This is a genomic window from Goodfellowiella coeruleoviolacea, assembly GCF_024171785.1.
GTDB classification, from domain to species: domain Bacteria; phylum Actinomycetota; class Actinomycetes; order Mycobacteriales; family Pseudonocardiaceae; genus Goodfellowiella; species Goodfellowiella coeruleoviolacea.
Genome location: NZ_JAMTCK010000001.1, coordinates 292,820 through 350,490 on the forward strand (window position 1 = coordinate 292,820; position 57,671 = coordinate 350,490).

The following is a 57,671-nucleotide window of genomic DNA, read 5'->3' on the forward strand; positions in this document are numbered from 1 at the left end:
GCCGCCGCGGTCACCGCGCTGAACCTGCGCGAGCCCTCGGCCGGCCAGACCGGGGACACCGCGCCGGCGGACTGGCCGCCGCAGCGCGCGGCCGCGTTGACCGACGCGGCCAGGGCGCTCACCGCGCGGACCGACGGGGACGGGCTCGTGCCCGGCGCCGACGGCCAGCCCGACATCGGGCTCAGTTCGACCGCGGCCGCCGGCAGGCAGGCCCTCGGCCTCGACACCAGCGCCACCGCCCGCTCGCTGGGTGCGCTGCTGCTCCCCGGCGGCGGCCTCGGCGCCCCCGGTGGCGACGCCGACTTCGCCACCAGCCTCGCCGCGGCACCCGGTCTGGCCGGCCGGTCCTGGATCAACGCGGACAACTCGCCGGTCGCCGCGGCCGTGCGGCTGCCGCTGGCCGAGGCCATCGCCGCCCAGCCGGTGTCGCAACCGGCCGGCGCGGCCCGCGCGATGCCGTGGTGGGCCACCACCGCGCTGGGCGGGGTGGCGGTGGCCGTGGCACTCGGATTCGCCCTGCACCGGGTCAGGGCGCGGAAAGCCAGCAGACCACGAACATGGGGGTAACACCGTGAGACGAGTCCTGTCCGTCCTGTCGGCCCTGGCGGTGACGCTGACCGCCGCCGTGGCCACGGCCGCGCAGGCCGGAGCCGTCGACCCGACCAAGGGCTACGACGGCATCTGCACCGGCGGGGACGCGCTGACCGGCGTCACCGTCGTCATCGACTTCCAGGAGCTGGACGGCAACGGCGGGGTGGCCGCACCGACCATCACCCGCTGCTCCCCCAACCCCAACCCGGGCGCCGCCCGCACCGGCATCGCCGCACTGCAGGACGCCGGCATCGCGGTGGCCGGCACCGCGCAGTGGGGTCTGGGTTTCGTGTGCCGGCTGGAGAACCGGCCCGCCGCCACCGAGACCATTCCGCGCGCCGCCAACCCGAGCTACCGGGAAGCCTGCGTGGTCACCCCGCCGGCCGACGCGTACTGGTCGTACTGGCACGCCGACGGCTCGGGCACCACGTGGACCTACAGCAGCTACGGCGCGCTCAACCGCACCGTGACGCCCGGCGGCTTCGAGGGCTGGTCGTTCTCGCTCAACGCCACCGCCGGCAGCAACCCGGCGCCCGGTGTGACACCGAGGAACCCGGCCGTGGGCGCGGCGCTGACGGCCCGGTGACCGCCGGCCCGCGCCGCGCGCTCGGCGTGGTGGCGGCGGTCCTGGTGGTGGCCGCCACCGCGCCGCACGCGCACGCCGTCGACCAGAGCAGGGGACGACCCGGGTTCTGCACGTCGGACACCGGGGTCACCGTGGTGGTCGACTTCCAGCAGCTGGGCGGAACCACGCTGGTGCGCTGCAACCCGCAGGCCACCAGCGGCACCGGCCTGGACGCGCTCAAGGGCGCGGGTTTCCAGCTCGCCGGAACGCAGCGGTGGGGCGAGGGGTTCGTCTGCCGCATCGAGAACCGGCCGTCCGCCGTGGAGGAGATCCCGATCGAGGGCGACACCGACTACCGGGAGTCCTGTGTGGACACACCGCCGGCCAGCGGGTACTGGTCGTACTGGCACGCCGCCAACGGCTGCGCGTGGGAGTACAGCCAGTGGGGCCTGAAGAACCGCGCCTTCATCCAGGGCGGCTTCGAGGGCTGGTCGTTCTCGCTCAACGCCACCGCCGACACCAACCCGGCGCCGCGCATCGCCGCGGTGCGGCCAGGCACCGAGGGGCAGCCGTGCGGTGGCTCGTCCGACGAGGGCAGGCCCAGCTCCACCAACCCGAACGAGCAGCAGGGCGACGTCCGGCCCAACCCGGCGGAGCAGAACAGCGCGCAGCGGCAGCAGCCGCCGCCGGGAGGCACCGCGGCTCCGGACACGCCCGGCCCGGCCACCGCGTCCGGCGCCGACCCGGCGGCCCTGCCGCCGCCGAAACCCCGCCCGAGCGCGGGCACCCCCGCGCCGGCACCCGACCCGGACCACAACGTCGCCTTCGCCGGCGGCGAGAACGCCCCGGACGTCAACGAGGTGCTCAGGCAGCAGTCCGGGGCCAGCCGGTACGCGCCGTGGGCGGCGGCCGGTCTGGTGGTGCTGCTGGTGGTGGCGGCGCTGCTGACGGCACGCCGACGCGGGCGGGCGCGGGACTCGTAGGTGCGCGCCACGTACTTCCTGCCGCGCGACCTGCACCCGGCGGCGTGGTGGCTGTGGGCACTGGGGTTGGCGGTGGCGGCCAGCCGCACCACCAACCCGTGGCTGCTGCTGACCATCATCGCGGTGGCCGGTTACGTGGTGGCCGCCCGCCGCGGCGCGGCGCCGTGGGCGCTGGCGTTCCGGATGTACCTGTACCTGGCCGGGTGCATCGTGTGCCTGCGGGTGTTCTTCCGGCTGGTGTTCGGCGGCGCCGAGGGGACGACGATCCTGTTGCGGCTGCCCGAGATCCCGCTGCCCGCGTGGGCGGCGGGCATCCGGCTGTTCGGCGCGGTGTCGGCCGAGTCGCTGCTGGGTGGGCTCTACGACGGGCTGCGGCTGGCGGCGGTGGTGGTCTGCCTGGGCGCGGCCAACGCGCTGGCCAACCCCAAGCGGCTGCTCAAGGCGATGCCGCCGGCGCTGTACGAGATGGGCACCGCGGTGGTGGTGGCGCTGTCGGTGTTCCCGCAGCTGGCCGAGAGCGTGCTGCGGGTGCGGCGGGCGCGGAAGCTGCGCGGCGGCGCGAACCACAGGCGGCTGCGGGCACTGCACGCGATCGTGATCCCGGTGCTGGAGGACGCCCTGGACCGGTCGCTGCGGCTGGCCGCGTCGATGGACTCCCGGGGCTACGGGCGCGCGGCCCTGGTCCGGCCGCGCCAGCGGGTGGCGACCGGGGTGCTGATGGTGCTCGGCCTGATCGGGGTGTGCGTGGGCGGGTACGCCACGCTGGACGGCTCCACGCCCCGCCTGCTCGCCGGGCCGGTGCTCGTCCTCGGCGTGGTGGTCGGCCTGCTCGGCTTCCACCTGGCGGGCCGCCGGGTCCAGCGCACCCGGTACCGGCCGGACCGCTGGCGCCCGCCGGAGGTGGTGGTCGTGCTCAGCGGCGTCGGCGTGGCGGTGACGCTGTTCGCGACGTCCACTGTGGACCCGACAAACCTCAACCCGTCGCTGCTGACGTTGTCCTGGCCGGCGCTGTCGTGGCCACCGCTGGTCGGTGTGCTGCTCGGCGTGCTGCCGGCGTGGTTGTCCCCGCCGCCCGCGCCGCCGCACGCCGGCGCGGGCCACGACGCCGAGGAGGTGTCCGCGTGATCGAGCTGAGGCAGGTCACCTTCTGGTACCACGGCCAGCCCGAGCCGGTGCTGTCCGACGTGAACCTGTCCATCGGCGAGGGCGAGCTGGTGCTGGTCGCCGGCCGGACCGGCGCGGGCAAGTCGACCCTGCTCGGCACGGTCAACGGGCTGGTGCCGCACTTCACCGGCGGCCACCTCGACGGTGCCGTGGCCGTGGCCGGCGTGCTGACCCGGTCCCGGCCGCCGCGCGAGTTCGCCCACCTGGTCGGCGTGGTCGGGCAGGATCCGCTGGCCGGGTTCGTCACCGACACCGTGGAGGAGGAACTCGCCTACGGCATGGAGCAGCTGGGGCTGCCGCCGCAGGTGATGCGCAGGCGGGTGGAGGAGACGCTGGACCTGCTGGGCATCGCCGACCTGCGCCGCCGCGCGCTGCGCGGGCTGTCCGGGGGCCAGCAGCAGCGGGTGGCCATCGGGTCGGTGCTGACCACGCACCCCCGGGTGCTGGTGCTCGACGAGCCGACCTCCGCGCTGGACCCCACCGCGGCCGAGGACGTGCTGGCCACGCTGGCCCGCCTGGTGCAGGACCTCGGCACCACCGTGCTGATGGCCGAGCACCGCATGGAGCGGGTGGTGCCGTTCGCGGACCGGGTGGTGTACGTGGCCGGCGGCGGTCGGGTGGTCGACGGCAGCCCCTCGGCGATGCTGCGGGACATGCCCGTCGCCCCACCGATCGTGGAGCTGGGCCGCCTGGCCGGGTGGGAGCCGCTGCCGCTGTCGGTGCGCGACGCCCGCCGCCTGGCCGCCGGGCTGCGCGCGGACCTCGGTGCGCCGCCGCCCCGGCCGGTCCCGACCGGCGAGACCCTGCTCACCAGTTCGGACGTGGTGGTGCGCTACGGGGCGACCGTGGCGGTGCGCGGGGTGGACCTCGACCTGCACGCGGGCACGGTGCTCGCGCTGATGGGCCGCAACGGCTCGGGCAAGTCCTCGCTGCTGTGGGCGTTGCAGGGGTCGGGGCCGAGGCAGGGCGGCACCGTGCGGGTCGGCGGCGTCGACCCCGGGCAGCGGTCCAGCGCGCAGGCGCGCACGCTGGTCGGCCTGGTGCCGCAGACCGCGAGCGACCTGCTCTACCTGGAAACCGTCGCCGACGAGTGCGCCGCCGCCGACGCCGAGTCCGGCGCTGCGACCGGCACCTGCCGGACGCTGCTGGACCGGCTCGCGCCCGGCATCGACCCCGCCCGCCACCCGCGCGACCTGTCCGAGGGGCAGCGGCTCGCCCTGGTGTTGGCCGTGCAGCTGGCCGCGGCGCCGCGCGTCGTGCTGCTCGACGAGCCCACCAGGGGCCTGGACTACACCGCGAAGCACGCGCTGGCCGGGATGATCCGCACGCTGACCGGTGAGGGCAGGGCGGTCGTGGTGGCCACCCACGACGTGGAGTTCGTCGCGGCCGTGGCCGACCGGGTCGTGGTGATGGCCGAGGGCGAGGTCGTCTCCGACGGCCCGACCGCCGAGGTGCTCGGCGGCTCCCCCGCGTTCGCCCCGCAGGTCGCCAAGGTCCTCGGCGCCGACTGGCTCACCGTCGAGGACGTGCGCACCGCCCTGGCGGAGGTGGCGCGGTGAGCCGCGCCCGGGGCGGTTCCGGCCGGGTGGTGCGGCTCGGCCCGCGCTCGGCCCTGGTGCTGGCGTTCGCCTCGCTGGCCGGGTTGATGATGTTCGTCTGGCCGCTGCTGGTGCGCGTGGAGCCGCAGTCCATGCAGCACGGCCCGGACGCGCCGTTCGTCTTCGTCGCCATCCTGCCCGTGCTGATCCTCATCGTGCTGGCCGAGCTGTCCGAGGGCGGCATGGACGCCAAGGCGCTGGCCCTGCTCGGCGTGCTGTCGGCGGTCAACGCCGCGCTGCGCCCGCTCGGCGCGGGTGTGGCCGGCATCGAAACCGTGTTCTTCCTGCTGGTGCTCGCCGGGCGGGTGTTCGGCGCCGGCTTCGGCTTCGTGCTCGGCTGCACGTCGCTGTTCGCCTCGGCGCTGCTGACCGCGGGGGTCGGCCCCTGGCTGCCGTTCCAGATGCTGTCCTCGGCGTGGATCGGCATGGGTGCGGGCCTGCTCCCGCGCCGGGTGACCGGCAAGGCCGAGATCGCCATGCTCGTCGGCTACGGCATCGTCGTGGCCTACCTGTTCGGTTTCCTGATGAACCTGTGGTTCTGGCCGTTCATCACCGGCGCGGAGGTCGACTACCACGACGGCCACATCTCCTACGTGCCCGGCGCGCCCGTGCTGGACAACCTGCGGCGGTTCGCCGTGTTCACCCTGCTGACCTCCACCGCGGGCTGGGACACCGGACGGGCGATCACCAACACCGCGGCGATCCTCGTGCTGGGGCCCGCCGTGCTCGCGACACTGCGCCGGGCCGCCCGCAGGGCGTCGCACGGGCTGCTGCCCACGTTCGGCGACGCCGGGCCGGCGTCCGCGCGCAGCGCCCGGCCGAGAAGGGGAGCGGACGCGCCGACTTGTGCGCGCACGGGAAACGGCATGGCTCGCACGGTCAACGACAGGACGGCGAACGCCCGGCAGCATGAGGTGGGTCAGCCCATTCGTGGGCAACGCTCCAACTACCAGGGGGATTCGTGAAACGACCGCTGCTGTCGATCACCGCCGTGGTGGGCCTCGCGCTGCTGGCCGCGGCCCCGGCCGCCTCGGCGGCGCCGACGACCCAACCCGGTGACGTCGGTGTGCTCGCCTGCTCCAGCGCGCCCAGGTCGCCGTCCAACAAGGACACCACCGTGGGCGCGGTGAAGTCGGGGCACAACGCCCCGATCCGTCGCGGCCCCTACGGGGACTGCGACCCGCCGCTGCTCTACGCCGGCGCGGGGACCGCACTGGACTACTGGTGCTACGTGTCGAACAGCTACTCCAACACCTGGACCTTCGTGACCGAACCGCGAACCGGCGTCACGGGGTGGGTCTACGACGACCACCTGACCGGCAACGGCAGCAGCGTCCCCTGCTGACCGCGGTCCTGGTCCGGCGGGCCGGGTGGTGCTCGGCCCGCCGGGTCGTCGGATGAGGCGCGGCGGTCAGGCGCAGGCCAGTACCGGTGCCTCCGCCTGGCCGCCGCTGTGCAGGTCCGCCAGCCCCACCCCGGCCAGGCCCAGGACCGCCTGGGCGGTGGCCCTGGTCGCGGTGGCCGGGTCGAATCCGGTGGCCTGGTGGGCCACTGCGCCGCGCTGCTCGGCCGGGCCGGCGCAGCCGACCTGGAGACCCTTGAGGAACTGCTTGGCGCTGTGCGCCGCGACCAGGCGACCGCCGGCCTTGAGCGCCTGCGCGGCCAGGCCCGTGCTGTTGGCGTTGGGGGCGTTGCTCCCGACCCCGAAGCCACCGTTGGCCTGCTGCACGCTCACCAGCCAGTCCAGGCCCTGCTGGGCCGGCACCGCGCGGCCAACCGCCTGCAGCGCCTGGCTGACCATCGCGGTGGAGTCCACGTCGCTCACGCACGTCGTGGCGGCGAGGGCGAGCGGGAAACCGCCGTCCGGGCACTGCGTGCCCACCAGGAAGTCCACCGCGGCCGTCGGCGCGCCGGCCGCGGTGCGGTCGAGCGCGAGCAGCGCCAGCGACTGGCTGAACGCGTTGCTGTAGTCGCCGAACGCCGAGACGTCGGAGAACCGGCCGGACGGGGTGAGCAACGCCAGCAGCCCGGCGCGCAGGTCGACACCGCCGAACGAGGTCGGGTCGAGCCCCGCGATTTCCGCGGCCAGCAACAGCTTGGCGTGCGCACCGGCGTACGCCTCACCGCCCGAGCCCAGGTAGCCGGTGGCGATGGCGGGTTGGGCCAGCCACGCGATGGCGCGGTCGGCGTAGTCGTCGGCGGCGCCGGCGGCGGCGAACGCGAGCACGGCGTCGATGGTCAGCCCCTGGTCGGGGTAGCGCTGCCCGCCGAAGTCGGCCTCGAAGCGCTCGCCGTCGGTCATCTGGCGGGCCAGCCAGCCGGCGGCGGCCGCCGCGCGGTTGTGCGTCGCCACCTCGGCGGACGCGGTACCGGGGATGATCAGGGTGAGCCCGCACAGCAGTGCGAGGACGGCTAGCACGCGACGTCTCATGGACGGTGACCTCTTTCCCGCGAGCCACGACAGGAGTGGGGAGTCGGCGCGGAGCGGGCGACCGGGCTCGCCACCTCGGCGGTGGCACACCGTTGCGGGTCAGCGCCGGATTCCCACCGGACTTCCCCCGCGACCGCGCGTATTCGGTTGGCGCGTCAAGCTTGTCAGCCGCCGGGCCTCCCGGCTACCCCCTCAGCTGACCTTGTCCACGTCGTCGCGCACGTCGTGGGCGTGGATCCAGGCGAGGTCCTCGGGCAGCTGGCGCAGTCGGGCGTCGCGTGCCTGCGCCGCCGGGCCGTCGGGTGCCTGGAAGCACTCGCGGTTGCGGCGGGAGGCCAACTGGAGCTGGCGGGTGCGGGGCCGCCGCACGGTCTCGTACCGGTGCAGCGCCGCGGCCACCCGGTCCGGGCCCGCGCCGGTGAGGCACGCGGCGAGCACGACGGCGTCCTCGATCGCCTGGTTGGCGCCCTGGCCCTGGTGCGGGAGCATCGGGTGGGCGGCGTCGCCGAGCAGGACCATCCGGGCGCTGCTCCACCGCTGGAACGGCTCGCGGTCGTACAGCGCCCAGCGGGAGATCGCATCGACCCCGCCCAGCAGGGCACGCACCACCGGGTTCCAGCCGTCGAACGCGGCGACCGCCTCGGCCACCTCGCCGCGCGCGACCCACGACTCCAGCGTCCAGTCGGTGTCCGGGACGACCGCGAGGAAGTTGACCAGCCGGCCGCCGCTGACCGGGTAGGAGATCAGGTGCCGCCCCGGCCCGGGGAACAGCCACAGCGCGGGCCGGTCCGGCTCGAACCCCAACTCGGGCACGGACCTCAGCCGGTCCACCGGCACCAGGCCGCGGTAGCCGCTGGTGCCGGAGAACACCGGGCGGTCCGGCCCGGCCACCGCGTCCCGGACCACCGAGTGCACGCCGTCCGCGCCGACCACCACGTCCGCCTCGACGCGGGAGCCGTCGGCGAAGACCAGCTCCACGCCACCCGCGTCCTCGGTCACCCCGACGCACTTGCGGCCCAGTTCGAGGACGCCGCCCTCGCCCAGGTACGCGCCAGCGAGGACGCGCTGCACATCGGCGCGGTGCACGGTGTGGAAGGGCGCGCCGAACATCCGGTCGTAGGCGTCACCCATCGGGTGGGCGCAGAAGACCTCGCCACTGTGCCAGCGGTGGAACTGGATGCGCACGGGCCGGACCGCGACCTCGGCCAGCGACTCCAGCAGACCCAACCGGCGGAGCAGGCGGCTGCCGTTCGCGCCGATCGCGAGACCCGCGCCGATCTCGGTCAGTTCGGGCGCCTGCTCGTACACGGTGACGCCGACCCCGTTGCGGCGCAGCACGATGGCGGTGAGCAAACCACCAATGCCAGCACCCACGACCGCGACACGCACGCGCACCGACATCGTTCTCCCTCCGGTTGCCCCTCCGCCGGCCACAGGTGGTCGAGGCCGGTGCGGAAGACGGGCGTTCTGGCCGATCCCACCCCACTCAACCAGGCCGGCGGCGGTGCTGTCAGCCGGCGCGGTGGTGTCGTCCACCGTTCAGCCGACGCGCCCCACCCCGGCGCCTCGGACGACCGGGCGGGCCCGCCTCTTCTTGTCCACACAGGACGGTCGATCGGCTGCCCCGGAGTCGGTGATCACCAGGACCCGGCCCGGCTCGCGGAATCCCCGCCCGCAGACCGGAATCCCCCGCGCGGACCGGCACTCCGCCAGGTGCGCAGCGGTTGACGTTGCCCCGGTCGTGTTGTGTCATGGCGGTATCCGGCAATTCCGGGTCCGACGCTGGTGTCGTCGGTGTGCTGTGGGCGTGGTGTGGACTACCGGATACTGGGCCCGGTCGACGTGGTCCGCGACGAAGTGCCGGTGCGGCTGGGTGGCCACCGGCAGCGGTGCCTGCTGACCCTGTTGCTGCTCAACGCCAACCACGTGGTTCCGGCCGACGGACTCATCGACCGGCTCTGGGCCGGCACCCCTCCCGCGGGCGCGGCCACCACCCTGCAGGTGTACGTGTCCAACCTGCGCGCCGCACTGGAACCGGACCGGCCACCGCGCACACCGGCCGCCATCCTGGTCAGCGCCCCACCGGGCTACCTGCTGCGGGTCGGCCCGGACGAGGTGGACGCCACCCGCTTCGCCGCCCTGGTCGACCGGGGGCGGGCGGAGGCCAGGGCCAACCGGCCGGGCCGGGCGCGCGAGATCCTGGAACAGGCCCTCGGGATGTGGCGGGGCGCGCCGCTGGCCGAGTTCGCCGACGAACCCTTCGCCCTGGCCGAGATCCAGCGGCTGGACGAGTTGCGGATGACCGCGGTGGAGGAACTGGCCGACGCCAAACTGGCCCTGGGCGAGCACGCCGAACTCGCCGCGGAGCTGAGCGGGCTGGTGACCGAGCACCCGCTGCGGGAACGCCTGCGCGAACAGCTCATGGTCGCGCTGTACCGGTGCGGCCGGCAGTCCGACGCGCTGGCCGTGGCCCGTCAGGGCCGCGACCGGCTGGTGACCGAACTGGGCATCGACCCGGGGCCGGGGCTGCGGCGCGTCGAGGCGGCGATCCTGCGCCAGGACCCGGACCTGGAACTGGACAGCGTCACCACCGCGCCCTCGGCGGAGGACCCGCTGTTCGTCGGGCGGGACACCGAACTGACCACTTTGGACGAAGTGTGGGCCGGGGTGCGGGCCGGGGCCGGTCGGCTGGTGTTCCTGGCCGGCGAGGCCGGCATCGGCAAGACCCGGCTGGCCGCCACCTGGGGGGCCAGGGCGCCGGAGGCCACCTCGGCGTGGGGGTGCTGCCAGCAGGGCGGCGCACCGGAGCTGTGGCCGTGGGCCGAGGTGCTGCACGGCCTGGTCAGCACCCTGCCGGAAGCCGAGGTGCGGGCCGCGGCCGGCGCGGACGGCCCGCACCTGGTGTCGGTGGTGCCGGAACTGGCCCAGCGGCTGCCGGACCTGCCCGCACCCGCCGCGGAGGAGCCACGCACCCGGGTGTTCCGACAGTACAACTCGATCATCCACTTCCTGGTCCGGCTCAGCCACGCCCGGCCCGTGCTGGTCGTGCTGGACGACGTGCACTGGGCCGACGCGGCCAGCCTGCGCCTGGCCGAGATGCTGGTCACCCACCTGGATCGGGCCCCGATCCTGGTGCTGGCCACCTACCGGGACACCGACGTGGCCGCTGACGAGCCGCTGGCCCGCACACTGGCCGCGCTCGCCGGGCGCCCCACCGTCGACCGGCTCAGCCTCACCGGGCTGAACACCACCGAGATCGAGCACTGGATCGCCCGCACCCTGGACACGCCCACCACGGCGGAACTCGCGGCGGCCGTCAGCGAGCGCACCAGCGGCAACCCCCTGTTCCTCACCCAGCTGCTGCGCTGGGTCAGCGCGGACGCCCCGGCCGAGGACACGCTCAGGGCGCTGGCCGGCACCGCCGTGCCCACCGAGGTGCGCGAGGTGATCACCGCCCGGGCCGCCCGGCTGGGACCGGACGCGGTCGCGCTGCTCACCGTGGGCGCCGTCGCCGGCCAGGAGTTCAGCCTGGACGTGGTCGAACAGGTGGGTGGGCTCGGTGCGGCCCGCACCCTGGACGCGGTGGAGGCGGCGCTGGCCGCCCGGCTGCTCACCGAACCGGAACCCGGCCGCTTCCGGTTCGCGCACGCCCTGGTCCGGGAAGCGCTGACCAGCGCGCTCAGCGCTTCCCGGCGCAGCCGGCTGCACGCCGCCGTCGGCCGGGCGCTGGAACACCCCACCCAGCCGGGCCGGCCCGTGCTGGCCAGCGAACTGGCCTTCCACTTCCTCGCCGGTGTTCCCGCCGGCGGCTGCACGGACAAGGCGGCCGAGTGGGCGCTGCGGGCCGCGCGCAACGCCCTGCACCGGTCCGCCCACCGGGAGGCCGTCGACCTGATCGACCGGGCGCTGGCCGCCGTGCCGGCCACCGCCACCGCCCCGGCCGTCCGGTGCGACCTGCTGCTGTGCTCGGCCGAGGCGCGCCAGTGCGCCGGACTGGTGGAGCAGGCCAGACAGGCGGCCTTCGCCGCGGCCCACATCGCCCGCACCGAGGGCGACCGCGCCCGGCTGGCCGCCGCGGCCCTGGCCTGCTCCGCCGGTGAACTCTGGGGCGCCTGGCGGGAGTTCGGCTCGGTCGACCAGGACTCGGTGGCGCTGCTGGAGGAGGCACTGCGCGCGCTGGGCCCGGAGGACTCGCCGGAGCGGGCCGTGGTGCTGGGGCGACTGGCCGTGCAGCTGTACTTCTCCGGCCAGGTCAGCCGGCGGGAACTGCTGGCGCGACAGGCGGTGGCCATGGCACGCCGGCTCGGCGACCAGCACACGCTCTGCCAGACCCTGGACGCCCTGCACAGCGCGATGTGGCGGCCGGACAACCCGAGGCAGCGGCTGGCGGTGTCGGCGGAACTGCTCGCCGTCGCACGGGCCAGCGACACGCTGAGCGCCCGGATGAAGGCGCACTACTACCGCATGCTCACCCTGGTGGAGCTGGGCGAGGTGGCCGCGGCCGACGCCGAGTACGACGAGTTCCAGCGGATCGCGCAGCGGCTGGGGCAGCCCGGTTTCCTGCTGCTGGCCCGGTGCTGGCGGGTGATGCGGCTGCTGATGCGGGGCTGCTACGCCGAGGTCGAGCGGATCATCGCCGAGCAGCCCGACCAGGTCGACGACACACCGGTCGAGTCCCGCTACCGGGCCTACAACCAGGCCACCCTGTGCGGTCGGCTGCTGCGCGACCGGCACCGCCTGGAGGAACTGGAGTGGCGGGTCCGCCAGTTCGCCGGCAGGGCCGCGCACTGGCGGCCGGACCTGGCCCTGGTGCTCGCCGAGACCGGCCAGCACGACGAGGCGAACCGGGTGCTCAACACGCTGATGGTGCGGGACGTCGTCGACCGCCCCGACACGCTCGCCTGGCTGCCGTGCCTGGCCACGCAGGCGGAGGCCTGCGCGGTGCTGGGGGTGCCCGCGCACGCGTCCCGGCTGCACCGGGCGCTGCTGCCCTACGCCGGTCAGGTGGTGGCCACCGGCGCGTTCTTCTCCGGCAGCGTCGACCACTACCTGGGCCTGCTGCGCACGGTGTCCGGCCAGTTCGACGAGGCGGTGACGCACCTGCGGGCCGCGCTGGAGCAGCACCGGCGCATGGGAGCGGTGCCCTGGGTCGCGCGCACCCAGCACCGGCTCGCCCAGGCGCTGCTGGCCAGGAACGGCGACGGCGACCACGACCAGGCCAGGGACCTGCTCCGGCAGGCCAGGACAGCCGCGCGGCGCATCGGCATGACCGGCCTGCTGGCCCTGCTCGACGCGGAACCCGACCCGGCGCCCGCACCCGCCACCCACCACCACGCCGCCCGGAGCCGGGTGTGGTGACCGGCGCCCCGCGGCCGGCACCGACCTGGTGAAAGCCCACCACGTTCGAGTGGAATAACCCCGACCACCGTCGCCGCTACCGCACTGACCAGCGGAAACAGTGTTCTCCTTGAGGGTGCCGCGCAGACCGCCGCGAGGAATCGGGGGCGTCGCCATGACCGTCCGGCTTGCCACCTTCAACGTGGAGAACCTGTTCGCACGAACCAAGGCGTTCGACGTGAGCCCGGCACCGGACGGCAGCAACCCGCTGCTCGCCGCCTTCAGCGAGTTCAACTCCGTGGCCGGCAAGGACGTCTACAGCGACGCCGACAAGCAGGCGATGCTCACGGCGCTGACGACGCTGAAAGTCCTGGTCGGCGGGGACGGCGTCCCCCTGGTGCTCAACCCGAACCCGACCAACGCGTTCGCGCTGCTGCGGGAGAACCGCGGTGACTTCCTCAAGCAGCCCCACGACGGCCCCGCCCGGATCGTCGCCTCGGGCCGCGCCGACTGGATCGGCTGGGTCGACCTGATCACCGCCCCGGTGGACGAGACCGCCACCCGGATGACCGCCAAGGTCATCAACAAGCTCGCCCCGCACATCCTCTGCGTGGTGGAAGCCGAGGACCGGCCGTCCCTGGCGCGGTTCAACACCGATCTGCTGCACCGCCGCTACGCCCACGTGATGCTGGTCGACGGCAACGATCCACGCGGCATCGACGTCGGGCTGCTCACCAGGTCCGGCATCGAGATCGCCTCGGTCCGCAGCCACGTCGACGACCCGGACCCCGCCTCGCCGGCGGACCCGCTGTTCAGCCGGGACTGCCCGGTCTACCACCTGCGGCTGCCCGACGGGCGGCAGTTGCACCTGCTGCTCAACCACCTCAAGAGCCAGATGCGCACCGGCCGCGACCCCGATGAGCTGCGCGGCAGGCAGAGCGCCCGCGTCCGCCAGATCTACGACCAGCTGCGCGCCGAGGGCGCGGAGTTCATCGCCGTGCTCGGCGACTTCAACAAGGGCCCGACCGCCGACGACCCGCCGCAGCACCCGACACTGGAACCGCTGCTCGGCCCCGGCACCCCGCTGACCGACGCCGCGAGCCTGCCGGTGTTCGACTCCGGGCCCAGACCGGGCACCTTCCAGTCCTGCGGGCGAGCCGAGCGGATCGACTACATCCTCCTGTCCCCCGAACTCGCCGAACTCACCACCGCGGGCGGGATCTTCCGCCGCGGCCTGTGGGGGCGGCCCAGCAACGTCCACCCCCCGCAGGCCTGGGAGATCTTCCCGGAGATCACCCACGCCAGGCAGGCCGCCTCCGACCACGCCGCGGTCTGGATCGACCTGGACCTCTAGGGCGCCCGGCTGAGCAGCGCGTTGTTGCGGCGCCGGATCGAGGCCGGGACGTCCCGGTTGTACCGCGCGACGAACTCGACGCCGTCCTCGCTCAGGCTGCTCTCGTCCGTGGTGCGCAGCACGGTGAACCAGGTGTTGAGCAGCCCGTTGAAGTGCGTGATCAGCCAGGTGATCTCGACCAGCATGCTGGTGGTGTACGCGTGCCGGTACTCCGGTGTGCCGGTGTTGGGGTAGCGGTCGAGCCCGTGCGCGGCGATCGCGTCGGGTGCGTGCCGGGAGAACAGCTGGCGCAGCCCGGCGATCTGCTCGTCGCTGACCGCGTGCGGGTCCTCCCGGATGGCCAGGGCGAGCCGCAGACAGGCCAGGTGCAGCTCGGTGTAGAGCGGTCCCGGATCGTCCTGACCGGGCGGGGCCTCGAAGGTGGGGACACCGTCCTCGTCGACCAGGTGCAGCAGCATGGCCTCGCTCCGCCGGCGCCGCTCGGCCGCATCCGGCACGGGCAGGTCAGCGGCCAGCGTGTGGTAGCCGATGTAGGTGTGGTGCGTGATGGAGTACCTGCTGCGGTTGAGCAGACTGACCAGGTTGATCACCAGCTCCTTGGTGACCCGGTCGACGAAACCCGCGCGCGGGTAGAGCACCGTGCCACCGCGGGCGGTGTCGGGGTTGGGCACGTAGGTGTAGGGCCCGTAGTCGAAGATGACCGAGTTCGCGTACTGCACCTCGGTCATGGCCAGGGCCGGGTGGTGGGCCATGGTGCGGAACAGGTTGCTCGGAGTGCCCCAGGTGTTGATGCTGTGGTCGAACGCGGAGACCACCTCGGGCGCCATGAACGGCCGGGGCAGCGGCGCCACCCGGGGCGGGGTGCTGGGCATGATGAGTTCGTCGGACATCGGAACCCCCTTCTGCATCGGCACGTGCGCGTCCCCGGTCCGGTCGGATCGCGCCAGGGCCCGCCCGTGCGCTCACGCCCCCGCCGAACCGGACTGGGACGCCGGCGCCGGGACCGCCCCGTAGGGCCAGGCGACCTCGGCCCGACCGGCCCGCACCCCAGGGGGTTCACCGGTTTTCCCGTACCCGGGCACGGTCGGCTGCTCGGTGTCGCCGAGGGTGAGCTGCCGGCCGTCGAAGAACGCGGCGATCTCCTCGCCCGGGCCGTAGTCCGGGTCGGCGCGGCGCGCCTGGTTGAGGCGGAACAGGGTGTTCCACTCGTCGTGGCTGCCCAGGCTGAACGCGGCACTGGCGCGGACGCTGTAGTAGGTGAAGAACGCCCTGCGCCGCGCCTCGTACGCGGTCGCGTCCTCCACCCTGGTGAGGTCGAGCAGGTGCTGGCGGTCGTGGTCGGTGTCGGCCGTGGCGAAGTCGAGGTAGAACTCGCGGCTGGTGGTGTACTTGCGCGCGAAGTACTCCTCCATCTGGCCGCTGAGCGACTGTCCGCTGCTGGCGTGCGCGAAGAAGCGCCGGACGTCGGTGGGGCCCTGGAAGTAGTAGGCGTCGAAGGCGCCACCCAGGTCGCGGCCACGCCGCCGCCGCGCGGCGATGTAGTCGTCCTCGATCAACACCCTGGACCACATCCGCATGTAGTCCCCGCCGGCCGGGCGGGCCAGCGCGAGCAGCTTCTCCAGGGTCAACCCGGGATACGTGCCGCGCAACGCCTCCAGGTGCCTGCTGATCAGCCCGGTGCCCTCCTTGGACTCCAACTGGTAGGCCGTGGGGTTGAGGACGAAGAAGCGCTCACCCCACGTCTGGCTGAGCCACCGCGCCGTGTCGTTGGCGATGTCGACGTTCGTCCCGAAGTGCCCGCCGCCCCGGGAGCTGATCGGACAGCTCAGGTACACCACGATGCGCCCTTCGGCGTGCGCGCGGGCCAGATCGGACTTGATCAGCTGGACGTGCCGGTCGAACACGTCCAGCCACGCGCCGGTGTTCCAGGTGAACCGGATGATGGGCCGACCGGGCACCGGGAAGCCGGTCTCGGTGCCGGTCCCGGCGGGGGTGCTGGGCGAAGGTGCCGACATGTCCGTGCGCTTCCTGTGCGTCAACGTCCCAAGTGGACGTCCGAAAGAGACCGTTGAGCGCGCCGCTCAGGGCCGCTCCTGGTGCGGCTCCAGATTCCCGAACCTGTCCGCCCAGTACACGGCGCTGATGTCCGGAAAGGACCGGCGCAGCCGGTGAACGGCGTCGGTCACCCCCTCGACGTCCCGCATCCGCTCGGGCAGCCACACGTAGCCGCCCTGTTCCGGCGGGGCCAGCCCGGCCACCAACTCCCGCTTCATCACCTGGTCGCGGCGGGACGCGGCGGATTCCGCACCGTGCCGCGGGTTCGCCGGGTCCACCGGCACCGCCGACGCCCCGCCCCGGGTGGAGAGCTGGTCGGTCTTCTCGACCAGGCGCCAGACCTGCTGCGCCTGGTAGCTCTGCATCGACCCGGCCAGGTTGGCCTCCACACCGCGGTGGTGGCAGTAGTCCACGAAGAACCGGATCTCCTCGACCGACAGGATTCCGGTGCGCACCAACGTGTCCGCCCCACTGCCGGTGATGTCGAACCGGTTGAGGTCGACCGGGCCCGGCTGGCCGGACGCCGGACGCGGGTCCGGCTCGGCCGTGTCGACCAGGCCGACCCGCGCCACCTTGAACAGCACACTGGTGTCGATCATGATGCCGTCCGCACCCGCCTCGGCGGTCACGTCCACCATCTTCCTGATCGCCTCGCGGTCGGTGCGCCTGGCCGTGGTCAGGCCGAAGTCCGCGTGCGGGAACGGGTCGTTGACCCTGACCCGGGTCGTGTCCGCGTAGCCCGGCAACACGTTCTCGGCGCGCAGCCCGTCCAGGTCCGGCTTCCGCGGGAACGGTGTTCCGTCCGCCCTGACCAGGAACGTCCAGTGGTCCAGCAGGTCGATGCCCTCGGCATGGTCGGCGCCAGCCGCCACGGGCGTGAACTCGCGCAGCGCCACCAGTTCCCGGACGACCAGCGGGTTGTTCCTCCGCTGCTCCCACAACCCGAGGTCCTGCGCGAACAACACGGACATGACCTGGCTGTGCGAGTGGTGCTCGCTCCGGTTGAGGGTGTCCACCACCTCGGCGAGCACGTCCCGCAACACCGGGATCTCCATCCCGTCCAGCCCCACCTTGACGATGTTGCACGGGTGCACCCGCGTCCCCATCGACTCGGCCACGCCCAGCGCGGCCTGCGCCGCCTTGCCCGCGATCTCGTAGGGCGACTTCTGGATCGCGTGCCCGTCCTCGGCCCGGCGGAACAGCAGTTGGTCCTCACCGATGTTGGTGCTCAGCTGCACCTCCTGGTCGCGCCGCTGGTGCAGCACCGCGTCGGACACGGCCATGATCTGCCTGGGCTTGATGTTGCCCAGCGCGCTCCTGGGGTCCTCGCTGTCCACGATCCGCGCCCCGCCGAGGACCGCCTCCCGCGCCTCCTGCGGGTTGAACACGCTCACCAGCAGCTTCCGGTTGTGCTGCCGGGCGCGATGCTGTCCAGAAGCCACCATGGGACTCGCGTCCTCTCCGCACGGCCGCACCGCCGTGCACACCTGGGGCGATCACCGGATCAGGCCGGCCGGCACCGCCACACCCACCCGGTGTGGCGGCACCCCGCGCGAGGGTCACCACCGCCTCCGCTGTCTCGACTATAGGTAGGCCCTCCCCCGACCGCATGTCGCCGCTGGCGCGGGTCTGGTCCTGGTCGGCGCCTGATACCCCGTCCGTCCTATATGGACACAAGTGGGACCGGGGCGCACGCGCCCCGCCGCCAGCAGGGCCGGGGTGGGCAGGGCGGTCTGTTTTTGATCAACACTGAAGTCACCCACAAGAGTGACAGAGCACCTGGCGCCGTCCTGGGACACCGGGCGGGGTCAGTAGAGCGGGAAGGCCCAGCCACCCGGGTAGTGCGGCTCCCGGGCACCGCGGAAGGCGGCGCTGGCCCGGGCCAGGGCACCGGGCCGCAGTTCCACCACCCGGCCCGCGGCGGCGAGTTCCGCCAGGGTGGTGCCACCCAGGAAGGCCGCGCCCAGTTCGGTCGAGGTCAGCCGCACGTCGGCGGGGGCCGTGGTGCGCGCACAGCGCACGGCGTCGCCGTCGGCCACCAGGCGGTGGCGCCCGGTGTTCCACGGGCAGAAGTCGTCCTCGACGTCCAGCACCAGGTCGAGCGGGATCGAGTAGCGGCGCCCGGCCAGCGCGCGCCCGACGTCCACCAGCCGGACCCACAGCCGGTCGAGCACGCACGAGCGGGCCGCCCTGGGCTCCACCAGCAGGTGCGGCAGCGGATCGTCCACCGCCCCCTCGTACTCGATCCAGGTCACCAGGTCGATTCCGGCGAGGAAGCGCCACAGCGCGGCGTGGGCCTGGCGGGACGCCGCCGCCAGCTCCAGCACCCGCACGGTGCTGGCGTCGTTGCCGAGCACGTCCTGCGCGGCCCGGTGGCGGTAGAGGGCGTACCCGGACGCCTGGCCGTCCGCGTCGTGGTGCACGGCGCAGCGCAGCGCGGTGGCGCCGTCTCGGGCGTGCGGCTCGTCGAACAGGCGCACGGTCCAGTGCGTGGCGTCCCGGTCGGGCCAGCCGACCGCGCTGGCCCTGACCCGGTCGTAGACCTGCGCCAGCAGCGGCCGGGCCGCCCCGGACTCGACCAGCCGGATGCCGCCATCACCGAAGTCCGTGCCCGGCCGGAACCGCATGGCCCGTCGGTCGCAGCGGAGTTGGTTGCCCCGGGTGGCCAGGCCGTAGCCGTAGCGGCCGTAGATCGCGGCCTCGGTGGGGCGCAGCGCGGCGATGGGCTCCTGGCCGCGCTCGTGCAGGTCGGTCAGCAGCCTGCGCATCATCGAGGTGAGGATGCCTCGGCGGCGGTGCGTGGGTGCCACGCCCACCGACGCGACACCGGCCACCGGCAGGACCGCCCCGGGCACGGTGAGCGCACGGGGGTAGACCGACACGCCCGCCACCAGGCCGCCCCCGTCGACGGCGGCGATGGTCCGCGTCAGGTCGGTGGCGGCGCGCTGGTTGGCCACCTCGCTGTCGGACCGGTCCAGGCCGTAGGTGTCGGCGATCATCCGGGCCCAGGCGGGGAACTCGTCCTCGGTGACGGGACGCAACGGGAAGGGATCAGGCATCGCGCCTGTGTAGTCCACATCACCCGAACTGGCGAGCGCTTTTGTCGGGGGAGGGTGGACCGCCCCGCGTACCGATCGGTACAGTCCTTCGCGTACCGATCGGTACGCACGGTGGATCCGGTGGGGCTGGCAGCCCGCCGAGCCGAGGAGCAGCGGGAGGCGGGCGCATGACCGAGCCGGGCACGAAGCGGTCACCAGCGGGCGAGCGGGTGTGGCGGGCCGCGTGCGAGCTGTTCTCCCGGGACGGCATCCGCGCGGTCGGCGTGGCCGAGATCGCCGAGACCTCCGGGGTCGGCAAGCCGAACCTGTACCGCAACTTCGGCTCCAAGGACGACCTCGCGGTCGCCTACCTCAGGGCACAGGCGGAGGCCGGCCTGGAGTCGTTCGAGGCGGCGCGGCAGGCGTTCCCCGACGATCACCTGGCCCAGCTGCGCCAGGTGATCGCCAGGGTCGCGGCCGAGATGGGCACGCCGGGCTACCGCGGCTGCGTGGTCGCCAACGCCGCGATCGAGTTCCCCGACCGGGCGCACCCGGTGCGCGCCGCGGTCGACGAGCTGAAGGCCGAGTACCTGCGCCGGCTGACCGAACTGGTCGCGCACCTGCCCGTGGACGACCCCGAGGGCCTGGCCTACGCCCTCCAGGTGCTGCTGGAGGGCGCCAGCGCCACGGCCCAGTTCCTGTCCGTCGAGAAGTCCCGCGCCGTGCTGATCGAGACGACCGAGCGCGTCATCGCGTCACACCTGCGGCGGTAGGCCGCCACACCGCACCAGTCCCCACCCGCTGGCGGGCACGCGCTCTGGCGTGTCCGGCGTCCCGCCACGCCTCGACCCCCGGAGGAGCACGTCATGACCAGCACCGACCACCTGCCCGAGCAGGCCATGCCCGAGTACGCCGAGCGGCTGATCCGCGGCCGACGCGCGGTGCGCGCGTTCCGCCCGGACCCGGTGCCGGCGGACACGCTGCGGGCGATCTTCGACCTGGCCGGCGCGGCCCCCTCCAGTTCCAACACCCAGCCGTGGCAGGTCGAGGTGGTCAGCGGGGCGGCGCGGGACCGGCTGAGCCGCAACCTGCTCGCCGCCGCCGAGCAGAACCGCCTGTCGCTGGACTTCCCCTACCACGACAGCATGTACACCGGTGTGCACAGTGCGCGTCGCAGCGCGGCCGGCGCGATCATGTACGGCGCCATGGGCATCGCCAGGGACGACCGCGCCGCGCGTGCCGCGGTCAACCTGGAGAGCCTGCGCTTCTACGGCGCTCCGCACGTCGCGCTGCTGTTCATGCCGCCCAACGCGGAGGCGCGCATGGCCAACGACGTCGGCATGTACGCCCAGACCCTGCTGCTGGCGATGACGGCGCACGGCGTGGCCAGCTGCCCGCAGGGACTGCTGGGTTTCTACGCCGACACGATCCGCGAGACGCTGGGCATCACCGACGCCAAGCTGATGTTCGGGATCTCCTTCGGCTACGCCGACCCCGCCTCGCCGCGCAGCAACATCGTGGTACCGCGCGCGGCGCTCAGCGAGACCACGCGCTTCCACGACTAGGACGGCCGTGGCCCGGCGATCCCGGCCGCCGGGCCAGCTGCGCCACCGGAGGTCAGGCCGACCGGTCCAGCACCCGGCTGTGGCAGCGCAGCGTGCGGGTGTGGTCGACGTGCCGGAGTTCACCGGTGAGCGTGAGCGGCAGCACCGCCCGGACGTCGGTGCTGGAGGCGGCCAGCCGGAGTTCGATCGCACCGGGTTCGACCACGCGGCGGCCGTCGCGGTCGGCGAACGAGGTGAGGTCGGCGTGCACGTCGAGTTCGACCGTGCGGGACTGCCCGGCCGGCACGTCCACCCGCTGGTAGCCGATCAGCTGGGTGACCGGTCGGGTGACGCGGGCCGCGAGGTCGCCGAGGTAGAGCTGGACCACCTCGGTGCCGTCCCGCTGGCCGGTGTTGTGCACGGTGACCCGGACGGTCACGCTGCCGTCGGTGGGCAGCTCGCCGCCGGCGGCGCCGAGCACGGTCGCGTCCGACCAGGTGAACGTGGTGTAGGCGAGGCCGTGCCCGAACGGGAACAGCGGGGTCGGGTCGATGTTGGACACCTTGGTGGGCCCGGCCAGCGGCTGGCGCAGGTAGGTGCCCGGCTGGCCGCCGGCGGTGCGCGGCAGGCTCACCGGCAGCCGCCCGGACGGGTTGACCGCACCGGTGAGGATGTCCGCGAGCGCGGGTCCGCCTTGCTGGCCGGGGAAGAACGCCTGCACCACGGCGGCGGCCCGGTCGGCGAACCGGCCCAGCGCGTAGGGCCGCCCGGTGAGCAGCACCAGCACCACCGGGGTGCCGGTGTCCAGCACCGCCTCGACCAGGTCGGCCTGGCGGCCGGGCAGGGTGAGGTCGACGGCGTCGCAGCCCTCGCCCGAGGTGCCTCGGCCGAACAGGCCGGCCCGGTCGCCGACGGCGAGCACGGCGACGTCGGCCCTGGAGGCCGCGGCGACCGCCGCGGCGAAGCCGTCGGTGCCGTCCCCGTCCACCGTGCAGCCCTCGACCGCGGTCACCCGGTCGGCGCCGAGCCGGGCGGCGAGCGCCTCGGCCAGGGTGGGGATCTCCACGCCGTCGCCGTGCTCCGGGTACTTCGGGCCGACGTGGGCGGGGAACGTGTAGCAGCCCAGCATGGCGTGCGGGTCGGCGCCGCGCGGGCCGATCAGGGCGACCGCGGTTCCGGCGGCCAGCGGCAGCGTGCCGTTGTTGGCGACCAGCACGATCGACTCCTCGGCCAGTCGCCTGGCGACCGCGCGGTTCTCCGGTGAGTCCAGCACCACCGGGGTGTCGGCGTCGAACTCGCCGGCCGCGCAGTCCGGGTCGAGCAGGCCGAGTTCGCCCTTCTGCCGCAGCACCCGGCGCACCGCCTGGTCGATGTGCTCGATGTCGAGCCGGCCGGCGGCCAGCTCGGCCAGCAGGGGTTCGGCGTAGCAGTGCAGGTTCGGCAGCTCGACGTCGATGCCGGCGCGCAGGGCCAGGGCGCCCGCCTCGCCCTCGGTGGCGGCCACCCGGTGCAGGCTCTGCAGGAAGGCCACGGCGAAGTAGTCGGAGACGATCGTGCCGTCAAAGCCCCAGGTGTCGCGGAGCAGGGTGGTGAGCATGGCGTGGTCCGCGGTGACCGGGACGCCGTCGATCTCGTTGTAGGAGGCCATCACCGACCGGACCCCGCCCTCCACCACCGCCATCTCGAACGGCGGCAGGATGACGTCGGCGAGTTCCTGCGGGCCCATGGACACCGGCGCGAGGTTGCGGCCGGCCCGCGACGCGGAGTAGCCGGCGAAGTGCTTGAGCGTGGCGTGCACTCCCCCGGCCTGCAGGCCGCGCACGTAGGCGGTGGCCACGGTGCCGACCAGGTAGGGGTCCTCGCCGATGGTTTCCTCGGTGCGGCCCCAGCGGTAGTCGCGGGTGACGTCGAGGACCGGGGACAGGCCGAGGTGGGTGCCCACCGCGCGCATGTCCGTGCCGATGCGGCGGGCCATCTCGTGGATCAGCTGGGGGTCGAAGCTGGCGCCCCAGGCCAGCGGGGTGGGGTAGATGGTGGCGCCGTGGGCGGCGAAGCCGGTGAGGCACTCCTCGTGCGCGATGGCCGGGATGCCGAACCGGTTGGCCGCCATGATCTGCCGCTGCGCCGCGGCCAGCGACTTGGCGCCCACGGTGGGGTCCACCGGGCGGGTGCCGAACGGGCGGGTGAGGTGGCCGAGCCCGTCCTTGATGACCTCGTCCCAGACCGGTGGCTGCTGGGACATGTCGTGTTGGTAGGGGGCGACCTCCTGGCCGTCGTCGCCTGCGCCCACCCACAGCCCGACGAGTTGGGAAACCTTCTCCGCCAACGTCATCTGGGCGAGCAGGGCGTCGACGCGCTCGTCCAGGCTCAGTGACGTGTTCTGCCAGGGGTGTGAGGCAGCAGGACTCGGGGTGACGCGGTTGCTGGTCATCGTCCGCCAATCGGCACGCGCGGGGTTGCGAAAATTTCGGTATACACAGCGATTTTTCCGGGAAAACTAAGCTCCGTCATCAGGGGGTGTCAAGGAAGTACGCCCCGGACGGGGCCGAGCCGAACTGGTGACGGCGCCCAGCCCGCGGGCTCCCGCCCACCGGGTCTGCGCCACCGCTCCGCGCCCCAGCGGCGCCCCCACGGGCCACCGCGCACGACGAGCGGGCCGACCGTGCCGGGGCCGACCGGGTGCGGGACAGGCCCACGCCTGCCCGGCACGGCCGGAAACGGGTCCGGTGCGACCGCACGCCGGCCTGGCGGGTCGCGACCGGCCACAGTAGACCATCCAGCGCAACGGCCGATCCGAGTGGGGCGCCACCAAACATCCGCCCCCACATCGTTGGACATCAACGTTTTGGCTGGGTATTGACGATCCACAAAGGTCTGCGTACGGTGTGCGCACCACTAAGTGTCGAAGGTATTTGCGAAATTTTCGGCGCTGGTTAAGCCAATGGAGGCGGGCAGATGGCAAGGCAGTCAGGCCGGCGGCCCGTCTGGGCGGACCTTCGACGTGACTGGCGGCTGTACTCGCTGCTGCTCCTGCCGGTCGCGTTCTTCGTGATCTTTCGCTATCTGCCGATGGCGGGAAACATCATCGCGTTCCGGCGGTTCATCCCAGGCGGCTCGATCTTCGGTGAGCAGTGGGTTGGGCTGCGCTACTTCGAGATGTTCATCAACGACCCCACGTTCTGGCAGGTCTTCCGGAACACGGTCGTGCTCGGCGCGCTGACCCTGCTGTTCACCTTTCCCATTCCGATCGTGTTGGCGCTGTTGCTCAACGAGGTGCGCAGCCGGCGGTTCAAGAGCTTCGTGCAGACCGTGTCCTACCTGCCGCACTTCATCTCCGTGGTGATCGTGGTGGGGATGATCATGCAGATGGTGTCGCTCAACGGCACCGTGAACCAGATCCTCGGCGCGTTGACCGGCAGCACGGTGAACTTCATCCAGGACGCCGACTGGTTCCGCACCATCTACGTCTCCTCGGACGTCTGGCAGACCGCGGGCTGGGGCACGATCCTCTACCTCGCCGCCCTCACCCAGATCGACAACACCCTGTACGAGTCGGCCCGGATCGACGGGGCGAACCGGTGGCAGCAGACCTGGCACATCACCCTGCCCGGCATCGCCCCGACCATCATCACCCTGCTGATCCTCAACATCGGCAACTTCCTCGCGGTGGGCTTCGAAAAGGTCTTCCTGCTCTACAACCCGTTGACGTACGAGACCGGCGACGTCATCTCGACGTACCTGTACCGGGTTGGCCTCGTGTCGAACAACATCTCGTACGCCACCGCGATCGGCCTGTTCGAGTCGGTCGTCGGGCTGGTCATGGTCTTCTCGGCGAACGCGATCTCGCGTCGGGTCGCCGGTTCGAGTCTGTGGTAGGAGCTGCGCAAACCGATGAGGAATTCCACCGGTTACCGGATCTTCCAGGTCTGCAACACCATCGTGCTGCTGGTGGTCGTGGTCCTGACGCTCTACCCGTTCGTGAACATCGTGGCGCAGTCCTTCAGCGACGAGGCCGCGATCAGCTCGGGCCGGGTGAACCTGCTGCCGGTCGGCTTCAACCTGGAGACCTACAAGGTCATCATGGGTGATCCGACGTTCTGGCTGAACTACCGGAACACGGTGGTCTACACGGTGGTGGCCACGGCGTTATCGCTGGCGCTGACCACGTGCATGGCCTACGCGCTGTCCAAGAAGCACCTGCGCGGCCGGAAGTTCTTCGTCGGGTTCGTCGTCTTCACGATGTTCTTCAACGGTGGGCTCATCCCCAACTACGTGCTGGTGTCCGAACTCGGCCTGAAGAACACCATCTGGGCCGTGGTGCTGCCCAACGCGATCAGCGTGTTCAACCTGCTGGTGATGAAGACCTTCTTCGAGAACATGCCGACCGAGTTGGAAGAGGCGGCGGCGATCGACGGGCTGACGACCTACGGCGTCCTGCTGCGGATCGTGCTGCCGCTGAGCAAGGCGATCCTGGCCACCATGGCGCTGTTCTACGCGGTCGCGAACTGGAACTCCTGGTTCGGCGCGTTCCTGTACTTCGACCAGAAGTCGATGTTCCCGGTGACCATGTACCTGCGCAACCTGATCGCCGGGGCGGAGACCGCGACCTCGGTCGGTGGTGGCGACGACATCAGCCAGATCGCCTCGAACGTCAAGGCCGTCACGATGGTGCTCACCGTGCTGCCCATTCTTTGTGTTTACCCCTTTGTCCAGCGCCATTTCGTGTCGGGCGTGATGCTCGGCGCGGTCAAGGGCTGAGCGTCGAGAGGATCCGCATGAAGACCAGCCTGAGAAGGCTCACCGCCACGGCGGTGTCGTTGACCATGGCCGCGGTCGCCGCCACCGCCTGCGGTGGCGGCGCCGACGAGAAGGCCGACACCTCGCAGCAGCGCCAGGGCGCGATGAGCGACTACGCCGAGGGCAAGCAGTTCAGGGCCACCGAGCCGCTGACGTTCTCCATCCTCTACAACGACCACCCGGACTACCCGTACAAGGCCGACTGGCTGCTCTGGTCGGAACTGGAGAAGCGCACCAACGTCAAGCTGGCGCCGACCACCGTGCCGGCCAGCGACTACGAGCAGAAGCGCTCCCTGCTGCTCTCCGCCGGTGACGCGCCGCTGATCATCCCGAAGACCTACCCGGGGCAGGAGTCGGCCTACGTCGCCTCGGGCGCGGTCCTGCCGGTCAGCGACTACCTCGACCTGATGCCGAACCTGCAGGCCAAGGTCAAGAAGTGGAAGCTGGAACCGGAACTGGACACGCTGCGCCAGGAGGACGGCAAGTTCTACGTGCTGCCCGGCCTGCACGAGGAGGTGTGGCCCGACTACACCCTGGTGATGCGCACCGACGTCCTGGCCAAGCACAACATCCCGGTGCCCACCACCTGGCAGGAGTTCGAGTCCGTGCTGCAGCAGCTCAAGCAGCTGTACCCGGACAGGATCCCGTACTCCGACCGGTGGGAGGCCAAGTCGATGCTCAACATCGCCTCGGCCACCTTCGGCACCGCGGCCGTGTTCGGCTCCAACGGCGGTCGGTGGAGCAGCAACGCCGACGGGCTGGTCTACGACGAGCAGTCCGGCAAGTTCCAGCTCGCCGCCACCACCGAGAACTACAAGAACCTGGTCAGCTACGTGCGCGGGCTGGTCGAGAAGGGTCTGATGGACCCGGAGAGCTTCACCCAGACCGACGACCAGGCCACCCAGAAGTTCGTCACCGGACAGTCCTTTGTGATCAGTGGCAACTCGCAGAGCGTGGTCACCTACCGCAAGTCCATGGAGGGCACGCTCGGCAAGGGCAACTACACCGTCGCGAAGATCCCGGTGCCCGGCGGCCCGGCCGGCCAGATCATGACCGGCACCCGGCTGGAGAACGGCATCATGATCAACGCCAAGGCCAAGGACGACCCGAAGTTCGTGGCGATGATGCAGTTCATCGACTGGCTCTGGTACTCGGACGAGGGCGAGCTGTTCGCCAAGTGGGGCGTTGAGGGCACCACGTACACCAAGAACGGCGACACCCTGGCGCTGACCCCGGAGGTCACCTACAACGGGCTCAACCCGGGTGGCACCAAGAACCTGCGGGTGGACTACGGCTTCTCCGGCGGGGTGTTCGCCTACGGCGGCACCACCCAGCTGCTGCACTCGATGATGCTGCCCGAGGAGGTGACGTGGCAGGAGGAGATGGCCAAGACGCACACCCCGCAGACGCCGCTGCCCCCGTACCCGTTCACCGACGTCGAGCGTGAGCAGGCCACCCTGGTGATCACCCCGATCAAGGACTTCATCGAGCAGAACACCCTGAAGTTCATCGTGGGCCAGCGGCCGCTGAGCGAGTGGGACGCGTTCGTGCAGGAACTCAGGGGCAAGGGCGTGGACAACTACCTGACCACGGTCAACGCCGCGCACGAGCGCGCCAAGCAGAAGACCGGCGGTCGGTAGTCGACATGGACGTGGTGGTTCCCGACGGCGGCGACGGCCGCCGGCTGAGTGAAGCGTGGCGGTACTGCGTTGGCACCGGGCGGCTGGCCCTGGCGCTGCGCCAGGACTATCTGGACTCGCTCGCCGTCGTCCAGGCCGAGATCGGCTTCCGCTACCTGCGTGGCCACGGCCTGCTGTCCGACGACGTCGGGATCTACCGCGAGTACGAGTGGCAGGGCAGCACGCGGGTGCTGTACAACTTCACCTACCTCGACCAGATCCTGGACTCCCTGCTGGGCCTGGGCATCCGGCCCTTCCTGGAACTCGGCTTCATGCCGTCCCAGCTGGCCTCCGGCGAGCAGACGGTGTTCTGGTGGCGGGGCAACGTCACCCCGCCCAAGGACTACGACCGGTGGAACGACCTGGTCCGGGCGGTGCTCACGCACTGCGTCGAGCGCTACGGCCGCGACGAGGTGGTGAGCTGGCCGGTCGAGGTGTGGAACGAGCCCAACCTGGTCAACTTCTGGCAGGGCGCGGACCAGGCCGAGTACTTCCGGCTCTACCGGGAGACGGCCCGCACGGTCAAGGAGGTCGACCCGCGCTTCCAGGTGGGCGGGCCGGCCATCTGCGGTGGCACCGACCACTGGCTGACGGACTTCCTGGTGATGTGCCGGGAGCAGGGCGTGCCCGTGGACTTCCTGTCCCGGCACGCCTACTCCTCCGGGCCGGCGCAGCCGGTGCCGTTCGGCTGCTACCAGACCGTGGAACCGCCCCGGTACCTGCTCGACCAGTTCGCCACCGGCCGCGCGCACGCGGTGGCCTGCGGCTACCCCGACCTGCCCGTGCACATCACCGAGTTCAACACCTCCTACAAGCCGGTGAACCCGGTGCACGACACCGCGTGGAACGCCGCCTACGTGGCGTCGGTGCTCGCCGAGGGCGGTGACCACGTCGACTCGTTCTCCTACTGGACGTTCTGCGACGTGTTCGAGGAGGAGGACGTGCCGACCGCGCTGTTCCACGGCGGTTTCGGCCTGCTGGCGCACCGGCAGGTGCCCAAGCCCACGTTCCACCTGTACCGGTTCTTCGCCCGGCTCGGCGCCGAGGTGCTGCACCGCGACGAGCACACCCTGGTCACCCGGCACGCCGACGGGCGGCTGGCGGTGCTGGCCTGGCACCGGGTCGACGACGGTGCCACCGAGACCACCCGCGAGGTCGGCCTGTCCCTGCCGGCGCCGACCGGGCCGCTGTTCGCCAAGCACTCGCTGGTCGACGAGGAGCACGGCAACGCCTGGCAGGTGTGGCGGTCGCTGGGCCGGCCCCGCTTCCCCACCGAGGCGCAGCTGGAGCTGATCACCTCCTGCGCGCGGCCGGCCGTGCGCACCGAGGTGCTGACCCCGGTCGAGGACCGGGCGGCGCTGCGCTTCACCCTGGGCCGCAACCAGGTCCGGCTGGTGGAGCTGCACCCGGTGCACGACGAGACCGGCGACTACCCCGGACTGGACGACACCCGGATTCCCGGTTACGGAGACCGGTCATGACCGAGCGCGCCAACGTGTTCCTGGACAGCCGGATCTACCGGATCTGCCTGTTCGTCTACCTGCTGCTGGTGATCCAGGTGTGCCTGGTGGTCGCGCTGCTGCCCAGCGCGGTCGCGGTGTTCTTCCTGGTGCCCGACCCGTCCAACGCGCCGCTGTTCGCGGTCGCGGTGATCCCGGCCGGTCCCGCCCTGGTCGCCGGCACCTACGCCACCGGCCGGCTGCTGCGCGAGCACGAGCAGACGCCGGTGCGCGACTTCGTCCGCGGCCTGCGGCTGAGCTGGGCCGACATCCTCAAGCTGTGGGTGCCGGCGGTGCTGGTGCTCGGCCTGGTGTCGCTGAACCTGGGCGTGACCGCCACCGGCCCGGCCAGGGCGGTGGTGCTGGTGGTCCTGCTGCTGGCCGGACTGTGGCTGGCCAACGTCCTGGTGATCACCGCGCGGTTCAGCTTCCGGGCCCGCGACACCGCGCGGCTGGCCGCCTACTACCTGCTCGCCCGGTGGCGGTGCGCGCTGAGCACCCTCACCCTCCTGGTCCTCGCCGCGCTGGTGCTCGTGGTCACCTCGGACTGGGTGCTGCTCCTGCTGCTGTCCCCCGCCCTGCACCTGCTCGCGCGCGTCACCCAGCCGCTGGTGGCCGACGTCGAGGCCCGGTTCACGAAGAAATGAAAGGTGCCCCAGTGCGCATGCCGAACACCGTGCTCTACGGTGGCGACTACAACCCGGAGCAGTGGCCGGACGAGGTCTGGGACGAGGACGCCCGGCTGTTCGACCTGGCCTCGATCGACACCCTGACGGTGGGGGTGTTCGCCTGGAGCAAGCTGCAACCCGCCGAGGACGTCTACGACTTCGGCGTGCTGGACCGCATCACCGAGCACCTGGCCCGGACCGGCAGGAAGATCATCCTCGCCACCGCGACCGCGGCGGTGCCGCCCTGGATGGCCCGCCGCTACCCCGAGGTGACCCGGGTGGACTTCGAGGGCCGCCGCCACCACTACGGCCAGCGGCACAACTTCTGCCCGTCCAGCCCGGCCTACCAGCGGCTGTCCGTCGCGCTCGCGGAGCGGATCGCCGAGCGCTACGCCGACCTGCCCAACCTGGTCGGCTGGCACATCAACAACGAGTACGGCGGCACCTGCTACTGCGAGCTGTGCGCGGCGGCGTTCCGGGAGTGGCTGCGCGAGCGGCACGGCACCCTCGACGCGCTCAACCACAACTGGAACACGCCGTTCTGGAGCCACGTCTTCACCGACTGGGACGAGATCGTGCCGTCCAGCGCGCTCAGCGAGCACTGGCGCGGCCCGAACCACACCGCCTTCCAGGGCATCACCCTGGACTGGATGCGGTTCGCCTCGGACGCGCTGCTGGGCAACTTCCTCGCCGAGAAGGCGGCGATCCGCAGGCACAGCACCGACATCCCGGTCACCACCAACATGATGGGGTTCTACCGGCCGCTGGACTACTTCCGCTGGGCCGAGCACCTCGACGTGGTCTCCTGGGACAACTACCCGCCGGACGCGAACTCCCAGGACCGGACCGCGCTCACCCACGACCTGATGCGCGGGCTGCGCGGTGGCCAGCCGTTCTGGCTGATGGAGCAGGCCCCGTCGCAGGTGGCCTGCCGGGACGTCAACCCGGTGAAGCCGCCGGGGGTGATGCGGCTGTGGAGCTACCAGGCCGTGGCCCACGGCTCGGACTCGGTGCTGTTCTTCCAGATGCGCGCCTCCCGGGGCGCCTCGGAGAAGCTGTTCAGCGCGGTGATCAACCACGCCGGCCGCTCGGACACCCGGACCTTCCGCGAGATCGCCGACCTGGGCGCGGAACTGCCCCGGCTGGCCGAGGTGGTGGGGTCGCGCACGCGCAGCCGGGTGGCGCTCGTGGTGGACTGGGACAGCTGGTGGGCGGTGGAGATCTCCGACGGCCCGTCCCGGCACGTCTCCTACGTGCGGACCCTGGTGGACTGGTACTCGGCCGTGCACGCCTGTGACGTGGACGTGGACGTGCTGCCGCAGGACGCCGACCTGACCGGCTACGACGTGGTGCTGGCGCCCCTGCTGCACCTGCTGCGCGACGGGGTGGCCGAGCGGTTCGAGCGGTTCGTGCGCGGCGGCGGCAGCCTGGTCACCGGGGTGCTGTCGGCCCGGTCCGACATCCACGACAACGCGTTCCTGATGGACGTCCCCGGCCCGCTGACCGGCCTGCTGGGCATCCGCGTGGACGAGACCGACGCGCAGGTGCCCGAGCGCGCCAACGGGGTCGCGCTGGACGCCGAACTCGGCGGCGCCACCCACTCCTGCTCGCTGGTCTTCGACCTGGTGCTGCCGCAGGGCGCCGAGGTGCTGGGCCGCTACACCGGGGACTTCTACGCCGGCACCGCCGCGATCACCCGCAACCGGGTCGGCGCGGGCAGCGCCTGGTACCTCGGCACGCAACTGGACGGGGGCGGCCTGGCCGCGGTGCTCGGCACCGTGCTCGACCAGGCCGGGCTGGTCGGGCCGTACGCGCACACCGCCGGGCTGGAGACGGCCCGCCGGTACAGCGCGGACCACCGGTACCTGTTCCTGCTCAACCACGGCGACGGCGAGGTCTCGGTCAGCGTGGACGCCGCCGGCACGGACCTGCTGTCCGGCCGGGACTTTGCGGCCGGCGACAAGCTCACCCTGCCGCCGACCGGCGTGGCCGTGCTGCGCGGCGCCTCGGCCGGCCGCGACGAGACCGGGAGCCGGACCCGGTGAGCGGCGTGCGGTCCTTCTTCGCCGGCACCGACCCGTGCTGGCTCACCCCGGCGACCAAGCAGCCGGTGCTGCGCGCCGAGGTGTCCGTGGACAGCGCGGACCCGCTGGCCGACACCGTGCGGGCCGAACTCGACCTGCTGCGCCAGGCGGCCGGTGCGGCGGACGCGGCGCCCGACGGGGTGCGCGAGATCCTGCTGTGCACGCTCGACCGCCTCGGCCGGACCCCGGTGGGCCGCGACCTGGCCGACGCGGTGCACGCGGCCGTGCCCCGGGCCGGCCTGGGCGCCGAGGGCTTCGTCGTGGTGCGCCGGGGCGAGCGGCTCGTCATCGCCGCCGGCGCCGGCCGCGGCCTGCTGTACGGCTGGTACCACCTGCTGCGGCAGGCCGCGCCGCTGGCCGCGACCACCGGCGCGGACCACACCGAGGCGCACCGGCCGGCGTGCGCGGTGCGGATGGTCAACCAGTGGGACAACATGGCCGTGCACCCGGTGATGGGCTCGGTCGAGCGCGGGTACGCGGGCCGGTCCTTCTTCTACCGGGACGGCCGGGTCGTCGCGGACCTGAGCCGGGTGCGCGACTACGCCCGGCTGCTGGCCTCGGTCGGGATCAACGCGCTGTCGGTCAACAACGTCAACGTGCACGCCACCGAGACGCGGCTGCTCACCGACCACCTGCCCGACCTGGCCCGGATCGCCGACGTGCTGCGCGAGCACGGCATCACCACCTACCTCTCGGTGTCCTACGCCGCGCCCATCGAACTCGGCGGGCTGGACACCGCCGACCCGCGCGAGCAGCGGGTGGCCCGCTGGTGGGCGGAGGCGGTCGAGCGGGTCTACTCGGCCATCCCGGACCTGGGCGGTTTCGTGGTGAAGGCCGACTCGGAGAACCGGCCGGGCCCGTTCACCTACGGCGCCGACCACGCCGACGGCGCGAACCTGCTCGCCCGCGCGCTGCGCCCGCACGGCGGCACCGTGTACTGGCGGTGCTTCGTCTACGACTGCCACCAGGACTGGCGGGACCGGAGCACCGACCGGGCCAGGGCCGCCTACGACCACTTCGTGCCGCTGGACGGGCGCTTCGACGACAACGTGGTGCTCCAGGTCAAGTACGGTCCGCTGGACTTCCAGGTCCGCGAGGCGGTCTCGCCGCTGATCGGCGCGCTGCGCCACACCCGGGTGGCGCTCGAACTCCAGATCACCCAGGAGTACACCGGCCAGCAGCGGCACATCTGCTACCTCGGTCCACTGTGGACGGAAATACTCGGCTTCGACACCACCGGCGCGGGCGGACCCACCATCGGCGACATCGCCTCGGGGCGGGCCGGACGACCGACCGGCGGCGTGGTCGCGGTGTCCAACGTGGGCGATGACGCCAACTGGACCGGGCACAAGCTGGCCCAGGCCAACCTGTTCGCCTACGGCCGGCTGGCGTGGGACCCGCTGGCCTCGCCGGACGAGGTGCTGGCGGAGTGGGCGCGCGCCACCTTCGCGGTGGACGCGGCGACGCTGGCGGAGTTGACCGCGCTGATGAGCGGGTCATTGCGGACCTACGAGAAGTACACCGCCCCGCTCGGCGTCGGCTTCATGGTCACGCCGCACACCCACTACGGGCCCAGCGTCAACGGCTACGAGTACTCCCCGTGGGGCACCTACCACTTCGCCGACCGCGACGGCGTGGGCGTGGACCGCACGGTGGCCTCCGGGTCCGGCTACACCGCGCAGTACCCCGAACCGCTGGCCAGCCGCTACGAGGACCCGGCCAGCTGCCCGGACGAGCTGCTGCTGTTCTTCCACCACGTGCCCTACTCGCACGTGCTGCGCAGCGGGCGCACCGTCATCCAGCACATCTACGACACCCACTTCGACGGCTGCGACGAGGTCGAGGACCTGGTCCGGCGCTGGTCGGCGATCGCCGACCGGTTCGACGCGGCCACCCGGCGCAACGTGGACGAACGCCTGGCCGAACAGCTGCGCTGCGCGCGCGAGTGGCGCGACCAGGTGAACACCTACTTCTTCCGGATGTCCGGCGTGCCCGACGCCGAAGGCCGCACCATCCACCGCTGAGCCGCCCGGCGCCGACCGCCGGGCGGGCGCGGGGCCGGTCGCCGCCACCGTGACGGCGGCCGGCCCCCGGTTTTATGATCGGTTGGGGGAAGCGGGGCCGGACCGCAGCCGACGCAGGGGGGCCGTGTGCGTGTAGTCGGGCGGGAAGCACACCTCGACAGGCTCCTGGCGCTGCACGCGGCCAGCAGCCGGGGAGACGGCTCGATCGCCCTGCTCAGCGGACCGGTGGCGGTGGGCAAGACCACGCTGCTGCACGAGTTCACCCGCCGGTCGACCGATCCGGACACCCTGGTGCTGCGCGCGGCCGGGTCCCGCGACGAGAGCGGGCTGCCGTTCGGGGTGATGCGCCAGCTCTTCCGCCCGCCGCGCCCCTTCGGCGCCCTCCACCCCGACATCCAGCAGATCCTGACGGCGCCGGCCCCACCCACCCAGCCGGCCGACTGGGTGAGGTACCGGCTGTGCGACTTCGTGCTCGAACTCGCCGAGCGGCACACCGTCGTCCTGGCCGTCGACGACGTGCACGAGGCGGACGACGAGTCGCTGCGGTGCCTGGGCTACCTCGGCCGCCGCCTGTCCACCGCGCGCCTGCTCGCCGTGTTCACCGAGCGGGTGCCGGCCCGGCCGCCCTACGCCTCGGCGCGCGCCGACTTCGCCCGCCAGCCCGGCTTCCGCCAGCTCCGGCTGGGCCCGCTGACCGCCGAGGACGTGCGCGCGCTGCTCGCCGACCAGGTGCCCGCCCCGGTCACCGACCAGCTGGTGGACGAGTGCGTCGCGGCCAGCGGCGGCAGCCCGCTGCTGGTGCGCGCGCTCGCCGAGGACACCGCGCTGGCCCGCGCCGGCGAGGCGGCCGAGCCGGCCCGGTCGCTGGTGGTGGGCGAGTCGTTCGCTTCGGCGGTGCTGGACTGCCTGCACCGGCTCGACCCGGCCGCCGCCGACCTCGCGCTGCGGCTGGCGGTGTTCGGCCCGGACGCCTCGGCCGCCCTGGTCGGCACGACCGAGGCCGACGAGTTCGGCCCGCCCCTGCGGGAGTTGGAGCAGGCCGGGCTGGTCACCGGCCACCTGTTCCGGCGGGCCGAGGCCCGCACCGCGCTGTGCGCCGAGGTCGACCCGCGCACCGCCGCCGACCTGCACCACAGTGCCGCGCGGCTGCTGCGGGACACCGGCGCGCCGCCCCGGGTGATCGCCGAGCACATCGCCGTGGCCGGTGGCGTGGCACCGGCGTGGGCGGCCGAGGCGTGGCCGGTGGAGTTGTTGCAGGAGGCGGCCGGCAGCGCGCTCGCCGAGGGCGAGTTCCGGACGGCCGTGCGGTTCCTCGACCTGGCCCACGACGCGTGCGCGGACCAGCGCCGCCGGGCGGATCTGCTGTTGCGCGGCACCATCTTCGCCTGGCAGGTCAACCCGTCCGTGGCGCTGCGCCGGCTGCCCGCGCTCAAGCAGGCCGTCGCCGACGGGCACCTGGGTGTGCGCGACGGCGCCCTGGTGCTGATCAAGAACCTGTTCTGGCACGGGCACCTGGACGACGCCGCGGACGTGCTCGACCTGGCCAGCCGCGCGCACCACGAACCCACCGAGGACGACGAGGCGGAGATCCAGGGGCTGCGGCTGTGGCTGGCCGTGCTGTGCCCACCGCTGCACGAGCGGATCTTCGGCAGTTCCCGGGTGGCCGCCAGGGCCGAGCTGACGCCCGCCGCGGTGGCGACCCGGCCCCGCCTGCGGGCCGCGACCGCGCTGTCGCTGGTGCTGACCGGACAGGACGTGGCCTCGGCGGTGGTCGCGGCCGAGCACGTGCTGGAGATCAGCGAGCTGGACTCGACGCTGGAGACCATTCCCCTGGCGCTGATGGCGTTGTTCTACGCCGACCGGCTGGCCACGGCCGAGGCCTGGTGCGGCGCGCTGCTCGCCACGGCGCGGTCCCGGGGCATCTCGACCTGGGAGGCGATGCTGTCCGGCTTCCAGGCGCTGATCCTGGCCAGGCAGGGCCGGCCGCGCGCCGCCGAGGAGAGCGCCGCCACCGCGCTGGACCGGATGTCCTCGGGTGGTTGGGGCATGAGCTGCGGCCTGCCGCTGGCCAGTTCGGTGTCCGCGCTGACCGCGATGGGCCGCTACGAGGCGGCCCAGGCCCGGCTGGCCCAGCCGGTGCCCGAGGCCCTGTTCCAGACCCTCTACGGGCAGCACTACCTGTTCGCCCGGGGCCACTTCTACCTGGCCACCGGCCGGTTGCAGGGCGCGCTCGGCGACTTCCTCGCGTGCGGCAAGGCCCTGGAGAGCTGGCAGATCACCAGCCCGGCGGTCATCCCGTGGCGCACCGCCGTGGCCGAGACGCGGATCCGGCTGGGCGACCAGCAGCGCGCCGTGCCGTTCCTGGAGGAGGAGCTGGCGCGCTCCGGCGACCACCCCCGGGTGCACGGCACGGCACTGCGCCTGCTCGCCGCCACGACCGAACCCCGGCGCCGGCTCACCCTGCTCACCCAGGCCGTCGAGGAGCTGCAGGCGTCCGGCGACCAGCTGGCACTGGCGCACGCCCTGGGCGATCTCGGCCAGACCCACCACCTGCTCGGCCAGTCCACCCGGGCCCGGATGATCGTCCGCCGGGCCTACCAGCTGGCCAGGCAGTGCGATGCCGAGCCGCTGTGCCAGGCGCTGCTGCCGGTCACCGAGCGCCCCGGGCAGCGGCCCAGCCCGGCCGCGCGCGACCAGCTCGGCGGCCACCCGGCCGAGGCGCTGTCCGACGCCGAGCGGCGCGTGGCCCACCTGGCCGCGAACGGCCACACCAACCGGGAGATCGCGCAGAAGCTGTTCATCTCGATCAGCACGGTCGAGCAGCACATGACCCGGATCCTGCGCAAGCTCAACGTGTCCCGGCGCGCCGATCTGCCCGCCGGGCTGGGTGCCTCGGCCGGGTCGGCCACCCCGGCCGGCCGGGAAGCGCACAGCTGACCGGTACCGCGCACCGCCGCCCAGCGGGTTGACGCGGCCGCCGCCCCGGTGCGTGCCGGAGCGGCGGCCGACCCCCAGTGGTCCGATCACTCCCCTTGATCGGCAGGTGTGCCCGGCGCCCCGTCCCGGTCCTCGGACGCCGGTCGCGGCCCCGGTTCCTGGCGCTCCAGGTTGTTGTGCCGCTCGATGTAGTCGGCGAGCCGGTCCGCACTGTCGGTGCGCCTGGCCCGGAACGCCCTGGCCTGGGCGCGCATGTCCGCCGCCGACTTGTTCTGCCCGAGCTTGAACACGCCGTCGATGCGCGCGATCGGGATCTCGAAGCCCTGGATGAGCCGGAAGTACTCCTCGAACAGCGGGCTGGCCTGGCGCGGCAGCGACCACGGCGGTTTGGGCGCGAGCCGCTTCTCCTGGTCCTCGATGAGGTCGTCGAGTTGGCGCACCAGGCGCACGTCGTCGAGCAGCCTGGGCCGACCGGTGACGTGCACGGCGGCGTAGGCCCAGGTCGGGAAGTGCGGCTGGGTGGCGTAGTTGTCCGGGGAGATGTAGTCGCTCGGGCCGAGGAAGGCGACCACCACCTCGACGTTGTTGGCCAACTCCGCGCAGATCGGGTTGCCCCGGGACAGGTGGCCGCGCAGCCGCCCGTAGGGCCAGGCGTGGCGGTCGAGCACGAAGGGGACGTGCACGGCGGCGGGCCGGCCGTCCACGGCCAGCGCCATCAGCCCCAGCGGGTACTCCTCGATCAGCTCCCACTGGGCCCGCAGGTCGGGCGGTCCGAAGTAGTCCGGGCGGTAGACCACTGGCGTCTCGTCTCCCTGTGTCGGGCAACCGCCGCGAGTCGCGACGGGTACCGGTGTGGCGGTGTGCTGGCGCGGCCCCCGGTGCGACCGCGGTGGCGGTCAGGCCACGGCCGCGGGCAGGGCGCCGGTGAGCACCGCGCCCAGGTAGTCGAGCACCGCGTCGCCGTCGTGGCCGCGCGCGGTGAGCCCGACGTAGCCGTCCGGGCGGACCAGCACCAGGGTGTCGCCGGTCAGCTGGTAGGCGGCCGGGTGTTCACCGAGCAGGCAGGTGCGCACCCCGGCCACGCCGGCCGCGGCCACCGCGCGCAGCGCCGGCGCGCACGACTCGCCGAACCCGAGCAGGGTGAAGTGCGGGCCGCGGAACACGTCGAACAACCGGACCACCCGGCCCGCCATGTCCAGGCACGGCGCGTCCGGGGCGCGGTCGCCGGCCCGCACCCCGCAGTCCTCGGCCAGCGAGCGGCTCAGCGAGCTGTCCCGGTAGTGCAGGTCGAGTTGCAGCGTCTCCTGGGTCAGGCCGACCTCGGCGCCGCCGGTGCCGTGCAGCATCTCCTGGAACACCCGGTCCGAGCTGGCCACGCTGGTCTTGAGCGTCCACTCGGCCACCGGCAGCCGCTCCTCCTGGTAGCTGTCCAGCAGGGCCTGGTTGCCGCCGCGCAGCGCCACCGCGAGCTTCCAGCCGAGGTTGTAGGCGTCCTGCACGCCGGTGTTGGCGCCCAGCGCGCCGAGCACCGGGTGCACGTGCGCGGCGTCGCCGGCCAGCAGCACCCGGCCGACCCGGAGCCGGTCGGCCCTGCGCACGTTGACCCGGGTGGTGGACAGCCAGCTCGCCGCACGCACCCGGATGGGCATGCCGGTGACGGTGTCCACGGCCGTCTGGAACGCCTCGACCGACGGCGGCAGCGGGGTGCCGTCCGGGCCGGGCACCGGGGTGGCCTGGATCTGCCAGGACCGGGTGCCGCTCAGCGGGCACAGCATGACCACGCCGTGGTCCAGGTCCAGCCACTGGTACCAGGCGTCCGGTTCCAGGCCGTCCACCTCGACGTCGCCGACCATCATCTGCCGGTGTCCCTCGGTGTACCCCTCGAACGCGACACCGAGCGACTTGCGGACGAAGCTGCGTCCGCCGTCGCAGCCCACCAGGTAGGCGGCGGTCACCTCCTCGGTCCCAGCCGGGGTGGCCAGCCGCGCGGTCACCGCGTGCGCGTCCTGGTGGAACCCGACGAGTTCGGTGCCCAGTTCCACGGTGACGCCGAGTTCCGCGAGCCGGTCGCGCAGGATCTCCTCCGCGCGCGACTGGGGCATGAAGTGCAGCCGCCGGAACGGCCGGTCGGATGTGGGTGTGTTGTCCAGGTAGGGGATGGTCTCGCCGATCATCTGGTCCCGGCGGTAGCGCCGGAACGGCAGCCGCTGGGTGCCGGCGGCCAGGATCTCGTCGATGACCCCGAGGTCGTGGAACACCTCCAGGGTGCGCGGCTGGATTCCGGCCTTGCCCCGGGAGGCGACCCGGAACTCCGGCAGCTTCTCGACGACCCGCACGGCGATGCCGCGGCGCGCGAGTTCGTGGGCGAGGGTGAGACCCGTTGGTCCGGCCCCGCAGACGATCACCCTGTCCGGTTCCACCTGGCTCCCGCCCTTCGCCCGAGGTGCTGGTGAACTCCCCTGTCCCGACGCAGCGTAGGAAGCGCTCGGGCGGGCGCGGCACTCCTAACGCACCCCTACCGGCCCGGTATCTCGCCGGGGCGGACCACGACCCCGGCGGGCTGGTCCTCGCCGCCGGCTCGGCGCGGCCGGCCGGTCCGGCGCTGGTGAGCGGCTCGTGGCCGGGGTGGGCGCGGCAGCGCACCCGGATCGGGGTTGATCGGGGCCGGATAGGGGTGGGGGCGGGAACCGGTTGGTGCCGCTGGCCGAACCCACCGGGCACCACACCGGGACGGCACTGGCGGGTGGGAACCCGCAGCCGAGTTCCCACCCGCTGACCGGCGCCGCCGATGTCCACTGTGTCCGGTGCCGGACCCGGGTCAGCGGCGCGGGTCGGGCACGGCCCTGATCGCCAGGAATCCGACGGGCTCGCGCAGCAGCCGCGCGTGCGCCGTCGGGTCGAGGTGGGCGGCCTCGGCGGCCGGCCGGGGTTCCCGCAACCGCTCGACGAGGAACCCGGCCTCGTGCAGTTCCTCGCAGGTGCGCTCCAGCGGCATGAGCCAGAAGCGCACCCGCCAGCCCCGGCTCCACACCTCCTCCACGATCCGCGGCTCGAAGTAGTTGCCGCCGTGGCGCAGCCAGTCACCGGTGGGGTGCAGGCGGGACAGCACCAGCGCGCCGTCCGGCCGCAGCACCCGGCGCAGCTCCCGCAGGGCCGCGACGCGGTCGTCCACGTACTCCACGGCGAGCGCGAACAGCACCAGGTCCACCGAGGCGTCCGGCAGCCAGTCCAGCGGGTCGGCCAGGTCGTGCACGCGGAACTCACCGGCGGGAACCCGCTGCCGGCTCAGCTCGACCATGCGCGGGCTGTGGTCCAGCCCGATCACGCTGGCCCCGCGCCGCACCAGCTCCTCCGCGTAGAGCCCGGGGCCGCACGCCACGTCCAGCACCCGGCGGCCGGCCACCGGGCCGAGCAGGTCCAGGCACGCCGGCCGGTCGTAGTGCGCGTTGTACAGGCCGTCGCGCGCGTGCTCGGCGAACTCGTCGGCGAACCTGTCGTACTGCGGATCGGAACCCACCACTTCAACCATGGTTCATCTTGGCCGGGCGGGCGCGGTCGGCACGAGCGGATTACGCGCCGGGCACCAGCGCGACGAACCGCAGACCGCTGGTCTGCGCGGCCTGCCGGAACGCGCCGGCCGGGTCGTCGAGGCCGACCGGGTGCACGTCCACCGCGTCGAGGTCGATGCTGCCCGCGGCGACCATCCGCCACACCGCCAGCGCGGTGGCCGGTTCGGCCATCCAGGAACCGCGGATGGTCTGGCGCCGACGCATCAGCTGTCCGTAGGGAAACACCAGGTCCTGCCGGACACCGCCGATCAGCACCAGGCACCCGCCAGGGCGCAGGGAGTCGTAGCCGGCCAGTGTGGGTTCGGCGCTCGGCACGGCGCCGAGGGCGTCGACCACCACGTCGGAGCCGCCACCCGCCTCGGTGATCGCGGCCGCGTCCTCGGCCCGCTGCCCGGTCAGCGCGACCGCGGCGACCCGACCGTCCAGTTCGGTCAGTCGGTCCAGCACGTCCCTGTTGCGGCCGACCGCCACCACGCGCGCGGCGCCCTGGGCGAGTGCGACCAGCACCGCCGCCGCGCCCATCTGTCCGGTCGCGCCGAGGACGGTGACGACCTGTCCCGCCCGCTGTTCGGCCCGGCGCAGGCCCTCGGCTGCCACGGACAGCCAGCCGAGGAACGCCAGTTTCGCGGGGTTGGGGTAGTGCTCCGCGCCCGGCAGTCGGATGAGGGACTCCTTGGGGCACACCGCGCGCTCGGCGCACCCGCCGTCCCGCCACGCGGTCTGCATGGCGCGGGTGTCCGCGCTCGGCGCGCCGCGCCAGTCAACGCCGGTCCAGCCGACGAGGATCTCCTGCGGCTCGTCCACCCGGCCGGCGTCCAGCAGGGAGGTGTTCAGCACGATGTCGCCCGGCCGCACGTTGAACACGTCCGGTGCCACCGACTCGACCCGCCCGATGCCACCCGGCCCGAGGATCAGCGGAGTGGGGAAGGAGTAGTTCCGCTCCCCCGACACCACCTCGGCGGCGTACGCGGGAACGTGCACCGCGAGTGTGCTGATCACGACCCCGCCACCGCGGAGTTCGGGCTCGGCCACCTCCGCGCACCGCACCTCGTCACCGGCTCTGTCCAGTACCCATGCTCGCATGACGACCAGTCTCAGCCGGGATTAACCTGGTATCCAGAGCCGGCTCATTCTGGTACTGGAGGTGCCAGCACGCGTGTCCACCGCTGCCGCGCAACGGCGCGAACTGGGTCTTTTCCTGCGCAGCCGGCGCGCCCGGCTGACCCCGGCCGACGTGGGGCTGCCCAGCACCGGGCGACGCCGCACCCCGGGGTTGCGCCGGGAGGAGATCGCGCTGGTCGCGGGCATCAGCGCCACCTGGTACACCTACCTGGAGCAGGGCAGGGACGTCCGGCCCTCCGAGCAGGTGCTGCTGGCGCTCGCCTCGGCCCTGCGGCTGAGTCCGCAGGAACGCGCGCACCTGCTCCACCTCGCCAGCAGCGCACCGCAACCGCGGCGTGCCGAGCCCGAGCGGCTGGCTCCGGAGGTGGCGGCGATCCCGCTGCTGCTGTCGGCCAACCCGGCCTACCTGACCGGCGCCAACCACGACGTGCTCAGCCACAACCCCGCCGCCGCCGAGCTGTTCCCCGACCTGGACGCGCCCACCGGCGGCCGGCCCAACGTGGCGCGCTGGGTGTTCACCGCGCCCTCGGCCCGACAGGTGCTCGTGGACTGGGAACGGGAGGCGCAGGGACTGCTCGCGCGGCTGCGCGCCGCGGCCGGGCGCCACCCCGGTGATCCCCGGTTCACCAGCCTGATCGAGGAACTGCACGCGGCCAGCCCGGAGGTGCGCGCCTGGTGGCCCCGGTACGACATCCAGGTCAGTCGCGGTGGTGCGAAGCGGCTGCGGCATCCCCGGCTCGGCCTGGTCACGCTGACCCACACCGCGTTCCACCTGGCCGACCAGCCAGAGCAGACCCTGGTCATCTACTCCGACCCGGCCGGATCCGGGCCAGCGCCGGCGTAGCGGCCGCGGGCTACGCGCTGCCGATCTCCTTGCGCAGGGACGCGGTGAACGCGCGCAGCGCCGCGACGGTGTTCTCCTCGTGCTCGGCCCTGGGCGCTTTCGACCGCCAGCACCACGTGGCGAAGGAGTCCGCGTGGTCCCGGGTCTCCTGCGCGCACAGCAGGTGGATGACGGCGCGGCCGCGCTGCAACTGGGTCTGCCACTCGCGCAACTCGCTCGGCTCGAACGCGTTGAGCCAGTCCTCGCTGCGGTGGCGGAACTCGAAGATGTTGGTGCCCGCGCTCACCATCTCGGCGGCGCCGGACAGCTTCTGGTCGCGCAGCCACTTGCGGTGCTCGCCCCTGCTCTTGATCCAGGCACCGAGCAGGGCACCCGAGAAGCCCAGCAGCGCGCCGATGATCCCGGCCAAGACGTTGACCACAGCACCACCTCACCGTTGCCGTGTGGACGACCGCGCCGCAAACCCTAGCCGTCCGCCGTGGCCGCGGTGCTGTGGTGCGCGGACAGGACCGGGCTCGCCTCGCCGAACCCGCCGTAGGGGCCGGCCTTGGCGCGTTTGCGGACCTCGTCGAAGTGCCGGTGCACGGCCTCGGCCGCGGCGTCGCCGTCGCCGAGCACCAGGGCGTCCACGATCTGCTGGTGCCGTTCGGCCGTGCGGGTGGCTGACGTCGGCGGGCCGCCGAGTTCGTCCTCGGCGGTGCGGTAGACGTCCCAGAACAGCCCGGCCAACTCGCGGGCGAGGTCGAAGCCGGCCTCGGCGCAGATGAGTTCGTGGAACTCGCGGTCGGCCAGCGCGCTGTCCGGTCCCTTGCGGCGCATCCGCGCGACGCACGCCTCCAGTTCGGCGATCAGCTCGGGGCGGTGCCGGCTGGCGACCCGGCGGGTCAGCTCGGTGTCGATCATCTCCCGCACTTCGAGCAGGTCCCGCAGCCGGCCGACGTCGGTGGCGCCCCGGGTGCGGGTGCGGAACAGCAGCCAGGTCTGCAGCGCCTCCGAGCCGCCGGAGCCCACGAAGGTGCCGTAGCCGTGCCGGATCTCCACGATGCCCAGTGCCTGGAGGGACTTCATCGCCTCGCGGATGGAGTTGCGGCTCACCCCGATGTCGTTCATCAGGTCGAGTTCGGTGGGCATCGGCGCCCCCGGGGGCAGTTCGCGTTCGACGATCAGGTCGATGATCCGCTTGGTGATCTCTTCGTTGCGTTGCGGGCGCGCCAATACCGTCCTCCGGATCCGCTGGTTGCCGGCATGTCGCCGCGCCGGACATCCTACGTCACGCTGCGCTGTCCACTCGGTACACCAGCGGTGATCCGCGATGTCGCGCGGACTCTTGATTCTCCAGCCGGCGAGACCTAGAGTTCGGACACCAGTCGTAGGACGTCCCATGTCCTACGACTTATCTTCTGGCGGCAATCACTGAAGTCTGGAGACGATGATGTCCCCAAGCCCGATCGGGTCCGGTCGGCCGATGAGCCGGCGCGACATGTTGCGCTTCACAGGGTTGGCGGGCACCGCGATGGCGTTCACCGCAGCGCTCAACGCGTGCGGCGGGCCAGCCTCCACGAACAAGACGGGAAACGACAAGGACTCCATCACCGCCGTGCTCGGCTACGGCAACAACCAGACGTGGGATCCGCTGCAGACCGCCTCGGCCTTCTCGATGGCCGCCAACCTGCACTGCTACGAGTCCCTGGTGGAGGGTGACCCGATCACCCGGGAACCCTTCCCCGGCCTGGCCAAGGCCCTGCCAACCGACCTGTCCGGCACGAGCCTCACCTTCCAGTTGCGCGACGGCGCCACCTGGCACGACGGCCAGCCGGTCACCGCCGACGACGTCGTCTTCACCTACGCGCGGGCACTCAGCCCGACCGAGAACGTCCTGGTGCGCAGCTTCTTCGCGAACTGGCTGCAGGAAGTGCGCAAAGTGGACGACCGCTCCGTCGAGTTCGTGCTGAAGTTCCCGTTCCCCTACGCGCTGCAACGCATCCAGACCTGCAAGATCGTGCCCAAGCACGTCTTCGACGGTCACTGGGACGACGCCGCGAACGGCAAGGTCGTCGGCTCGGGTCCGTACAAGGTGACCGAGCAGGCGCCGCTGAGCCACACCACGTTCGAGAAGTTCGAGCAGTACAACGGCCCCCGGCCGGCCGCCTACAAGAAGATGCTGTGGAAGTCCATCGTGGACGCCTCGCCCCGGGTGGCCGCGATCTCCGGTGCCAACCCGGACGCGCAGATCGTGGAGAACATCCCGGCGGCCAACGCCGAGCAGCTGCGCGCGGCCGGCCGCACCGTGGAGTTCGCCGACGGCGGCAACAACCTGTTCCTGCTGTTCAACACCGCGCACGCGCCGTTCGACGACAAGCGCGTCCGGCAGGCGCTGCACTACGCGATCGACAAGAAGAAGATGGTCGAGATCGGCCTGCAGGGCGCTGGCACGCCGGCGACCTCGTTCATCAACCCGAAGCTGCCGGTGTCCCAGCAGCCGGACACCGACCTCTCCTACAACCCGGAGAAGGCCAAGGAGCTGTTGCAGGAGGCCGGCGTGAGCGGCCTGAAGATCACCCTGTCCACCACCAACACCTCCCTGGTGGCCGGCTGCGTCACCGTGATCAAGGAGGGTTGGGACGCCATCGGCGTGGAGACCACTCTGGACTCCCAGGACACCAAGGCGCTGTTCTCCAAACTGGACAACGGCACCGACTTCCAGGTGGTCGCCACGACCAACAACCCGATGCAGTTCGGCAACGACCCGGACCTGCTCACCCGCTACTACTACGACCAGCAGTCCAACCTGAGCGCCAGGTACGCCCGCTGGACCGGGGCCGACGCCACCGCGCTGCTGCAGTTGCAGGACCAGGCCGCCGCGGAGACCGACGAGGCCAAGCGCAAGGCGCTCACCAAGCAGCTGCTGGACATGATCGCCGACCAGGCCGTCATCTACCCCGTGGTGTTCACCCAGCTCGGCACCGCGTGGGACCCGAAGGCCATCACCGGCGTGCGGGCCCAGGGCTACCCGGGCATCTACCTCAACCAGGCCAAGCCGGCCTGAGCGGAGCGAGCACATGACCGTCGTCCTGCGGATGCTGCTCGGCCGCATCCTCTCCCTGGTGCCGCTGCTGCTCGGCGTCATCCTGTTCGTCTTCGTCGTGATGCGGTTCTCCCCCGTCGACCCGGCGATGGCGGCGTTTGACGGGGCCAACGCCACCCAGGCGCAGCTCGACCAGTTCCGGCGCGAGAACGGCCTGCTCGACCCGCTGCCCGTGCAGTACGTGCGGTTCGTCTGGCACCTGGTGCAGGGCGACTTCGGGCACAGCGTGATCACCCGGCAGCCGGTCGGCGAGATCATCGCGACCGCGCTGCCGCTCACCGTCCAGCTGACCCTGCTGGGGCTGGGCATCGCCCTGGTGGTGTCACTGCTGCTCGGGGTGACCTCGGCGCTGTTCCGGGACCGCTGGCCGGACCAGCTGATCCGGGTGGTGACGCTGGCCGGGCTGGCCGCGCCGGCCTTCTGGATCGCCCTGCTGCTGGTGCAGTGGCTGGCCGTCGGCCAGGGGCTGTTCCCCACCAGCGGCTACATCAGCCCGAACGACTCGTTCACCGGCTGGCTGAACTCGCTGACCCTGCCGGCGATCTCGCTGGCCCTGCCGGTCGCCGCGCAGCTGACCCGCGTCATCCGCACGTCCATGGTGGAGGAACTGGACAAGGACTACGTGCGCACCGCGCGGGGCGGCGGCCTGCCGCCGGTGGTCGTGGTGGGGCGCAACGTGCTGCGCAACGCCCTGGTCACCCCGCTCACCGTGCTCGGGCTGCGGGTCGGCTACCTGCTCGGCGGCGCGGTGGTCATCGAAACCATGTTCGCGCTGCCCGGCATGGGGCAGAACATGATCCAGGCGGTCCTGGACGGCGACACCGCAAAGGTGCAGGGCTTCGTGATCACCATCGCGACCGGGTTCGTGCTGGTGAACCTGATCGTCGACGTCCTCTACCTGATCGTCAACCCGCGACTGAGGAGCCACTCGTGATGCGCCGCGGCCTGAGCGCGAGGCTGTCCCGGCCCGGGATCGGCTTCCGCAAACTGAACACCGTGTCCTGGGTGGCACTGGGACTGCTGGTGGTGCTGGCGCTGGTGGCCGTGTTCGGCCCGCTGATCACGCCGCACGACCCGGACGCGCTGGGCACCAGCATCGGTGGGCCGAGCGGGGAGCACTGGTTCGGCACCGACCGGTCCGGCCGGGACATCTTCTCCCGCCTGGTCCACGGCACCCGCTGGTCGCTGACGATCGGCCTGGGCGCCGTGGTGCTGGCCCTGGTGGCCGGCGGGCTGGTCGGCGCGCTCGCGGCCACCTCGGCGCGGCGGGTCGACTCGGTGATCATGCGCGTGCTGGACGTGGTCATGGCCTTCCCCGGGATCGCGCTGGCCGCGGTGCTGGTGGCGGTGTTCGGCCGGGACATCTCCGTGCTGATCCTGGCGATCGGCTTCCTGAACACGCCGCCGGTCGCCCGGGTGGTGCGGGCCAACGTGCTCGCCCAGTACGGCGAGGACTACGTCGCCGCCGAGCGGATCATCGGCGCCCGGCGCTGGTTCATCCTGGCCAGGCACGTGGCGGTGAACTGCGCCGCCCCGGTGCTGGTGTACTGCACGGTCACCGTGGCCGACGCGATCGTGTTCGAGGCGTCGCTGTCGTTCATCGGCGCGGGCATCCAGCCGCCCAACCCGTCGTGGGGCTCGGTGCTGGCCGACGGCAAGGACCTGGTGCTCACCGGCGGCTGGTGGGCCACGCTGTTCCCCGGCCTGCTGATCCTGGTCACCGTGCTGGCGCTGAACGTGCTGGCCGAACGGATCTCCGACGCGTGGGCGGCGCCGGCCGCAGCGCGCGGGGCCAACTCGGTCACCCCCAAGGCGATCGCCGCGCAGGAGTCCACCGAGAACACCGAGCCGGTGCTGCCCATCGCCGGGCTGCGCGAGGTGGGCGAGCGGCTCAGCCGCACCGCCCGCGACCTCGGTGACGCACCGCCCGTGCTCGACGTGGAGCACCTGACGATCTCCTTCCCCGGCCGGCACAACGGCGTGAACGTCGTGGACGACGTGTCGTTCACCGTGCGCGCCGGCGAGGTGCTCGGCCTGATCGGCGAGTCGGGCTGCGGCAAGTCGCTGACGTCGCTGTCCATCATGGGATTGCAGCCGGCCAATGCGCGGGTGTCCGGGCAGATCCGGTTCGAGCAGCGCGACCTGCTGGCGTTGAAGCCCAGCCAGCTGCGCCGCCACCTCGGCCACGACATCGCCATGATCTACCAGGACGCGCTGTCCTCCCTCAACCCGGCCATGACGATCCAGGCGCAGCTCAAGCAGTTCGTCCGGCGGGGCGGCACCCGCACGCCGGTGGAACTGCTGGAACTGGTCGGCCTCGATCCACAGCGGACACTGCGGGCCTACCCGCACGAGCTGTCCGGCGGGCAGCGGCAGCGGGTGCTCATCGCCATGGCCCTGTCCCGCAGCCCCAAGCTGATCGTGGCCGACGAGCCGACCACCGCGCTGGACGTCACGGTGCAGGCCCAGATCATGCGGCTGCTGCTGCGGCTGAAGGACGAACTCGGGTTCGCGCTCATCCTGGTCTCCCACGACCTGGCGCTGGTCTCCGAGGTGGCCGACCGGGTCGTGGTGATGTACGGCGGGCAGGTGGCCGAGATGGGCGCCACCGCGCAGATCATCGGCTCACCCCGGCACCACTACACGCGCGGCCTGCTCAGCGCCGTGCTGTCGCTGGAGGAGAACCAGACCACGCTGACCCAGATCCGGGGCGTGGTGCCGGCACCGGCCGACTTCCCCGCCGGCTGCCGCTTCGCCGACCGCTGCCCGGCCGCGCGGGCGGTCTGCCACCGCGAGGCACCGGCCCGCGTCGGCGACAACACCACCCACCTGATCGCCTGTCACTTCCCCGCCGAACGGATCGCGATCGGCTCGGCACAGGACGCACTGCCGGAAGGAGTCGGATCGTGAGCGAGCACCTGCTCGAACTCGACGGCGTGCACGTGGTGCACCGGGTCCGCTCGTCGAGCCTGTTCGGCCGCGACGAGGTGCACGCGCTGACCGACGCGAACCTCGTGCTCACGCCGGGGCAGACCGTCGGCGTGGTCGGCGAGTCCGGCTGCGGCAAGTCCACTCTGGCCAAGGTGGTCGTCGGCCTGCAACGCCCCACCAGCGGCACGGTCCGCTACCGGGGCACCTCCCTGTGGGCGATGGGCGCCGGGCAGCGGGCCCGCGAGTTCGGCCGGGACGTCGGCATGGTCTTCCAGGACCCGTCCACCGCGCTGAACCGCCGGCTGCCGGTCGCCCGGATCATCCGCGACCCGCTCGACGTGCACCGCGTGGGCACGCCCGCGGAGCGCGCCGACCGGGTGCGGGAGCTGATGTCGCTGGTCGGCCTGCCCAGCAGCGCCGAGCAGGCGGTGCCCAGCCAGCTGTCCGGTGGCCAGCGCCAGCGCGTGGCCATCGCGCGGGCGCTGGCGCTGCGGCCGGGGCTGCTGGTCGCGGACGAGCCGACCTCGGCGCTGGACGTGTCCGTGCGGGCGCAGATCCTCAACCTGCTGATGGACCTGCGCGACCGGCTCAACCTGGCGATGGTGTTCGTCTCCCACGACATCCAGACCGTGCGCAAGATGAGCGACCGGATCGTCACCATGTACCTCGGCCGGATCGTGGAGGAGGCGCCGGCCTCGGCCCTGCCCGACCAGGCGCACCACCCCTACACCAGGGCGTTGTTCTCGGCCACGCCCAGCCTGCTGCACGCGGTCGAACCGATCGTGCTGACCGGTCCGGTGCCGTCGGCGACCGCACCGCCCAGCGGCTGCGGCTTCCGCACCCGCTGCTGGAAGGCCACCGACGACTGCGCGCGCGCACTGCCGCCGCTCGCCTCGGCCGGTGAGTCCGCGCAGCACACCTACCGATGCATCCACCCAGAACTACCAACCGAAGTGAGTGCCCCGTGACCGCGACATTCGCCGGCGTCATCCCCCCGCTGTGCACCCCGTTCCACGACGACTTCACGGTGGACACCGGTTCGCTGCGGCGTTCGGTCGACTTCCAGCTGAACGCCGGCGTGCACGGGGTGTTCATCCTCGGCTCGTCCAGTGAGGTGGCCTTCCTGCCCGACGCGCAGCGCCGAACCGTCATGGAGACCACCATCGACGAGGTCGCCGGTCGGGTGCCGGTGCTGGTCGGCTGCATCGACATGACCACGCTGCGGGTGGCCGAACACGTGCGGGCGGCCGAAGCGGCCGGGGCGGCCGGGATCGTGGTCACCGCGCCGTACTACACCCGCACGCACGTGGCCGAGATCGAGCGGCACTTCCGGCTGCTGCGCGAGCTGACCGAGTTGCCGATCTTCGCCTACGACATCCCGATGGCCGTGCACACCAAGCTCGACGGCGAGATGGTGCTGCGGCTCGCCGAGGACGGCGTGATCGCCGGCCTGAAGGACTCCAGCGGTGACGACGCCGGGTTCCGCTACGTGCTGTTGGGCAAGCGCGACCGGGGCCTGGCCGACTTCGCCGTGTTCACCGGCTCGGAACTCGTGGTCGACTCGGTGCTGGCCATGGGCGCCGACGGCGTGGTTCCCGGCCTCGGCAACGTCGACCCCGCCGGCTACGTGGCGATCTACGACCACGTTCGCGCCGGCGACCTCGCCGCGGCCAGCGCGGAACAGGAGCGGCTGATGCGCCTGTTCACCATCACCGACGTGGCGCCGCCGAGCCGGATGGGCCGGGGATCGGCCGCGCTGGGCGCGTTCAAGGCCGCCATGAAGATGCGCGGCCTCATCGACAACGCCGTGATGGCCCCGCCGCAGTTGCCGCTCAACGACGAGGAGCTGGTGCGCATCAAGGACAAGCTCGTGGCGGCCGGCCTGCTCTGAGTTCTCCCACCGGGGCCGGGCACACCGCGGGGCAGACCACCCGCGGGTCCGGCCCCGGCACCGCCGGGCCAACCCTGGCGATCAGCCGAGCACGCCGCTCAGCGCGCTGGCCTGGGTGCGCCAGTCGAGTTGGTTGGGGGTGCCGCCCGCCCAGCGCTGGCCGAGCCGGTTGAGGGAGTCGCGGTCGGTGGCCCAGATCGAGTCGGACTGGCGGGTGGCGAACTCCTGGTAGGCGGCCACTCCGGTGGCCTCGGCCAGGTCGGCGAGGTAGCGGGCGAACACGCCCTTGAACTGCTTCTGGTTGTCGTCACACGACTTCGTGCCCACGTCGCAGGACTCGGTGAGCACCCCGGACGCGGTCAGCACGGGACTGGTGATGGCCGCGTCGGCGAGCCGGCGCGCCTGGGCGAGGTAGCGGGAGTCGTCGGTGGCGCGCCAGGCCTCCAGCAGGCCGCCGATGCCCAGCCCCTGGTTGTAGGTCCACACCGGCTGCCCGTTGTTGCGGCAGTCCCCGGTCAGGCCGTCGTTGACCAGACCGGCCGCGTTGACCAGCCCGCTGCCCAGGTACCAGTCCGCGGCGGCACGGGTGCGTTGCAGCCACACCGCGTCCCCGGCCGTGCGCCGGTGCAGCGCCGCCACCAGCCGCAGGTACAGGCCGGCGGTCACGGCGTTCTTGTAGGTGCGCTCCCGGTCCCACCACACCCCGCCACCGCAGGTGGTGGTGTCCCAGTACTGGTGGACGTAGCCGGCGATGGTGGTGGCCATGTCGAGGTAGCGGCGTTCGCCGGTGTGGTCGTAGGCGGCGATCCAGGCCAGGCCCCACCACGCGGTGTCGTCGATGGCGCGGCTGACGAAGTCGCCCTCGATCGCGTCGGAACTCTTCTGCCCCGCCGGGAACACGCCCCGGTTGACCTCGAAGGTGCGCGCGATCACCCAGTCGTAGCGCCGGTTCCCGGTGCGCGCCGCGAAGTCGATCAGCGCGGTGAGCGTGGCGGCCGTGTTCCACCAACTGCTCCGCCACCAGGCCTCGTGGGGCTGGTAGTCGTACATCAGGGCGTCGGCGGCGCCGTCCGCCCGGCTCGGCGCGGGCCGGACCCAGGCGGTGCAACTGCCCTGCTGGTGGCTGGCCTCCCGGCCGCACGCGCGCACCGCGCCGCCGTAGTGGCGGCCCCGAGGGTCGCGGGTGGCGAACATCGTGGTGCGGGTGGCGGTGTTGCCCGCGGTAACGCTGGTGCGGCCCAGCGACGAGCCACCGGGCCAGCTCGCGCCCGCGTCCCAGGACCGGTCCAGCCACACCTCGTCCCCGGGACCGCCGGCCTCGATCGTGCCCCACGCCATGGCGTTGCGGTCCACGTGCAGCCGGATGGTGCGGCCGAACAGCGTGGTGGGCGGCACCGGCTGCGCGTCGCCCACGGCGTGGCCGCTGTCGGTCCGGTCGCAGACCACGTCGCACACCACCGGGTAGATCCAGTCGGTGCAGGCCACCGCGTTCGCGTCACCGCAGGCGCGGATCAGGCCGCGCCGGTGGGTGGTCGGGTCGGTGACGTTGTACATGAGCGTGCGCGTGCCGGTCCACGTCCCCGGGATGCTCGCCTTGCCCAGCAACGGTTCCCAGGTCGCGCCACCGTCCCACGAGCGGTCCAGCCACACCGAGTCGCCGGTCACGCCGTCGTCGATGCTGCCCCACGCCATGCCGTCGGCGTCGGACACGTGCAGCACCAGCCGCCGGTTGTTGATCCGCTGCTCCGGTACCGGGAACTTCTCCTCCTTCGCCCGGGACGGGTCCAGGGTGTCGCACGCGAGCACGCACACGGCCGCCTGCGGGTGGACCGGTTCGGTGGGCACGTCGACCAACGGGGCCAGGGACAGCAGGGCGACGAGCGCGGCAAGACCAGACGGCATGGTGGGCTCCGGTCGGGGTGGGGAGCGAACGCCGACAACAATCCGAAGTGGACACTGGAAACCAGTTGGCTGCCATGAACGTTAGGCCACGACCGGTGGTCCACACAACGTGGTGGGCCAGTCCTGTCCGGTTCTGTCACACCGGTCTGCCAGACTCCGTGCATGCATCCCACCACCGAGGCGTTGGACGCGCTCGCCGCCGGAGACGTCGATCGTGCCAGGGCGATCGTCCGAACGGGCGGGTCACTGCTGGCCGAAGCGCTGTCCCAGTACCTGGCCACCGACGCGGCCAGCGCGGTGTACGACCAGCCGGCCGCGTTCGAGGCGTTCATCAACGGTGGCGGCAACATCGGCCTCTACCGGGCGGTGAGCGCGGCGCTGGCCGGGATCTACGACCGGACCCGCCCGGCCAGCCTGCTCGACATCGGCTGCGGCGACGGCCGCGCGCTGCTGCCGAGCCTGGCCGCCGGGCACCGCCCGAGTGCGCTCACCCTGGTCGAACCCGCCGCCCCGCTGCTGGCCGCGGCCGTGCGCGGGCTGGCCGAGCGCGGACTCGACCGCGGTCTGGACCTCGACGCCCGCAACACCCGGGTCGAGCCGTTCGCCGCCGCCCTCGACACGGCCTTCGACCTGGCCCAGTCGACGTTCGCGTTGCACACCCTGCCGCACGAGGTGCGCGACACCGTGCTCGCCGCGCTGGCCCCGCGGGTCGGCGCGCTCGCCGTGGTCGAGTTCGACGTGCCGGACCTGCCGCACGCCGGCCCGGAGCACCGGGCCTTCCTGGCCCGGACCTACGAGCGCGGCCTGGCCGAGTACGACACCGACCGGGACCTGGTGGCGCAGGGCTTTCTGATGCCCGTGCTCACCGGCCAGCTGGTGCCCGGCGCGACGCGGGTCACCTGGGAGCAGCCCGCGGCGCGCTGGGCCGAGCAGGTGGAGCGGGCGGGCTTCACCGACGTCCGGACCACGCCGCTGTGCGACTACTGGTCCTCGCCCGCGTTCCTGCTCACCGCCACCGGCCAGCACCGGGGCTGACGCGGACGCGTCCGCCTTGCGCCCGGCGGCGTCCACCCCCGGTGTGACGTGGCCGGGTGCGCCGGCCAGGCCCCGGGTCTCGGCTTTACAACGACGCGGTCGACCCTGATACTCGCTGGTGAGGGGAGTACTTCCCAAGGGCCTGCCCGGTCAGTACGGACATCCCGTTGGTGTCCCCGGCTTGCCGCCCCACCCGTGGGGTGAAGGAGACCTCGAACGCTGTTCGAGGAGGCTCTGTGCCCTATCCGTCCGCCGTGCCCGCCGCCGCTCCCGAGTCGATCGGCTCGTTCTGGCTGTGGGCGGTCAGCGTGCTCGTCCTGCTCGCCCTGCTGGTCGCCGACTTCGTGGTGACACGCCGTCCGCACGAGGTGTCCATGCGGGAGGCCGCGGGCTGGTCGGTGTTCTACCTCGCGCTGCCGTTCGTGTTCGGCGGCTGGCTGTGGTTCGCGTACGGCGGTGGCCAGGCACTGGACTTCGTCACCGGTTTCGTGGTGGAGAAGTCGCTGTCCGTGGACAACCTGTTCGTGTTCATGCTGCTGCTCACCGCGTTCGCCGTGCCCGCCGCCGTCCAGCAGCGGGTGCTGCTGTACGGGATCGTCGGCGCCCTGGTGCTGCGCGCGGTGTTCATCGCCGCCGGTGCCGCGCTGTTGCAGGCGGGCACCTGGGCGTTCCTGGTGTTCGGCCTGGTCCTGTTCCTGTCCGCGGTCAAGATCCTGCGCGAGGCGATCGCCGGTGAGCAGGCCGTCCGAGACGTCGCCCAGCTGCGCTCGGTGCGGCTGCTGCGCCGGCTGATGCCGGTCACCGACGACTACCGGGGTGCCCGCCTCACCGTCCACGAGCACGGGCGCCGCGCGCTGACCCCGCTGGCCCTGGTGGTGGTCGCGATCTTCGCCACCGACGTGGTGTTCGCGGTCGACTCGGTGCCCGCCGTCTACGGCATCACCGCCGACCCCTACCTGGTGTTCGCCACCAACGCCTTCGCCCTGCTGGGCCTGCGCGCGCTGTACTTCGTGCTGCACAGCGCGCTGGCCAAGCTGGTCCACCTCAACCACGGACTGGCGATCATCCTGGCGTTCATCGGCGTCAAGCTGGTCCTGCACTGGGCCCACGGCGTCTGGCCGGCGGTGCCGGAGATCCCCACGCCGCTCTCGCTCGTCGTGATCGCGCTCGTGCTGGCGACCGTGACGGTGACGAGCCTGCGCCGGCGTTCCCGGGACACCGCCGTCAAGCGCTGAGCGGGCGGCCGCCCTCCGGCCTGACCGCCAGCCACAGTACAGGTCAGGCCTGGGCGGTCGGTCGGATCACGATCTCGTTCACGTCCACATCGGCCGGTTGCTCGATGGCGAACGCGATGGCGCGGGCGATCGCCTCCGGTGCGATCGCGATCCGGTCCCTGGTCTCGGCGAGCTGGGCCCGCACCTCCGGGTTCGCCGCGGCGTCCGCGAAGTCCGTGGCGACGAACCCGGGCGACACCACGGTCACCCGCAGCCCGTCGCCGGCCTCCTGGCGCAGGCCCTCGGAGATGGCGCGCACCGCGAACTTGGTGCCGGCGTAGACCGCCATGCTCGGCGCGACGGTGTGTCCCGCGGTGGAGGCGGTGTTGATGATGTGCCCGAAGCCCTGCGCGCGGAAGACGGGCAGGGCCGCCGCGATGCCGTGCAGCACGCCCTTGATGTTCACGTCGACCATCTCGTCCCAGTCGTCGACCCGCAGCTCGTCCAGCGGGGAGATCGGGCCGACCCCGGCGTTGTTGACCAGCACGTCGAGCTTGCCGCACCGCTGCACGGCCGACCCGACCAGGCCGACCAGGTCGTCGCGGCGCCGCACGTCGGTGGGCACGCACAGGGCGTGGCCGCCGGCCCGGGTGATGCGCTCGGCCAGCTCGGCGAGGCGGTCGGCGCGCCGGGCGCCCAGCACGAGGGTGGCGCCGCGCTCGGCCAGCAGCAGCGCGGTCCGCGCACCGATCCCGCTGCTGGCTCCGGTGATGGCGACGACCCTGCCGTCGAGTTCCGACATCTGTCACGTCCTTCTTCCCAGTCGCCACGACGGGCGAGGAATGCCCTAGAGTGAAAGTGGAGGCGCCGCCGCTTCTTCCAGAGTAACCGGACACGCCTCCACTTCGCCAGCGGAGGAGGAGAACGCCGTCGATGACCAGGCACGCAGAGCGCCCGCTCCGGGCTGACGCGCAGCGCAACCGGGAGAAGATCCTGGCCACCGCGGTGCGCGTGTTCACCGAACAGGGGCTGGACGCGCACCTCGAACAGATCGCCAGGCAGGCGGGCGTGGGCACCGGCACCCTCTACCGGAACTTCCCCACCAGGCAGGCCCTGATCGAGGCCGCCTACCGCAACGAGCTGGCCAAGCTGTGCGACGCCGCCCCGGAACTGCTGGCGACCGCGCCACCGCAGGCGGCACTGCGCGCCTGGACCCGCCGCTTCCTCGACTACGTGTCCGCCAAGCTGGGCATGGCCGACGCGCTGCGGACGGTGGTGGACTCCGGCGGCAACCCCTACGCGCAGAGCAAGGACCTGATCCTGGCCGCCCTGGCCACGCTCATGGACGCCGGGGTCGCGGCCGGCACCGTCCGCTCCGACATCAGCGCGGCCGACATGCTCGCCAGCCTCACCGGCATCGCCCTCGCCTCGGGCAAACCCGACCAGCGCGAGCAGGCCGAACGCCTGCTCGACCTCACCTTGGACGGCCTGGCCGCGGGAGCCGCCAGGCAGGGGTGAGCGCCACCGGGTCGGCGACCGCTACGCCGCGTCATCGGTGTCATCGGTGTCCCACAGCTCGGCGCGGTGGGCGTCGACCAGTGCGCCGACCCGGGCCAGCACCTCGGCCGCGGGCCGGGCGGGCAGCCGCCGGCCGTCCCGCAGGCGCAGGGCGACCTGGTCGGCGGCGGCCTCCCGGGCGCCGATGACCGCCTGGTAGGGCACCAGCCGGGCGGCGCGCACGCGCGCGCCCAGGCTGCCCAGCTCCGGCCCGGACAGCTCCGCCCGCAGCCCCGCCGCACCGCACCGCCGCACCAGCTCGGCGGCCTGGGGCAGCTCCGCCTCGGAGATGGGCAGGACGACCAGCTGGGTGGGGGCCAGCCAGGCGGGGAAGGCCCCGCCGTGCTGCTCGATCAGGTGGGCCACGGCCCGCTCCATGCTGCCCAGGATGCTGCGGTGCACCATCACCACGCGGTGCCTGGCGCTGTCCGGGCCGATGTAGTGCAGGTCGAACCGCTCGGGCTGGTGGAAGTCGATCTGCACGGTGGACAGGGTGGACTCGCGGCCCGCGCTGTCGGCGACCTGCACGTCGATCTTGGGGCCGTAGAACGCCGCCTCGCCGGCCACGGACTCGTAGGCCAGCCCCGACCGGTCGAGGACCTCGGTCAGCAGGGCGCCGGCGCGCTGCCACATCTCGGGCGCGGCCACGTACTTGCCGCCCTCCCCCGGCAGCGACAGCCGGTAGCGGGCCGGGCGGATGCCCAGTGCCCGGTAGGCCAGCCGGATCAGCTCCAGGGCGGCCCGCGCCTCGTCAACGGCCTGGTCCAGGGTGCAGAAGATGTGCGCGTCGTTGAGCTGGATCGCCCGCACCCGGGTCAGCCCGCCGAGCACCCCGGACAGCTCGGCGCGGTACATGCCGCCCAGCTCGGCGATGCGCAGCGGCAGCTCCCGGTAGCTGTGCGCGCGGGAGCGGTAGATCAACGCGTGGTGCGGGCACAGGCTGGGCCGCAGCACCACCTGCTCGCCGCCGAGGTCCATCGGCGGGAACATGTCCTCGCTGTAGTGCGACCAGTGGCCGGAGATCTCGTACAGCTCCCGCTTGCCCAGCACGGGCGAGTACACGTGCCGGTAGCCGGCCTGGCGCTCCACCCCGCGGATGTACTCCTCCAGGGTGTGGCGCAGCACGGCGCCGTCGGGCAGCCAGTAGGGCAGCCCGGCGCCGATCAACGGGTCGCTGTCGAACAGGCCCAGCTCACGGCCGAGCTTGCGGTGGTCGTGCACGGTGGTCTCCTCGCGGTGGTGGGCGAGTGACCAGACGGCGAAGCCCCGGGGCACCCGCCCCGGGGCTTCGAACCAAGGATCAGCTCAGCGCGCCGGGACCGTGTCCGGCGTCGTAGTCAGACCAGCGCGCTGCATGCGGTGACCCTAACAGACCCAGTGCGCACCGCGCCGCCCTTTCTCACCGGCGCGGCGATCACCGCCGCGCGCAGCAGCGCGGTCGTCGTCTCCGCGAACGCGGCGCGCGGTGCGCGGTGCGCGGTGCGACTCCCACCCGATCCCCTGTCGATCCAACCCGGTCATCCGCCGGCGGGTGTGGTCGCCGGTCAGCCCGCCGACCGGTCGGCGCGGGTGAGTGCCGGCGCGAAGGCCACGGCGAACACGCACAGCACCACCGGCACGGCGAACGCGACGTTGAGCGGCATCCACCGGGTCAGCCCGCCGATCAGCGCGGGCCCGGCGAGCAGGCCGACGTAGCCGAGCCCGACGACCTTCGCCATCAGCGCGCCCGAGGCCCGGGTGTCCAGGTTGCCAGCGGCGCTGAACAGCTGCGGCACCCCGCCGGACAGGCCGAGGCCGAACAGCGCCCAGCCCACCAGGGCCAGCGGCACCCACGGGGCGAGCGCGGCCGCGGTCAGGCCCACCGCGGCCAGGGCGGAGCCGTACCGGACGATCGCCACCGGGCCGACCAGCGCGGCCACCCGGTCGGTGGCGAACCGGCCGACGGTCATGGCGACGGCGAACGCGCCGTACCCGAACGCGGCGGTGCTCGTGGTGGTGCCGAGCACGTCCTCCAGGTGCAGCGCGGCCCAGTCGTTGGCCACGCCCTCGGCGAGCATCAGGGCGAAGGCCACCGCGCCCAGCAGCCACACCAGCCGCGTCGGCGCCGCGCCGGTGCTGGCGGGTTCGGCTGCGTCGGTGTCCGCGCTGGCCGGGGTGGGCTCGGCTTCGATCA

The 57,671-nt window shown here is 72.6% G+C and carries 44 protein-coding genes and 1 pseudogene (2 of these 45 running past the window's edge); 28 read left to right on the forward strand and 17 right to left on the reverse strand.

The window, feature by feature from the left end; all coding sequences use genetic code 11:
* The 7 genes and pseudogenes from LX83_RS01090 to LX83_RS01120 form a co-directional block, all read left to right on the forward strand.
* Nucleotides 1-567 carry the end of a hypothetical protein gene (locus LX83_RS01090; RefSeq protein WP_253765947.1) on the forward strand. The gene continues 1,974 nt to the left of window position 1, outside the view, so the window shows 567 of its 2,541 coding nt (coding positions 1,975-2,541); its start codon lies off the left edge, out of view; its stop codon occupies nt 565-567.
* 4 nt (nt 568-571) lie between these two features.
* Nucleotides 572-1,177 (forward strand): flagellar hook-length control protein FliK, encoded by a 606-nt coding sequence (locus LX83_RS01095; RefSeq protein ID WP_253765949.1) that lies wholly within the window; start codon nt 572-574, stop codon nt 1,175-1,177.
* Entirely contained in the window at nt 1,174-2,139 is a 966-nt protein-coding gene (locus tag LX83_RS37585) for a flagellar biosynthesis protein FlhF (protein WP_308203887.1), read from the forward strand. Before LX83_RS01095 ends, LX83_RS37585 begins: the two co-directional genes overlap by 4 nt.
* Nucleotides 2,140-3,264, forward strand: coding sequence for an energy-coupling factor transporter transmembrane component T (locus LX83_RS01105; protein ID WP_253765951.1), 1,125 nt, complete (start codon nt 2,140-2,142; stop codon nt 3,262-3,264).
* Entirely contained in the window at nt 3,261-4,862 is a 1,602-nt protein-coding gene (locus LX83_RS01110; protein ID WP_253765953.1) for an ABC transporter ATP-binding protein, read from the forward strand. The genes LX83_RS01105 and LX83_RS01110 overlap by 4 nt, the downstream gene beginning before the upstream one ends.
* Nucleotides 4,859-5,689, forward strand: a pseudogene (locus LX83_RS01115) (ECF transporter S component); the annotation flags it as partial. The gene LX83_RS01110 and the pseudogene LX83_RS01115, both read left to right, overlap by 4 nt.
* A gap of 173 nt (nt 5,690-5,862) precedes the next feature.
* Nucleotides 5,863-6,246: a hypothetical protein gene (locus LX83_RS01120; RefSeq protein WP_253765955.1), complete on the forward strand. Its 384-nt coding sequence runs from the start codon at nt 5,863-5,865 to the stop codon at nt 6,244-6,246.
* Nucleotides 6,247-6,312: 66 nt separating this feature from the next.
* Here the strand turns inward: LX83_RS01120 and LX83_RS01125 are convergent, their stop codons facing one another.
* Complete coding sequence (locus LX83_RS01125; protein WP_253765957.1) at nt 6,313-7,332, reverse strand: prenyltransferase/squalene oxidase repeat-containing protein; 1,020 nt, start codon at nt 7,330-7,332, stop codon at nt 6,313-6,315.
* 192 nt (nt 7,333-7,524) lie between these two features.
* Entirely contained in the window at nt 7,525-8,727 is a 1,203-nt protein-coding gene (locus LX83_RS01130; protein ID WP_253765969.1) for an FAD-dependent monooxygenase, read from the reverse strand.
* Between the two features lie 417 nt (nt 8,728-9,144).
* Between LX83_RS01130 and LX83_RS01135 the strand changes: the two genes are divergently transcribed.
* A complete protein-coding gene (locus tag LX83_RS01135) occupies nt 9,145-12,690 on the forward strand; it encodes a BTAD domain-containing putative transcriptional regulator (protein ID WP_253765971.1) in 3,546 nt (1,181 codons plus the stop codon).
* 154 nt (nt 12,691-12,844) lie between these two features.
* Complete coding sequence (locus tag LX83_RS01140) at nt 12,845-14,023, forward strand: endonuclease/exonuclease/phosphatase family protein (protein ID WP_253765973.1); 1,179 nt, start codon at nt 12,845-12,847, stop codon at nt 14,021-14,023.
* Here LX83_RS01140 and LX83_RS01145 read toward each other — a convergent pair.
* From LX83_RS01145 to LX83_RS01160, 4 genes are all read right to left on the reverse strand, one after another.
* Nucleotides 14,020-14,913, reverse strand: coding sequence for a carboxymuconolactone decarboxylase family protein (locus tag LX83_RS01145; protein ID WP_253765975.1), 894 nt, complete (start codon nt 14,911-14,913; stop codon nt 14,020-14,022). The two genes, LX83_RS01140 and LX83_RS01145, sit on opposite strands and share 4 nt — an antisense overlap.
* 72 nt (nt 14,914-14,985) lie before the next feature.
* Entirely contained in the window at nt 14,986-16,038 is a 1,053-nt protein-coding gene (locus LX83_RS01150; protein ID WP_253765977.1) for a hypothetical protein, read from the reverse strand.
* A gap of 66 nt (nt 16,039-16,104) precedes the next feature.
* Nucleotides 16,105-17,523, reverse strand: a complete 1,419-nt coding sequence (locus tag LX83_RS01155) for a (5-formylfuran-3-yl)methyl phosphate synthase (protein ID WP_253765979.1) — start codon at nt 17,521-17,523, stop codon at nt 16,105-16,107.
* A 363-nt stretch (nt 17,524-17,886) separates the two neighbouring features.
* Complete coding sequence (locus LX83_RS01160) at nt 17,887-19,137, reverse strand: GNAT family N-acetyltransferase (RefSeq protein ID WP_253765982.1); 1,251 nt, start codon at nt 19,135-19,137, stop codon at nt 17,887-17,889.
* Nucleotides 19,138-19,304: 167 nt separating this feature from the next.
* Here LX83_RS01160 and LX83_RS01165 point away from each other — a divergent pair, with 167 nt between their 5' ends.
* Both LX83_RS01165 and LX83_RS01170 read left to right on the forward strand, forming a co-directional pair.
* Nucleotides 19,305-19,889, forward strand: a complete 585-nt coding sequence (locus LX83_RS01165) for a TetR/AcrR family transcriptional regulator (RefSeq protein WP_253765984.1) — start codon at nt 19,305-19,307, stop codon at nt 19,887-19,889.
* A gap of 93 nt (nt 19,890-19,982) precedes the next feature.
* Nucleotides 19,983-20,681, forward strand: coding sequence for a nitroreductase (locus LX83_RS01170; protein WP_253765986.1), 699 nt, complete (start codon nt 19,983-19,985; stop codon nt 20,679-20,681).
* Nucleotides 20,682-20,733: 52 nt separating this feature from the next.
* Here LX83_RS01170 and LX83_RS01175 read toward each other — a convergent pair whose 3' ends face one another.
* The gene (locus LX83_RS01175; protein ID WP_253765988.1) at nt 20,734-23,091 is read right to left on the reverse strand and encodes a beta-xylosidase/alpha-l-arabinosidase; all 2,358 of its coding nucleotides are present in this window, start codon (nt 23,089-23,091) and stop codon (nt 20,734-20,736) included.
* Nucleotides 23,092-23,615: 524 nt separating this feature from the next.
* Between LX83_RS01175 and LX83_RS01180 the strand changes: the two genes are divergently transcribed.
* The 8 genes from LX83_RS01180 (at nt 23,616) to LX83_RS38260 (ending at nt 36,348) form a co-directional block, all read left to right on the forward strand.
* Nucleotides 23,616-24,536, forward strand: coding sequence for an ABC transporter permease (locus tag LX83_RS01180; protein ID WP_253765990.1), 921 nt, complete (start codon nt 23,616-23,618; stop codon nt 24,534-24,536).
* A gap of 15 nt (nt 24,537-24,551) precedes the next feature.
* Complete coding sequence (locus tag LX83_RS01185; protein WP_253765993.1) at nt 24,552-25,418, forward strand: carbohydrate ABC transporter permease; 867 nt, start codon at nt 24,552-24,554, stop codon at nt 25,416-25,418.
* A gap of 17 nt (nt 25,419-25,435) precedes the next feature.
* Nucleotides 25,436-27,097 carry an ABC transporter substrate-binding protein gene (locus tag LX83_RS01190; protein ID WP_253765995.1) on the forward strand — a complete coding sequence of 554 codons (1,662 nt, stop codon included), beginning with the start codon at nt 25,436-25,438 and terminating at the stop codon, nt 27,095-27,097.
* 5 nt (nt 27,098-27,102) lie between these two features.
* Nucleotides 27,103-28,617, forward strand: a complete 1,515-nt coding sequence (locus tag LX83_RS01195; protein WP_253765997.1) for a GH39 family glycosyl hydrolase — start codon at nt 27,103-27,105, stop codon at nt 28,615-28,617.
* Nucleotides 28,614-29,282 carry a hypothetical protein gene (locus LX83_RS01200; protein WP_253765999.1) on the forward strand — a complete coding sequence of 223 codons (669 nt, stop codon included), beginning with the start codon at nt 28,614-28,616 and terminating at the stop codon, nt 29,280-29,282. Before LX83_RS01195 ends, LX83_RS01200 begins: the two co-directional genes overlap by 4 nt.
* 17 nt (nt 29,283-29,299) lie before the next feature.
* Entirely contained in the window at nt 29,300-31,348 is a 2,049-nt protein-coding gene (locus tag LX83_RS01205) for a beta-galactosidase (RefSeq protein ID WP_253766947.1), read from the forward strand.
* Nucleotides 31,345-33,411 (forward strand): alpha-glucuronidase, encoded by a 2,067-nt coding sequence (locus LX83_RS01210; protein WP_253766001.1) that lies wholly within the window; start codon nt 31,345-31,347, stop codon nt 33,409-33,411. The genes LX83_RS01205 and LX83_RS01210 overlap by 4 nt, the downstream gene beginning before the upstream one ends.
* A 126-nt stretch (nt 33,412-33,537) precedes the next feature.
* Complete coding sequence (locus LX83_RS38260) at nt 33,538-36,348, forward strand: helix-turn-helix transcriptional regulator (protein ID WP_253766003.1); 2,811 nt, start codon at nt 33,538-33,540, stop codon at nt 36,346-36,348.
* A gap of 86 nt (nt 36,349-36,434) precedes the next feature.
* On the opposite strand, the gene LX83_RS01220 is transcribed toward LX83_RS38260, so the two are convergent.
* From LX83_RS01220 to LX83_RS01235, 4 genes are all read right to left on the reverse strand, one after another.
* Nucleotides 36,435-37,145 (reverse strand): FMN-binding negative transcriptional regulator, encoded by a 711-nt coding sequence (locus LX83_RS01220; protein ID WP_253766005.1) that lies wholly within the window; start codon nt 37,143-37,145, stop codon nt 36,435-36,437.
* Between the two features lie 99 nt (nt 37,146-37,244).
* Nucleotides 37,245-38,768 (reverse strand): FAD-dependent monooxygenase, encoded by a 1,524-nt coding sequence (locus LX83_RS01225; RefSeq protein WP_253766007.1) that lies wholly within the window; start codon nt 38,766-38,768, stop codon nt 37,245-37,247.
* 398 nt (nt 38,769-39,166) lie between these two features.
* Nucleotides 39,167-39,877 (reverse strand): class I SAM-dependent methyltransferase, encoded by a 711-nt coding sequence (locus LX83_RS01230; RefSeq protein ID WP_253766009.1) that lies wholly within the window; start codon nt 39,875-39,877, stop codon nt 39,167-39,169.
* Nucleotides 39,878-39,917: 40 nt separating this feature from the next.
* On the reverse strand, nt 39,918-41,000 hold the full coding sequence (locus LX83_RS01235; RefSeq protein ID WP_253766011.1) for a zinc-binding dehydrogenase: 1,083 nt from the start codon (nt 40,998-41,000) through the stop codon (nt 39,918-39,920).
* 73 nt (nt 41,001-41,073) lie between these two features.
* On the opposite strand from LX83_RS01235, the gene LX83_RS01240 reads away from it, so the two are divergent.
* Nucleotides 41,074-41,883 (forward strand): helix-turn-helix transcriptional regulator, encoded by an 810-nt coding sequence (locus LX83_RS01240; RefSeq protein WP_253766013.1) that lies wholly within the window; start codon nt 41,074-41,076, stop codon nt 41,881-41,883.
* 10 nt (nt 41,884-41,893) lie between these two features.
* Here the strand turns inward: LX83_RS01240 and LX83_RS01245 are convergent, their stop codons facing one another.
* Both LX83_RS01245 and LX83_RS01250 read right to left on the reverse strand, forming a co-directional pair.
* Nucleotides 41,894-42,304: a hypothetical protein gene (locus LX83_RS01245; protein ID WP_253766016.1), complete on the reverse strand. Its 411-nt coding sequence runs from the start codon at nt 42,302-42,304 to the stop codon at nt 41,894-41,896.
* A gap of 44 nt (nt 42,305-42,348) precedes the next feature.
* Nucleotides 42,349-43,098, reverse strand: a complete 750-nt coding sequence (locus LX83_RS01250; RefSeq protein ID WP_253766018.1) for a FadR/GntR family transcriptional regulator — start codon at nt 43,096-43,098, stop codon at nt 42,349-42,351.
* A gap of 265 nt (nt 43,099-43,363) precedes the next feature.
* Here LX83_RS01250 and LX83_RS01255 point away from each other — a divergent pair, with 265 nt between their 5' ends.
* Genes LX83_RS01255 through LX83_RS01275 form a run of 5 tightly spaced genes read left to right on the forward strand, consistent with a single transcriptional unit; the run spans nt 43,364 to nt 49,790 of the window.
* Nucleotides 43,364-44,929: an ABC transporter substrate-binding protein gene (locus tag LX83_RS01255; RefSeq protein WP_253766020.1), complete on the forward strand. Its 1,566-nt coding sequence runs from the start codon at nt 43,364-43,366 to the stop codon at nt 44,927-44,929.
* A gap of 13 nt (nt 44,930-44,942) precedes the next feature.
* A complete protein-coding gene (locus LX83_RS01260; RefSeq protein WP_253766022.1) occupies nt 44,943-45,902 on the forward strand; it encodes an ABC transporter permease in 960 nt (319 codons plus the stop codon).
* Complete coding sequence (locus LX83_RS01265; protein WP_253766024.1) at nt 45,902-47,878, forward strand: dipeptide/oligopeptide/nickel ABC transporter permease/ATP-binding protein; 1,977 nt, start codon at nt 45,902-45,904, stop codon at nt 47,876-47,878. Before LX83_RS01260 ends, LX83_RS01265 begins: the two co-directional genes overlap by 1 nt.
* On the forward strand, nt 47,875-48,867 hold the full coding sequence (locus tag LX83_RS01270) for an oligopeptide/dipeptide ABC transporter ATP-binding protein (protein WP_253766026.1): 993 nt from the start codon (nt 47,875-47,877) through the stop codon (nt 48,865-48,867). The genes LX83_RS01265 and LX83_RS01270 overlap by 4 nt, the downstream gene beginning before the upstream one ends.
* Nucleotides 48,864-49,790: a dihydrodipicolinate synthase family protein gene (locus LX83_RS01275; protein WP_253766028.1), complete on the forward strand. Its 927-nt coding sequence runs from the start codon at nt 48,864-48,866 to the stop codon at nt 49,788-49,790. The genes LX83_RS01270 and LX83_RS01275 overlap by 4 nt, the downstream gene beginning before the upstream one ends.
* Before the next feature lie 81 nt (nt 49,791-49,871).
* Here LX83_RS01275 and LX83_RS01280 read toward each other — a convergent pair whose 3' ends face one another.
* Nucleotides 49,872-51,692 carry a glycoside hydrolase family 76 protein gene (locus LX83_RS01280; RefSeq protein WP_253766030.1) on the reverse strand — a complete coding sequence of 607 codons (1,821 nt, stop codon included), beginning with the start codon at nt 51,690-51,692 and terminating at the stop codon, nt 49,872-49,874.
* 162 nt (nt 51,693-51,854) lie between these two features.
* Here LX83_RS01280 and LX83_RS01285 point away from each other — a divergent pair, with 162 nt between their 5' ends.
* Both LX83_RS01285 and LX83_RS01290 read left to right on the forward strand, forming a co-directional pair.
* The gene (locus LX83_RS01285; RefSeq protein WP_253766032.1) at nt 51,855-52,727 is read left to right on the forward strand and encodes a class I SAM-dependent methyltransferase; all 873 of its coding nucleotides are present in this window, start codon (nt 51,855-51,857) and stop codon (nt 52,725-52,727) included.
* A gap of 236 nt (nt 52,728-52,963) precedes the next feature.
* The gene (locus tag LX83_RS01290) at nt 52,964-53,962 is read left to right on the forward strand and encodes a TerC/Alx family metal homeostasis membrane protein (protein ID WP_253766034.1); all 999 of its coding nucleotides are present in this window, start codon (nt 52,964-52,966) and stop codon (nt 53,960-53,962) included.
* A 43-nt stretch (nt 53,963-54,005) separates the two neighbouring features.
* On the opposite strand, the gene LX83_RS01295 is transcribed toward LX83_RS01290, so the two are convergent.
* On the reverse strand, nt 54,006-54,743 hold the full coding sequence (locus tag LX83_RS01295) for an SDR family oxidoreductase (RefSeq protein ID WP_253766036.1): 738 nt from the start codon (nt 54,741-54,743) through the stop codon (nt 54,006-54,008).
* Nucleotides 54,744-54,874: 131 nt separating this feature from the next.
* Here LX83_RS01295 and LX83_RS01300 point away from each other — a divergent pair, with 131 nt between their 5' ends.
* Nucleotides 54,875-55,459 (forward strand): TetR/AcrR family transcriptional regulator, encoded by a 585-nt coding sequence (locus tag LX83_RS01300; RefSeq protein ID WP_253766038.1) that lies wholly within the window; start codon nt 54,875-54,877, stop codon nt 55,457-55,459.
* A 21-nt stretch (nt 55,460-55,480) separates the two neighbouring features.
* Here LX83_RS01300 and thrS read toward each other — a convergent pair whose 3' ends face one another.
* Nucleotides 55,481-56,773, reverse strand: coding sequence for a threonine--tRNA ligase (gene thrS / locus LX83_RS01305; protein ID WP_308203888.1), 1,293 nt, complete (start codon nt 56,771-56,773; stop codon nt 55,481-55,483).
* A gap of 269 nt (nt 56,774-57,042) precedes the next feature.
* A protein-coding gene (locus tag LX83_RS01310) for an MFS transporter (protein WP_253766042.1) crosses the window boundary here: on the reverse strand, nt 57,043-57,671 show its 3' portion. The gene runs 556 nt beyond the window's last position; the window shows 629 of its 1,185 coding nt (coding positions 557-1,185); its start codon lies beyond the right edge, outside the window; it ends in the stop codon at nt 57,043-57,045.

Coding starts and splice junctions, on each gene's coding strand:
- LX83_RS01235 (WP_253766011.1), bottom strand. CDS start 41,000: ATGCGAGCATGGGTACTGGACAGAGCCGGTGACGAGGTGCGGTGCGCG.
- LX83_RS01300 (WP_253766038.1), top strand. CDS start 54,875: ATGACCAGGCACGCAGAGCGCCCGCTCCGGGCTGACGCGCAGCGCAAC.
- LX83_RS01165 (WP_253765984.1), top strand. CDS start 19,305: ATGACCGAGCCGGGCACGAAGCGGTCACCAGCGGGCGAGCGGGTGTGG.
- LX83_RS01265 (WP_253766024.1), top strand. CDS start 45,902: ATGCGCCGCGGCCTGAGCGCGAGGCTGTCCCGGCCCGGGATCGGCTTC.
- LX83_RS01255 (WP_253766020.1), top strand. CDS start 43,364: ATGTTGCGCTTCACAGGGTTGGCGGGCACCGCGATGGCGTTCACCGCA.
- LX83_RS01180 (WP_253765990.1), top strand. CDS start 23,616: ATGGCAAGGCAGTCAGGCCGGCGGCCCGTCTGGGCGGACCTTCGACGT.
- LX83_RS01190 (WP_253765995.1), top strand. CDS start 25,436: ATGAAGACCAGCCTGAGAAGGCTCACCGCCACGGCGGTGTCGTTGACC.
- LX83_RS01260 (WP_253766022.1), top strand. CDS start 44,943: ATGACCGTCGTCCTGCGGATGCTGCTCGGCCGCATCCTCTCCCTGGTG.
- LX83_RS01200 (WP_253765999.1), top strand. CDS start 28,614: ATGACCGAGCGCGCCAACGTGTTCCTGGACAGCCGGATCTACCGGATC.
- LX83_RS01280 (WP_253766030.1), bottom strand. CDS start 51,692: ATGCCGTCTGGTCTTGCCGCGCTCGTCGCCCTGCTGTCCCTGGCCCCG.
- LX83_RS01170 (WP_253765986.1), top strand. CDS start 19,983: ATGACCAGCACCGACCACCTGCCCGAGCAGGCCATGCCCGAGTACGCC.
- LX83_RS01185 (WP_253765993.1), top strand. CDS start 24,552: ATGAGGAATTCCACCGGTTACCGGATCTTCCAGGTCTGCAACACCATC.
- LX83_RS01195 (WP_253765997.1), top strand. CDS start 27,103: ATGGACGTGGTGGTTCCCGACGGCGGCGACGGCCGCCGGCTGAGTGAA.
- LX83_RS01140 (WP_253765973.1), top strand. CDS start 12,845: ATGACCGTCCGGCTTGCCACCTTCAACGTGGAGAACCTGTTCGCACGA.
- LX83_RS01285 (WP_253766032.1), top strand. CDS start 51,855: ATGCATCCCACCACCGAGGCGTTGGACGCGCTCGCCGCCGGAGACGTC.
- LX83_RS01175 (WP_253765988.1), bottom strand. CDS start 23,091: ATGACCAGCAACCGCGTCACCCCGAGTCCTGCTGCCTCACACCCCTGG.
- LX83_RS01160 (WP_253765982.1), bottom strand. CDS start 19,137: ATGCCTGATCCCTTCCCGTTGCGTCCCGTCACCGAGGACGAGTTCCCC.
- LX83_RS01145 (WP_253765975.1), bottom strand. CDS start 14,913: ATGTCCGACGAACTCATCATGCCCAGCACCCCGCCCCGGGTGGCGCCG.
- LX83_RS01295 (WP_253766036.1), bottom strand. CDS start 54,743: ATGTCGGAACTCGACGGCAGGGTCGTCGCCATCACCGGAGCCAGCAGC.
- LX83_RS01205 (WP_253766947.1), top strand. CDS start 29,300: ATGCCGAACACCGTGCTCTACGGTGGCGACTACAACCCGGAGCAGTGG.
- LX83_RS01150 (WP_253765977.1), bottom strand. CDS start 16,038: ATGTCGGCACCTTCGCCCAGCACCCCCGCCGGGACCGGCACCGAGACC.
- LX83_RS01125 (WP_253765957.1), bottom strand. CDS start 7,332: ATGAGACGTCGCGTGCTAGCCGTCCTCGCACTGCTGTGCGGGCTCACC.
- LX83_RS01155 (WP_253765979.1), bottom strand. CDS start 17,523: ATGGTGGCTTCTGGACAGCATCGCGCCCGGCAGCACAACCGGAAGCTG.
- LX83_RS01230 (WP_253766009.1), bottom strand. CDS start 39,877: ATGGTTGAAGTGGTGGGTTCCGATCCGCAGTACGACAGGTTCGCCGAC.